Source organism: Kamptonema formosum PCC 10802 (genome assembly GCF_000332335.1).
Lineage (GTDB): Bacteria > Cyanobacteriota > Cyanobacteriia > Cyanobacteriales > Oscillatoriaceae > Oscillatoria.
Map to the genome: position 1 here is coordinate 5,178,343 of NZ_KB235948.1, position 57,671 is coordinate 5,236,013.

A 57,671-nucleotide genomic window follows, 5' to 3' on the forward strand; every position below is an offset into this window, starting at 1 on the left:
TGATACCGGAGAGCTGGATTCGTTCTGCGGGTTGGGTGAGAGTGCTAGTGGTCATAGGGCGGTTGGTTCAGGTTGAGACGGTTGCCTTCCTAAATTATATCACAGACGGTTAGCTGCCGTCAATTTCTTGCAGGGCTAAAGCCCAACTACAAACCTTTGGGCTAAAGCCCAACTACAAACCTTTGGGCTAAAGCCTAACTACAAACCTTTGGGCTAAAGCCCAACTACAAACCTTTGGGCTAAAGCTCAACTACAAACCTTTGGGCTAAAGCTCAACTACAAACCTTTGGGCTAAAGCCCAACTACGAACCTTTGGGCTAAAACCCGACTACAAACCTTGCCAGGGGCCAAGGAGGGGGTGGGCCAAAGAGTATTGGCCTTGGGCCCGATGCTTTTCTGTCAGGCAATTCCAAAAATGGGTAAATGGGTATGACGGAGGAATTAAACGGTATAAAGCCGCCACGAACTCTCGGCTTTTCCCCAACTCCTGAATGGGCAACAGCAGAACTCCTGCAAAGGCTGCCGCTAGAACCGGGAGACGTGATTCTAGATCCAGCCAGTGGGGACAGCGCCATTGCCAACGTTATCAAAGAATTCTCCAGCCGGATCAGCGTTGTTACCAACGACATCGATTTCCAGCAGCAGGCTGATTTTCACTTCGACATGACTTTGCGAGAGTCGTGGAAGTGGATAGAGCGCAGCACCGGCGGCTTTGACTGGGCGATTGGCAACCCCCCGCTGCACTCCGCCCCACTCCCGGGCGAAAAAACCGGCAAGCCCATCCTCCATTTCTTCCTGCAAATGGGCTACCAGCACGCCAGAAAAGGCATTGTCTTCCTGCTGAGAAAATCCTTTACCGAACCCGTCGGCTACCGGCGAGTGTGGCTGCAGACCACCACCCGCGAGCAGTTTATCGAGCTGCGCTTGGAACCCATCCGCTTCAAGGGCGAGCGCCGCAGCGCCCAAGGTGCCCGCGACTGGTACGGGTGGCGGCACGGGCACACCGGCGGCTTCGTGCCTGAATACATCTGGAGGACCCCCTGAGATGGCCATCGTTCCCATTCCGATCAGCAAAACACTTGAGCCTAGCGGTCAATTTCTCCAGAGAGAGCAATTTCTCAACCTCGATTCCAAGACTTAACCCGCGCTCTAGTTCGCACCTGTCCGTTTGCCGAATCCCTGCCTCCGGTGCAGCTGCGGCAAAGCCGGCGTTTCTGGAGAGCTGCCACCCAACCCCCGCCCCGGAGGGCCGGCGCGAAACCCCCCCCGAAAGGCAGCGCAATTGGCGCAGCTCACCCGCCACCTCACAAAACTATTTCACCCCTTACAAAATATAACTCCGCACTGGCTATGAGGGCAAAGAAAAATGATTGGAATATGCTGGATATCAAACTAGCGTTTTACCGCGCAGGAATAACAAGCAGCCAAGACATTCACCACAAGTCCGTCTATTTCAAATTTAAATGTGGCCCCAAGTACCACATCGTATCCGCTAAAGTAGCCGGCTTACATATTCTAGAATCAGACTCCTCAGACGGGGGCTTTTCGCTGCCGCACTTCGCGCAGCTGTGGGAGGTCAATATAGAACTCCTAAGATTATATTTAGAAACGCCGGTTGAGATAGATAATGCCAAAATACTTTACTTGCAAAATACCCCTGAAGAAGGGTGGCAAGTCGCTTTCAGTAATGGGGCTCAGGCTCCCGTCACCCATTTAAAATTTATGGAATCTTAAGGAAAGCCGGTAGCGCCGGCATTTGGCCGAGGCACCAGGCACCGGGCACCGGGCACCGGGCACCGGGCACCGGGCATTCCTAATTCAGAGTGCCGGTCTGCGCGCTTGCAGTTATCAGAGCCCGATCTAGGGTTTCTCCTATTAGTGAGGTGCTGAGAAACCGGGTTTCTGGGCCGCAGCTCACCCAACTGAGATCCGCTATATGAGAATTCGCTGGCAGTCGGGAAAAATCGACTGATTGCCCGATACGGGACTTGAAAATTGCAAGTATTCCCGTAGCAGCAATCAGCAAGAATATTTATGCGCTTAATCTTAAAAGGGCTGTGGAGAATTGCCGGCTTTCTCTGCGCTGCCGCCATCACACAGCTGGGCGGAGTGAGGGCCGCACAAGCCGCTGAAACAGTGGTGATTCGTTTTGGCCCTTTGGCGGAATCAATCTCTGTTGCCGATCTGCGAACTGTTGCTGAAACCGGCACAGTTCCTGAAGCGCTCAACAGTTACGCGAGACGGCTGTCCTCTCAGCAGCGCAGCGCAGTTTTAGGAGCACTTAGGGTGAAAGTCCCCCTAGGCGCTGTCACAGTCAGTAAATTGCTCAACACTCGAATTGGCGCGGCCATTCTTTCAGACCTGGCTGCGGTGACACCCCGGCGGGACACAGCGGGAGTGCAAGCGCTGCGAGCGGCACTGGTACTGGGGGCGAAGGCACCCGAAGGTCTGTCTGTCCTCAACTTTATAGAAGCCTATCCCAGCCAGCGCCTGAATATTGATTTGAGGAAGGCGTTTGAGGTGATGAAAAACTTGAACACGTCTTTTTGGCAGACGCAGCGGTTTGTGGCGGCGATTGCCCCCCAACTGGCTCCCCAGCAACCGGCGCTCACTTTACCTTTTGACCCCAGCAAACCGGGTCCTGCCGGGGTGCGGGTGCTGAGCTTAACTTTGAGTGATTCCCAGCGCCAGCGCGCCATTCCGGTTGATATTTACTGGTCAGCGGCGGCGACAAGCGCCAAGCCGGTGGCGGTTTTCTCCCACGGGATGGGGTCTGTGCGTTCCGACATGCGCTATCTGGCAGAGCATCTGGCGTCTCACGGCTATGTGGCGGTGGCGCTGGAACATCCGGGCAGCAACCAGACTCAGGTGGATTTGGTGACCGCCGGCAAGGGGCCGGTGATTCAGCCGCAGGAGTTTTTGGAGCGCCCCAAAGATATCAGTTTTGTCCTCGACGAACTGGAGAAACTCAACAAAAAAGCCGGTCCCCTGCAGGGCAAACTGGCAGCGGATAGAGTGATGGCGGTCGGGTATTCGATGGGGGGTGGGACAGTGCTGTCGGCTGCCGGTGGGGAGTTGCAGCTAGCCGGCCTGAAAGAGCGCTGTCAGAGAAATCTAGTTGCCTTAAGTTTGGGGGAGGGGCTGCAGTGCGTTGCCGGCGGACTTCCGGAAGACCGCTACCAGCTGGGCGATCCCCGCATCAAAAGCGCGGTCGCCCTCAATCCTACCACCTCGCTGCTGTTTGGGGAAACCGGCTTGAGCCAGGTGCGGGTGCCGGTGCTGGTGCTGGCTGGCTCTGCAGACAAGACAACCCCTGCGATCGCCGAACAGATTGCCGGTTTTGCCAAACTGCCCTCTCCGAAATGGCTTGCCGGTGTGATTGGAGGCACTCATCTGAGCGTTAAAGATCCGAGCACTACTGGCGATCGGGCTAGCAGAGCCAGTACGGCGCTGACGGGGGGTGAAGTGGTTGGCGAGCAAGCGGCTGGCATTCGCAACTATGTCAGAGCCACCGTTCTGGCGATGGCCGCGCAAATGACGCCCGATGCTGCCCAGTACCGAATTTTTCTGACGCCAGAGTACGCCCAGTACGCTTCCACACCGGCATTTCCGGTGCGCCTGGCAACAGAGATTCCCAGCCAGACTCAAGCAGCGCTGAAAGCGTTTCTCCAGAGCCAGCCCCGCTAGGGAACCTGCCTAGTTGGCAAGTGGACAGCGAACACGCTACCTTTACCCAACTCAGACATCACCTCGATGGTTCCTTGATGGGCTTCTACAATTTGGCGAGACAGGTGCAGCCCCAAACCGCTGCCCGAGCGTTTGTGGTTCCCCTGAAGGAAGCGCTCAAATATCCGCTGCCGATCGGCAGCGCCGATGCCCGGTCCAGTATCTTCTACCTCAATTGCCACCCAGGGAATACTCCGGTCGGTGAGGTGAGCGTTTGGGGGGGGAGGGGCAGCTTTCAGGCGGATTTCCACCACACCGGCATCGGTGAATTGGATGGCATTTCCCACCAAGTTGGTGATCAGCCGGTGGAGTTCCAGGCGATCTCCGACGGCGGTGCAAACTTTGCCATCGTTACTGCCGGCACTCTGAGCCAGGTCTAATTTCAGGGACAGACCTTTGGCGCTCGCCAAGGGAGCCAGTTCTTCGGCCACCTCACAGATCAGCTCGCGCAGGTCAACGGGAAAGAAGTTGAGGCTTTTGCGACCGGCTTCATAGCGGTAGACTTCCAGCAGGGTGTTCACCATTTTCAGCAGGTTTTGGTTGCTGCGAGCCATAGTGGTGAGCGCTTCTGAGCAAGCCGGCGAGATTTCTCCCAGAGCGCCCCCCTGCAGCAAGCCAATCATTTTATCTGCCGCCACCAGGGGCGTGCGCAAGTCGTGGGTGAGCCGGGAGACAAAATCCTCTCGCAGGCGGGCCATCTGGTCGCGCTCGTCAATGCTGTGCTTGAGCCTGAGCAGCGAGCGCACCCGCGCCAGCAGTTCATCGAGCTCCACCGGCTTGCGGATGAAGTCATCTGCCCCCATGTCCAATCCCTGAACCAAGCTGGACTGGTCATAGGCTGTGATCAGCAAAATGGGTATGAACGGCAATTTAGTATTTGCACGGATGCGCCGGGTAACTTCGTAGCCATCCATTCCCGGCATCATCACGTCGAGCAGCACCAAATCTGGTGGGGACTTTTCAATCAGGGCCAGGGCGGTACTGCCATTCTCGGCGGTGATAATTTCGTATCCCTCTTCTTCCAGAATTGTCTGAATCAGCAAGACATTATCTGGAGAGTCATCCACGACGAGAATGCAATCAGTTTTATTCGAGCAAAGAACAGACAAATGATTCATGGAATCCGAGGGTTAGCGACACAGCTTATCACAATTGAGTTCTTATAATATCTTTGCATTGTATCGCTCCTGTGCCCTCATTCTAAAGAAAGATTCTTGGAGAGTGTCTTTACTTGGGGGAGTCTGGCACTCCTGAGACTGCTGTTTGGCTGTAAAGGGGAGAGGTTGGGTCCGCGCTCCTGCGGGCGGAAGCGCAGGCCGGTGAGGTCAGCCGGGGCGATAGCTTTGGGGTTTGCCCCCTTGGCGCTGCGCATACAGATTTACTCAGCAGTTTTACCGCGAAAGATATATTTTTGCAAGGGCTGGGTGCTGCTGACCTCTCCCTTGGCGAGCACTTTTTAGCGCCCGCCGATTTGGCCACTGTAGCGAACTAAACAGCAAAAATCCCGGCTTTTCCTCTCCGCCTGCGTCCGCTCCTCCGATTTTCCCTTGGGCAATATTTTTGCTTGAGTGGGATGCTCCCTTTCTCTGGCGCGTTTGCTGTCCTTTGCGGGCGTAAGGGGCGCGCTCCCTACCCCTTTAGGGTGAACGGGGATCAGCCTCAGGGAGGGCAGAGGAGGCGCGCATCCCTTAAACAGCTGTCAGGGGGCGCAGGTCGTTACAGCCTGAGGCTTGCTGACTTTTTGAGGGAGGGCCGGTTCGCTGACACTTGCTTTTTTTCTGTTTAATTACTTTATATAATTTCCGGGGTTCTGCGCCTTAGGTAGAAAGAAGAAGAAAGAGAGTTTCTCCACCTGTCTCCCTCCTGAGAAAGGCAGGTTTTTCAGATTTGGGGAGAGAGGGAGAGTGCTGGCAAGTCTTGAGAGGGAGGGAGGAAGAGCGGGAGAGCGGGAGAGCGGGAGAGCGGGAGAATTTCCCCCCTCACCTCTTCCTCTTCTGCCCCCGCTCCCTCTCTACCCTGCTACAGATAGCAAATAAAAAGTCAAGCGGTATAAGGGAGGATGGGGGGTGAGAGCAGTGGTTGGGACGCCTTCCGCCTTGCGCCTTGCGAATCGCCTCTGCGTTGCCCCCAGTTCCGCCAAGTTTTTAAAGATAAAGCAATCCAGCGTAATTCATATTGCCTTCGGCAAAAGGCTCTCAGACTTTAAGAGCCTGGAGGCTGTGCGCCCTCACTGGGGTTTGCGTAAAATAACGGAGTTATGAAGCGAGTATACAACAGTTTCATATAAAATAAGTGAAAACACTGAGAATGCGAAACGATTATGTTGCGATATGTAAAAGCTTTTCAAGCCAGCTCCCTAAAGCTGCAATCAATTTCACTGAAGGAGGCTGTGCTAACGGGCCAAGAGCAACTGGAGAGTGATGGGAACAGGAGCGAAACCGCTGCCGTATCGCCCCTGGCTGATGACGGGACCTCTGGCCAACCGCAGGCAGAATCCCGGGGCGGACTTCCTGCCGCCGAACCCGCCGGCGGCGAGCAATCCCCTTTCCGGTTAGAAGATTTGGTGGTGCGGCTTTCTGGAGCGCGGTTGCACGCGATCGCTCAGGAGCAGTGTGTCTGTCACATCCTTGATGCGCTGGATGCCAGCTGTGGCGGCTGGGTGGTGACCATGAACCTGGACTTGCTGCGGAAGTTCGCACAGCAGCCGGATTGCAGGGATCTGTACTCGAAAGCAACTATTTTTGTGGCCGACGGCATGCCGTTGGTGTGGGCTTGCTGGCTGCAGGGTACGCCACTGCCACAGAGGGTTGCCGGTTCAAACCTGATTTTGAGTTTGAGCGCACAGGCTGCCAATCGATGCAAATCAATCTTTTTGCTGGGCGGCAATCCGGGCACAGCAGAGGCGGCGGCGTTTGAGCTGCACCGGCGCTACCCGCACCTGAAGATTGCCGGCACCTTTTGCCCGCCGGTGGGGTTTGAAAAAAATCAGGGCGAGTCGGAGAGGCTTGTGGGGGCAGTGGTTGGTGCCAAACCCGATATCGTCTATGTGGCGCTCGGGAGTCCAAAACAAGAATGGCTGATCGAACAGCTGCGGGAGAAACTGCCTCAGGCTTGGTGGCTGGGTGTGGGGATCAGCTTCAGCTTCCTGAGCGGTGATGTTCAGCGGGCTCCGGTGTGGGTGCAGGAGGCGGGCTTGGAGTGGCTGCACCGTCTGGTTCAAGAGCCCGGGCGACTGGGGAAACGGTATCTTGTCCAGGGCATTCCGTTTGCTCTTGAACTGCTCGCTAGCGCTGCGCTGCGCCGGTTTTTTTCCAGCTCCTCAAGTGAGCGCGTCACCCGCCCCTGACAGCAATCTTTCTGAACCGGCGCTCAGCACGGAGAGACGCCCCGCACCGCCCTCCGGGAGCCCAGCAGGCGCACGCAGCGCTTTGGCTGGAAAGGCGCTCGTGAGAAACTGCTTTTAACTCAGACAGCCAGCCCCCCTTTGCATCCTCGTCCGCTGCATCTGACCGAGGTGGCAAAAGCAGATATCAAACAATTTGTCAGCAGCCACGCCACCAGCCACGCAAATTACCAGCTTGATGCCGAATTAGCTTGCTGGCGAATGCCGGATCGCACCGGCTCCAGATGGCGGGGGAATTCGATATTAGCCCGGACATGCTTTGGCAGCGGACAGTTGGTTCCCCGAAAGCCGGACGCGCGCAGGGAGTGACACAGCTGGAGCCGGCTCACCAGCAGGGGTGAGCCGGCTCCAATTTAAATATGTAAATTTTTCTAACGACTTGCCAAAATGGCAACATAGCCTTGGGGGATTGGTTTTTGATTGATTTAATGGGAGCGCGCTGATTTAGGTCTGCCTGCTGAACTGCCGTAAGCCAAGCCGACCTAAAATCACTCTTTAGGGAGATACGGCTTGCCAGCTATATAAATTAGATTCAAAGTAGCTTATTTATTGAAAATCCGTTGGGAGATGGCGAGGGATTTGCACCGTTGAAACGGCTTTCATACCGCTGCTGGCTGACACCCCGCCCGGGTGAGCCGGCTCAATCCGATTCACAGAATGTTGAGCATTTTAGTAAGAAGACTAAGGCAGCTGCGCTCAGGCTTGAGGAGTGGGGAAAAGCTGACAGCCGGTTGGGTTTTGCTGATTCACGATTTGACCGGCACTGCAGCTTGGTGTTGCGGGCGGGTTTATTTGCGCTCAAGGGTACTGGGGAGTGAATACGAGAGTTATGAAAACCGAAGCAACGCTATCACTTAAAAAACTTGCCATCCAAGGGACTCTCTGGACTTTGGCCGGCTATGGGGCGAGTCAGATGCTGCGATTCGGCAGTAACCTGATCCTGACTCGTTTGCTGGAGCCAAAATTGTTCGGCCTCATGGCCCTGCTCTCTGTCTTCATCGTTGGTTTGCACCTGTTCTCAGACATTGGCATCGGTCCGAGCATTATCCAGAACAAGCGCGGGGACGACCCAGCTTTTCTGAATACCGCCTGGACATTGCAGGTGATTCGCGGTTTTTGCCTGTGGTTTGGCTGCCTTTTGCTGGCAGCGCCGGTTGCCGATTTCTACGGAGAGCCCCAGTTAAAGTTGCTGCTGCCGGTGGTTGGTCTGGGCACGATTATTTCCGGGTTTGCCTCCACAGCCCTGTTCACGCTCAACCGGCACATGCTCGTTGGTCAGCTGGCAATTTTTGAGTTGGGGGGGCAGATTGCCTCCATTGCGGTAATGATTGTTTGGGCCCGGTTCAGTCCCAGCATCTGGGCGCTAGTCGCAGGCGGGCTTGCGTCGGATGTGCTGCGGATGGTGTGGAGCCACCGGCTGAATTCCGGACCTCCGAACCGGTTTGTTTGGGATCGAGAGGCAGCCAAAAGCATCTTTTCTTTTGGTAAGTGGATCTTCCTTTCCACGGCTGTCACATTTCTGGCAGATCAAGCAGACCGGGTAATTCTGGGGAAATTAATCTCATTTGAGATGCTGGGTGTTTATGGCATTGCCTTTACGCTCTCTGACCTGCCGCGCAATGTTTTAGGGGCGCTCAGCGGTAAGGTTATTTTTCCGGCTTTTTCAAAGCTAGCCGACCTTCCTCGCGAAACTTTTCGCGCCAAGATTCAAAAGAACCGCAAGCCTGTTCTGATTGCAATGGCACTGGTCTTGACGATAGCGGTCAGCTTCGGGGATATGCTGATTGCGGTACTGTATGACAAAAGGTACATTCAGGCCGGCTGGATGCTGCCGGTATTGGCCCTGGGCATTTGGCCGCGCGTTCTCACCCAGACAATCGATCCGGCGCTTTTGGCTGTTGGCAAGCCGAGCTATTCTGCCTTGGGGAACCAGTTAAAATTTTTGTTCGTTATCATCGGATTGCCAGTGAGTTTCTCCCTGATGGGGCTTCCGGGGGCTGTTCTGGTAGTTGCGCTCAATGACCTTCCGTTTTATGGGGCAATAATTTTTGGTCTTTGGCGCGAGAAGCTGACTTGCGCAGAACAGGATATAAAGGCAACCGCACTGCTTTTAACATTGCTCGTTCTTGTGCTATCATGTCGTTGGTCTGCTGGTTTTGACCTGCCTGTCAGTGGGCTTGTGCGGGCAATATATGTCCAGTAATTTATAAAATAAAAATACTGGTTTCGATGAAGTCTGCGACGGGTTGATTGATGGGTATTGCGGGGGCGGGAGCGTCGAGCCAGTCACAAGCAGCCGCGTGTGGGGATACCTTCGGCGCTCGCTCTGACCAGCGCTGGCTGTAAAACCGGCAGACAAGGGGTAAGCTTACTGGATAATATGTAGGGTTTTCTCTCCTCAACTACAGATTTTTTTGAGAGAAGTAGATTCAGATGAAGATTACATTTGTTCTCCCTCATGTCAGTTTTTCCGGCGGCATTCGCGTGGTGGCGATCTATGCCGAGCGTCTCAAAAAAAGGGGCCATAAGGTGACTGTCATTTCTCCGCCCGAAAAACCGCCCGGTTTGCGCCAACAAGTGAAGTCTCTGCTACGGGGTCAGGGTTGGATTTCTGTGGCGGGGAAGCAACCGTCGCACTTGGACGGTGTGGGTGTTGAACACCTCGTTATCGATCGCTGGCGTCCTATCACCGATGCTGATGTGCCTGATGCCGACGCTGTTGTGGCAACTTGGTGGGAAACTGCAGAGTGGGTGTGGCGTCTTAAGCCGTCCAAAGGTGTGAAAGTGCATTTCATGCAGGATTACGAGGTTTGGGGCGGGCCCGCTGAGCGGGTTGATGCCACCTGTAGTTTGCCGATTCCAAAAATCGTGATTGCGGGTTGGATTCGGGAGCTGCTGGAAAAACGATTCCATCAATCGCCCTTAGCGCTGATTCCAAACAGCGTAGAAACAGAGAAATTCCACGCGCCCCCTCGCACAAAACAGTCGCTCCCCACTGTGGGGATGACTTACACCACGTTTTACAACAAGGGCTGCGACATAAGCATCCAGGCTTACCGCATCGCCCGGGAAGCTATCCCAAATCTGCGCTTGATTGCATGCGGTAACGTGCCGGTTTCAGCAGCTCTGCCGCTGCCAGCAGAAGCAAGCTATACGTTACGCGCCTCAGATGACAAGCTCAAAGAAATCTACAGCCAGTGCGATGCGTGGCTGTTTGGAACACGCATCGAAGGATTTGGTTTACCGATTCTGGAAGCTATGGCCTGTCGCACCCCTGTGATTGGAACACCGGCAGGAGCGGCTCCGGAACTCTTGAGTGGCGGTGCTGGGATACTTGTGAAACCCGAAGATTCTGAGGATATGGCTTCGGCTATCGAGCGGATCGGCAGGCTCTCTGATGCCGAGTGGCGGGCGATGTCTGATGCGGCTTGTGCTAAAGCAACGGGTTACAGCTGGGATGAGGCTACAGATCAGTTCGAGGCCGCACTGCAGATGGCCATAGAACGCAGGCAACACGGTGACTTCCACAGTTCGCAAGCGCCAGATGATGTTAGCTGATGATTAGACTATGACATTTCTCGTGCCTGTTGTCATGTTGGGCTGGCTGCCGGCAGTTTTCTATCTGTTTATGCTGTTGCCGGAGCGGCGGGCGGTTATTGCAAGTTTCGTGGTGGCGTGGTTATTCCTGCCGGTGGCATCGTATTCCCTACCGGGCATTCCAGACTACACCAAGGTGACGGCTTGTTCCTACGGTGTTTTTCTGGCCACTTTGCTTTTCAAATTAAGGCGCTGTTTTTCATTTCGCCCGAGCTGGCTCGACCTGCCGATGTTAGTCTTTTGCCTCTGCCCTTTCGCTTCGTCAATGACTAATGGTCTGGGTGCCTACGATGGAGTGTCAGCTGTTTTTGCGCAATTTGTAGCCTGGGGGCTACCTTACTTGATAGGCAGAATATATCTCAATGACCTCAGCGGGCTGCGCCAGCTGGCGGTTGGCATTTTTGCCGGCGGGCTGGTTTACATTCCCTTATGCCTGCTAGAGATGCGCATCAGCCCGCAGTTGCACCGGATATTCTACGGCTTCCACGCCCGCGCTGACTTCGGCCAAACGATTCGTGCCGGAGGGTATCGCCCTACGGTGTTCATGGAACACGGTCTGATGGTTGGGCTGTGGATGATGGCCGCTTCGCTGATGGGTGTTTGGCTGTGGAGAACTGGGGCGATCGAGCGACTCTGGGGCGTGCCGCTAAGTTGGCTTGTGCCTGTTTTGCTGGTGACAGCTGTAATGTTGAAAGCCACTGGGGCGCTGTTCTTGCTGATACTCGGGATTGGCATGCTTTTCTCGACCAGATGGTTTCGCACTTGTTTCCTGGTGCTGTTCCTGATTGTATCTTTGGTGCTATTCGCATCGGTGCGAGCCTCGGGAGTCTGGGATGGCCAGCAAGCTGTCAGCATTTCCGCGCTTGCGAGCAATCAGGAAAGGGCCGACTCCTTAAAGTTTAGATTTGACAATGAAAATATCCTCTCGGAAAAAGCGCGGCTTCGCCCGATTTTCGGGTGGGGCGGATGGGGGCGAGCCCGTATATATGACGAAAATGGAAAGGATATCTCAGTCACCGACAGCTTGTGGATTATCGTGTTTGGCAACCAAGGCACAGTCGGTCTAGCTAGCCTGATGGCAGTGCTGTTAGTTCCACCGGCAGCCTTCTGCTGGCGCTATCCGGCCCGAAAGTGGTCTGACCCCAATCTGGCACCAGCTGCTAGTTTGGCAGTCCTTTTAATTTTATATATGTTTGACAATATGATCAATGCTATGGGAAACCCGGCTTATCTGCTCGCGTGCGGGGGATTAGTAGGGTTTTTACACGCCAAAACTGAGCGCCGGCGCTTGCCAGCCGCACAGCGAGAAAAAATGCTGCCAGTCGCTGCGGGCGGTGCAGGGGCTAGCATGGAACCAAACTAGCCGGCGGAAATCGGGGTTGACGACAGCGCTTGGCGACCGGCGCTGCGAAAAGTTACAGGCCCAAAAGGAGAGATTTCCGCACCGGAGGAACTGTAAATTCATTCAAAGCCGGACTCAGCCTAACAAACCTGACGCAGCACCGGCTCGCTGGCACAGAATCATTTGGCAGCGTGCAGTTTGTCCCAGAAAAAAATTTCTTGCCATTTTGGCAACACGCTCTCCTGGTGTTGCGCTCTAATTAGAGTGTGCCCGCCCACTTTAACCCGACCCCCCTAGGGGGAAACGGGTTGAGCGGCGGAAACAGCCTGCTAGAAACGCTGCCGATACGAGCCGGTCGAAAGTTTCCTTCCCAGATTAATTTTCCCCAAATCAATGTCCAAACCACTTCGACTCCTGTACGCAGCCGGTCCCGGGAATATAATTGGAACCTACAGCCACTGGGTTAACGGGCGAGACGACCCCTCGCAGGTTGCGATCACTTATTCGAGTCAATTCTACGAAGTGTGCCGCGCCTTGGACGCACAAGGCTATGCCATCTCCTCATTTGGGGAGAAGAAACTCCTGCGTGACGGTCAATTCAGGATTGAGCACCGTCCGAACCCATTTCGCACTGCGTCTGGTCTGCTGTATCACTTGGGTCAGTTGCGGTACGGTTTGGGGCTGATCGTCAGTGCGGTCTGCTTCAGAGCCGATGTGGCGATCATCGCCGATGGAACGACACACTGGTTTGTCCTGTCGCTTCTCGAGCGATTGGGGGTGCGAGCGATACCGTCACTTCACTGCGCCCTTTGGTGCAAGTACACCTCCCCGCGCACGCTAGAAAAATGGATTTTAAAACTGAACCGCTATTTTTTTGCCACCGGCTGCAGCGCTATTTTAGCGGCATCGGAAGATATCGCTGAGCAGGTGGAGGCTCTCACAGGAGGCGATCTCCAGCCCATTCTGAAATTCCTCCCCGCTTACCGCCGGACGGAGTTCGCTGATGTGGCTGAGCCTGACGAGAAGCGCTCGCCGTTTCGGGTTTTTTTCGCGGGGCGCATCGAGCTCGATAAAGGCGTGTTCGATCTTCTGAAAATTGCCGGGGGTTTGGCCGATGCGGGACGGCACGATATTAAGTTCGATCTTTGCGGAGAGGGATCGGCGCTGGAGCCTTTGCGTCTCGCCGCCACACAAGCCAACCTCGATTCAAGCTTTGCGTGTCACGGATACTGCAACAAGCCGAAAATGCGCCAGATGTTCCAGCAAGCGCATGCGGTGATTGTGCCGACGAGAACGGAGTTTGTGGAGGGGTTCAATCAGGTTATAGCCGAAAGCGTTTTGTCTGGACGTCCTGTTGTCACCTCAGCGGTATGTCCGGCTTTGTCCTGCGTGCGGGATGCAGTTGTAGAAGTTCCACCCAATGACATCAAGGGGTACACTGACGCCCTGCTCGATCTGTGCGACGACCGCGACTTCTACGAAGAAAAGCGACGGGGCTGTCTGGGGGTGCAAGAGCAATTTTATGACTTTTCTCGCAGCTGGGGTGCGGCACTCAAGTCTGTCCTTGTTGGAATGCATCAGGCTGGAGAACTCGGCGGGACGTTAGGAGGCAACAGCTGACAGGAATTTTGCAGCCTGACCTCGATTTTTTTTCCCAGTCTGGCTAAAATGCAAGAAGCTCCCCCCCTCAGAATGATAGAAAGCTTGCGCCGGTGCGGAGAGCAGTTCGCCAGCGTTTATCGCCGTGGTTTGTATAGCAGTATGCACTTAGGTTCGTACATTACGGCCTCTTTTGCACCCCCGCACTCCGGCTCCTATTGTTCTAACCCATATTACTGCTGGGATATAGACGTAGGGCAGGCGTAGCGCTAACGCGCCGCTGCGCTAACGCCCGGCCTGAAGGTTTAATGTCCTAATCTAAGTGGCTACTGCTATAAAATCTATCCGCGACACCCATCCGCCGGTAGGGGAATGGCTCTCCTCTCCCGATTCTGTGAAAAACGAGGCTCCTTTTTCCTGGCGCGGCTTGAACAAAATTCTCCCGCATGTCAGGGCAAACAGGAATCCGCTTACAAGCCGTTCTGCCAGGAAATTTGAAGGATATAATTTTAAAAAGTGACTGTACGGTTGTGCGGCTGTAACTTCCCGGGGGCAAAACTGTATCTAACCGACTGTAAAACCTCAGATGAGAGAAAATCTATGTCTGACCTGTCAGATAGTCCAACCCGCATGCTCACAGTCATCCTTAACTACCGCACGCCCAGTCTGACGATTGACTGCTTGCGATCTTTAGCAGATGAAGTGCGCTCATTACCGGGCACTCGCATTGCCATCACCGACAACGCTTCGGGCGATGGTTCAGTAGAAAAAATTGCAGCCGCCATTGAAACCGAGGGCTGGGGTGAGTGGGCGACGCTGATGCCATTAGAGCGCAACGGCGGATACGCCTTCGGCAACAACGCCGCCATTCGCGCGGCGCTGCAGTCAGCCAACCCACCGGTCTATTTTCTGCTGCTCAATCCAGACACCACGGTTCGCCCCGGTGCCCTAAAAGCACTGGCAGATTTCATGGATGAACATCCGGAGGTGGGGATTGCCGGCAGCCGGCTGGAAGATCCCGACGGCACGCCGCAGCAGTCAGCTTTTCGCTTTCCAAGTGTGCTGAGCGAGCTTGATTTCGGCTTGCGTTTGGGAGTGGTGTCGAACCTATTATTGAAGTGGGCGGTTGCGCCTCCCGTTTCCCAACTCCCCTGTCAAACTGACTGGGTGGCTGGCGCTAGCATGATCGTCCGCCGCGCGGTATTTGAGGCGATTGGGTTGCTGGATGAGGGATATTTCATGTATTATGAAGAAATGGACTTTTGCCTCCTGGCGAAAAAAGCCGGCTGGAATTGCTGGTACGTACCAGAAAGTCGGGTTGTCCACCTGGTCGGGCAAAGTTCAGGCGTCACCGACACTAAGCGCCCACCCAAACGCCTTCCCAGCTACTGGTTTGATTCAAGGCGGCGATACTTTCTCAAAAACTACGGCTGGCTGTACGCAGCTTTAGCAGATGCCGCTTGGGCTTCCGGTTTTGCTTTGTGGAGGGTGCGCCGGCAGCTTCAAGGCAAACCGGATTCCGATCCGCCAAAACTCCTCGGCGATTTCCTCCGCAACAGCGTATTCCTTAAAGGAGGTGCAATTTGAGCGATTTCAAACCCCTCACCCTGCGGCAACTCTGGGAACAGATTAAAGAAGACTGGGTTTCTCACGGATGCGACTGGACTAAGCCCGGATTTCGGGCGGTTGCCATTCAGCGTTTTGGTGTCTGGAGAATGGGAATCCAGCCTAAACTCTTGCGGGCTCCCTTCAGCATTCTCTACCGGGCTCTGTATCGAAAAGTCCGCAACGTCTACGGGATAGATTTACCTTACACGGTTCAGCTCGGTTGCCGCGTGATTGTTGAGCACCAGGGGGCGATCGTTATTCACGGCAATTGCTGTATTGGGGATGACAGTATTATCCGTCAGGGAGTCACCCTGGGGAATCGCTACTTGGACCGTCCGTTTGACGCGCCGAAATTGGGCGCTCGCGTCAATGTGGGTGCCGGTGCGAAAATCCTTGGCAATGTTACCATTGGAGATGATGCGAACATCGGGGCAAACGCTGTGGTGCTGTCGGACATACCTGCGGGGCACTCAGCAGTTGGTATCCCCGCAAAAATTGTAAAATCTAAATATTCTGCATCCCCGTTTTGAATCGATGATTTGACTACAAGTTTCTGCCCCAGAACCGGATGGAATCTGTGAGAAAATTAACCGCAGCCCGGACTGGTGACGCCAACTTCTTAAATCTATCCGCCGGGATCAAACGTGTCTGTCGCGCGGTGGCATCGCCGGACGCTTTTTCTGCTAGTGCGATAGAGCACCGATTCTGAATCGGTGTGAGTGGAGCTGCGATCCCGCTGAACTGCAACATCGAAGGGGACTCATGCTGCCTCCCCCAAACGGTGCGCTGATTCACCTATCTGCGGATATGGGCTCGCCGGCAAACCTCACCACCGGCAGGCTGAGCCGCAGATTGTCTGGCCCAAAAATTTTTCTGCCAAAATGGCAACACGCTCACCTGCTGCTGGGGCACAATTGGAGTTGAACAGTTTTCTGAGAGCCGGCGAAACTAACCTGATTTATCGGGAGGTTCGCTGCGCCCATTCAGGAGCCTGAACAGTAGAGAGGGAACCGAACTGAAGAATTCGGCGGACTTTTGGGCGGGTTCGCGCTGCAGATATTCTTCTCGCCGGCAACCGCCAGAGGCTAGAAAAAAGTGTGCTTTCTGAATTTTGTCAGTCAGCCAGAAAGGCAGGGGGATGATTTTGACTAATTTCCGCTTTTTTAAAGCTCCAGAAATAAATATAAAATCTCTGCCGGCAGTGATGGCTTTTGGATTGGTTGTAGTTTTAGCTTTAATCACTCCGACTTTAGCCAATCTTAAGGATTTGTCGGGTTGGGCAGTCCAGTTGGGGGATGCCGTTTTGATAAATAACCCCCTGAATAGCGACTCGCCCTTGGGCACTAACCTGAGCGGTATTGCAGACTGGTCAACTGAAATGCCTTTCTTGGACGCCTTTAAATCTTCTAGGAAATGGATTACTCAGTGCGCGTCCGGAGAGCCGGGGTGTAGCGGGGCTTGGGATACGAATGAATACGATAAACTGGACTTAGATGAGGGGGGCTGGGTTAAGTCCCTACCGTCTCCTGAAGCTCCTCCTGAGTACACTCGCGTGCGCACAATCCTGCTTGATAATGACCGCTATCCAGGGGGGCAGTATGTTGTCCTGTATGATGGAGAAGGCACTATAGAATACAGCTTTGACGCTCAGAAAAATCAGGCCGCTTCAACCCCTGGAAGGGATGTGATTGATATCACCCCCTCTCCCACCGGCACCCACCTGATAATTACCTCAACCGACCCCAAGAAAACCGGAAATTATATTCGCAACATTCGGGTCGTACCAGCCGAAAATGAAGCAAATTACCAGTCCCAAATCTTCACCCCGGATTTCCTAGAAAAGATTCAGCAGTTTAGGGCGCTTCGTTTTATGGACTGGATGCAGACAAATAATTCTGACCAAAGTGAGTGGGAGAAAAGACCAACAGTAGAAAAAGCCTCCTATGCCTATGGAGGAGGAGTGCCGGTTGAAATCATGGTTGCGCTAGCCAATCGCATGGAGGCTGATCCGTGGTTTAATATGCCACACATGGCAACTGATGAATATATGACTGAGTTCGCTCAGCTAGTCAAAGATAGGTTAAAATCAAATCTAAAAGTTTATGTAGAGTTTTCTAATGAGGTTTGGAATTGGCAATTTCACCAAGCTCATTATGCCTTGCAACAAGGTAAAGCTCGGTGGGGGCAGGATAAAGGAGATGCTTTTATGCAGTGGTACGGTATGCGCACCGCTCAGATGTGCGATCTCTGGAAAAGCGCATTCGGCAATCAAAAAAATCGCGTCGCCTGCGTGATGGGGACTCAAACAGCATGGAAAGGGTTAGAAAATTACCCTTTAGAATGCTCGTACTGGGTGGCGGAGGGGAATCAACCCTGCTACCAGCACGGGATTGACGCCTATGCCATAACGGGATATTTTAGTGGCGGCTTGGGTGCGCCAGAAAATTCCAGCACAGTAGAGTCTTGGTTGAATGACCCAGATGGGGGTTTTGGCAAAGCCTTTCAGCAATTAAAAGAGGGGCGTTTACTGGCCGGTTCTAAAGATAGCTTGCCTGACGTTTATGAATTATTTACCTATCACTCCCAAGTGGCGGAACAAAAAGGTTTAAAATTAGTGGCTTACGAAGGGGGGCAGCATATCACCGGCTCTCAAGGGGGAGAGAATAACGAGAGACTCACAAACTTCTTTATCGAACTGAACAGGCGTCCAGAAATGTACGGCATGTACACCCAGTTGCTGAATGACTGGAAAGCAGCCGGGGGGACTCTTTTTATGCACTTTTCCGATATAGGGCAGCCCAGTAAATGGGGGAGCTGGGGGGCTCTGGAGTACGCTCAGCAAAACGGAGCGCCTAAATACAATGCTTTGCAGGACTATATTGATAAAACTCCTTGCTGGTGGGAGAGCTGCGCTAGAGCAGAACTCATCCCTTACCACAAAATTGCCCGAATTTTTACCTTAATAAAGTAGTTTTAACCTGTGGGTTTGGAATCAGGGAAAACGGTTGTGAAGCGAGTCGGATTAGTTGCTATTGGACGGAATGAAGGCCAGCGCCTGCGCCAGTGCCTGCTCTCCGCTATCGGAAAAGTGGCTAAAGTTGTCTATGTCGATTCAGGTTCAACAGATGGCAGTGTTGAATTAGCTCGCTCCCTCGGGGTAGATGCGGTTAATCTTGACCTGTCTGTACCGTTTACAGCCGCCCGCGCTCGCAATGCCGGTTTCGCCCGCCTGCTGGGAGCCAGCCCGCAAATTGAATTTGTGCAATTTGTTGATGGCGACTGCGAGATTGTTGACGGGTGGATAGAGCGCGCAGTGCGCGAACTCGACGCCAGACCTGACGTCGCCGCCGTTTGCGGTCGCCGGCGCGAGCGAAATCCCGACTTATCTATCTACAACCGGCTTTGCGATATGGAGTGGGACACGCCGGTGGGCGATACCAAATCCTGCGGTGGCGATGCCATGATGCGCGCAGAAGCCTTCCAACAAGCCGGCGGGTTCAATCCAGCTTTAATTGCCGGTGAGGAGCCAGAACTGTGCCTCAGACTCCGACAAAAAGGCTGGAAAATTGTGCGCGCCGATGCCGAAATGACCCTGCACGACGCGCAAATGACTCGTTTGAGCCAGTGGTGGAAGCGTGCTGTCCGCGCCGGTTACGCCTACGCCGAGGGAGCTTGGCTGCACGGAGGCGAACCGGAGCGCCACTGGGTCAGAGAAAGCCGCAGTATTTGGTTCTGGGGGTTAGTCTTGCCGGCACTCGCCTTGGGGATGGCATGGCCAACACACGGCTTGAGCCTGTTGCTGCTCACCGGCTATCCTGTGCTAGGCTTCCGCATCTTCATTAACCTCCGCCGCCAAAACATCCCCCCCGATCGCGCCGCCCTCTACGCCCTCTCCTGCGTTCTGGGCAAGTTCCCGCAGCTAGGAGGAGCATTGGGATTTTTACAGGGTCAGCTACTGGGCGCTAAGCTGAGAATCATCGAGTACAAAAACTGATGGAATTACTTGCGGTTGATTATTTTTTGCCTTTATAGCAATCAGTTAATAGGCCCAAAATCAGAAACATGCTATATAAATTAACGGCAGAAAATCCTGACTTTGCTAGCGCAAATGCCGCCCCATTTTGACTGGAAGAGCGTCAGTATAAAAATCACACCTGTCGCTATTATGACATCGAATCCGGCTTGTAGAAGTCCGAAAACCCCAGCCGCTTTGGTGATGACAGCCACGATTGCGCCGCCTCCTGACGCAATCAACCTCGCCCGCAAAGACCCACAAGTTCGCTTGCGGGATTATTGTGAAGCCTTGACATTTTATCTGGGGGTTCCTTCCCAGTTTATCGACCGCATTCTATTCCTTGAGAACTCCGATAGCGATCTGAGCGCCATTCAGGACTTGGCAACTGCGGCTGCCGGGGACAAACAGGTTGAAATTATTTCTTTCCCTAAGGGGAATGAATACCCGCCAAAATTTGGAAAAGCCTATGGCGAATTTAGACTGCTTGATTACGGATTAAATCGCTCAAGCTTGCTGTCAGGAAGTGATATAATATGGAAAGTCACCGGAAGGCTTCGCCTGATGAATATCGACCGGCTCATCGAAACAGCCCCACCGAATTACGCGCTTTATTGTGACTTGCGCCAAATCCCGCTGGGCAGGTATCTGTACGGGAACGAATGGATAGACCTGCGGTTTTTCTCCTTCACGCTGGAAGGGTACAGCAAATTTTTTAGGGACAGGGCTAACAGTCTGCGAGACACACCGAATCGCTCGGCGGAGCACTATCTTTATAAAGTTGTCGAAGAAGCCCTGCCGTCAGAATCCATTATCCCTAGATTTAGGGTTCAGCCGGCTGTCGCAGGTCACAGCGGGTTCAGCAACACAGGCTACAAACACTGGAAATACAGACTGAAGAACGCAACTCGCTCTGTTTTCCGAAAAATTGCGCCGTGGTTATGGATTTAAACCCGCTCCCTATCAACCGCCAAATCACCCCGTTCTTAGCTGAAGTTTCCAGGCAGGCTCCTGAATTCTTAGTCTACAATGTCAGCTAAGCGCGGTTTTCATATTAGTGAGGTGCTGAGAAACCCGGTTTCTTTAACAAACCAGGTTTCTGGGGCCTGCTCCATCCAACTGAAAACGCCTATAAAGGCTTTCAAACGTGCGCTGGCCCAAATTTCTAAATTGATGATATCTCCTGAGAAGGAAAACCTGTTATGCGAGTTTTAATTGTTGCTGAACACGCCTCCGCCCAGTTCGGCGGTGAGGCAATCTTGCCGCTGCACTACTTCCGGCTGCTCCGCCAGCGCAACATTGAGGCGTGGCTGGTGGTTCACGCCCGCACGCGGACTGAACTCGAAGCGCTGTTTCCCTCGGACAGCCACCGGCTCCACTTCGCACCCGACACTTGGCTGCACCGGCTGCTGTATCGTTGCGGGACGCTTTTGCCGCCACGGGTGGGCGAAGTTACGGTGGGGCTGCTCAGCCACCTCCACACGCAAATCCTCCAGCGCCGCATCGTCCGCCGGCTGGTTCGCGAGCACGGCATCGATATCGTTCACGAACCCATACCCGTCTCGCCAAAATCCCCCTCACTGATGTTTGCTCTCTGCGCGCCGGTTATTGTCGGACCGCTCAACGGCGGTATGGAATTCCCACCGGCATTTAGCTCCCGCCAAAGCCTCTCAGAACAGCTGGCAGTAGCTCTCGGTCGCCGGTGCTCCAATTTCTGCAATCGCATTCTCCCCGGGAAGCTGAGGGCGCAAACCGTGCTAGTTGCCAATCAGCGCACTCTCCAGGCACTGCCGGCGGGCACCCGCGGTCGAGTCATTGAACTGGCGGACAACGGGGTGGATTTTTCGGTGTGGCAGCCCCCTCCCCTGAAATCTAAACCGGCTTCCGAGAGAGTGCATTTTGCTTTTGCTGGCCGGCTTGTCGGCTGGAAAGCAGTGGATTTACTGCTGGAAGCTTTCGTGCCGGTCGCCGCCCAAACCGGTGCTCTCCTAGAAATTATTGGCGACGGCGAAGGGCGGCAGCAATTAGAAGCTCAGGCGGCTAATTTAGGCTTAACCGGCAGCGTCGCCTTTGCCGGCTGGCTCTCTCAGGAGGGGGTAGCCTCCAGACTGCAGCAAGCCGACGCACTGGTTCTGCCCAGCCTATTTGAGTGCGGCGGAGCGGTGGTTTTGGAGGCAATGGCAATGGGGCTGCCGGTGATTGCCACCGGCTGGGGCGGACCGGCAGATTATCTCGATTCTACCTGCGGTATTTTAGTTGCGCCGGCATCTAGGAAAGCATTCGTCAGCGGACTGACTGACGCCATGCTGAAACTGGCAGCCTCGCCCGAACTGCGGCAGAAAATGGGGCGCGCCGGCATTGAGCGCATCCGCCAGCATTTTGACTGGGAGCGCAAAATCGATCGGATGGTTGAAATTTACCAGCAGACTGCTGCCGGGGCGCAGAAAAAACCTGCCGCTTCAAACCCCGCTGAAAAACTTCAGATATTCCCCCTCCTTTTCCTTTCTTTTCCTTGGCGTTCTTGGCATCTTGGCAATTTATTAAAAAAATAACATGAAGTACCATTTAGCCTTAGGACGACCGGCAGACCTAGAGAGTATCGCCCGCGACGCCGCTGCCGGCATTTGCCCCCGGCACGTCATGTGGGCGCTCAGCCGGCAGCTGGGGGCGACTGTCCACCAGCCGGGAGCCGAGCCGGTGCTGCCTTCAGACAGGATTCGCTCTCAAATAGCGAGCCGGCCCGAACACTGGGCCCTAGCCCGCACCCTGTCCGAACAGCTCACAAGTGACGACCTGATATACTGCACCGGCGAAGATATTGGCATTCCTGTAGCAGCGCTGTGCGGCGCTAAACCGGACCGGCCCAAGATCGCCGTCACTCTCCACAATATAGACCGGCCTCGCGGGCGTGTGGCCTTGAAGCTGTTCCGCTTGGCGCAGCGCACTGACCTGTTCTTGCCGGTCGCCCGCCCCGCGTTCGATTTCCTCCGCCGCTCCCTGCGCCTCCCAGAAAGCCGCATCCGCACGCTCCCCGAACAGACGGACACGACCTTTTTCACGCCCGGTCCGCCCTCACCAGACAAGCGGCGTCCAGTGATTGCCAGCGCCGGACTGGAGATGCGGGACTGCCGCACCCTCGCCGAAGCGACACAGGATCTAGAGGTGGACGTCAAGATTAGCGGTTTTTCCCGAGACGCTCGCGCCAGTGCGCGGGCGTTCCCAAAAACCCTGCCGGCCAATATGTCCCGCCGCTTCTACTCGTGGCCCGAGCTGGTGCAGCTCTACCGCGACGCCGACGTAGTGGCCATCAGCCTCACAGACAGCAAATCCTGCGCCGGCATCACCACCCTGCTGGAGGCGATGGCGTGCCGGCGACCGGTGGTGGTGACTCGCACCCGAGGTCTTGCCGATTACCTCGCCACTCCGGGCGCAGTCACCGCCGTCAATCCCGGCGATCCCGCCGGTTTGCGCCAAGCGATCCTCCGCCTGCTGAATAACCCCCAAGAGGCGCAACAGCAGGCTGAGCGCGGCTACGAACTGGCTGTCAAGCATCACAACAGCGAGCGGTATGTCGGAGCCCTCACCGCACAGCTGGCATTACTGTAGTGCTGACAGCCTGCGGGCGCAGCTGCCGGTGGCCCTCGCGCCATCCAGAACAGTGAAAATCCGCCCGCTTCGCTGTTTCATCCCTCTGTCGCGCACAAAATTCCCCACTCGCGCTTGCAACCCAATTCAATACGGAAAAGCAAAACCTATTCTTCGGGTGGGAACAGATTAATCATTCCTTTTTTACTCAACCAGAATAAAACCAGAGCCGGTGTCAGGGCAACAGACGCGCCGGCTGCCCCCATTAATATGAATTTTTTCTTCGACCCGCTGGGAGCGTCTGGCAAGCTAGGCTCCGCTAGCATTTGTAACGGTGGGTAAGCCGCAGAAGTCTCGGGCTGGCTCAAGTTTAATTTCGCCACCGTAGAAGTAAAAATCGCTTGAGCCACTTGCACCTCTTGATCCAGGCTATCTAAGGTAGGCTGCTCCTTAGTTAAAAGCTTGAGGCGGGTTTCTTGCTCAGCAATTTGCTGGCTGAGCGCTTCAGCATTCGCCATCATTCCTTGCGCCTCTCCCCGCACGGTGATTAACTCCTGGAACAGAGTCGCGCGCTCTCCAGAAGCGCCCCCACTTACGGTCAGGGTGAGAAAATCCAAAACCTCTGGCTCCACCGGCTTCGCCAGAATCAAATTCCCCCGCTCCATTAAAGCCGCGCGAGCCGCTGCCTGCTTAGTTCTTTCCGCCTCAACCATCGGGGAAGCCGGCGTCCATTTGGCTATTAATGTTACAAGATTCGCGCTAGCTTCACTGTACTTTTTTAAATACTCTTGAAAGATTTGATCTCCTTGGAGAGTCAAAGCATCAACGGCTTGTTGGGGCGACATCCCCAGATTAGCAGACAGCAGCTCCTGGCGGCGAGCCGCTAGCTGCTGCTCTCCTAACAGTTCCGACCTTTCCTTGCGCAACTCCTCAATATTATCTGCCACTTTGTCTATTTGGTCAGAATTATTCAAAATTGAGGTCGCCTTATACTGCGACAGGCGCTCTTGCGCGGCTTTAAACTTCTCCTGAGCCGAGCGCAGAACCGCTCGAGTTTCTTCCTTTTGCCGCTGGGATTCCTTAACGCTGAGTAAATCCACCTGTTTGATTAAAGCTTCATTGAGTGCCAGCGCTTTTTTATAAGCTTCTTCTGGAGTGCCGCCGCTAATCTGAAACTCCATGATTGTAGTATTCGGCACCAAGGTGATTTTTGGTTTGCCAAATTTTGCTGCCGGCACCCCAGCCGCCCTAGCCGCAGCCGACAGCACTGATGGGCTATTGGCTAGGTACTGGTAATTGTCTCGCGGATCTAACCGCTGGCTGTACCCCGCCAGCTCGCCACTAGATGAGGCGGGACCCACTCCCGGCAAGTTAACATTCACTCCCGACTTGGACGGGGGAAGATGTAAAGACCACTGAGCTGTGTAATTGGGGGCTTGTTTTTTCATTGCCAGAATCGCTCCCCCCCAAATAATGCCATTTAGCAAAATCCCCAAAATTAGATATAGCCAGCCGGACGTCAGCCAGGAACGCCGCGCTTCAATTGCTGTTGAAGTTTGCGGAATCTCTAAAACTCTCGACATTGAAAGTTTCCTAAACTTAAAATTTTCCTGTCAAATAAAGTCGGCGGTTTTCTTGAACTTTCCCTCTCCTACCCAAGCGGTAGTGGCCCCATCTTTATCAAGCTTAGGCACTGGCGTTGAAGAAATCATCCCCCTGAAGACGGAAAAGCGAGGGGGGAAGGGCAAGAAGATTCCCCCCCTGATATAGCCTCTCTCATATTAGTGAGGTACTGAGAAACCCGGTTCCTTAAAGAAACCGGGTTTCTGGGCCATAGTTCACAAAAAACCTAACCCCCCACCCCCCTTCCCGCGCTCGGAAGAGGCGGAAATTTCACCGGCTCCCCCTCCGCGAAAAGCGGGGAGCGGGTTGGGATGCCTGGTTCCTCCCAACAGCTCTCAGGTGTCGCGTTCTGTTCGCACCCACTCGGTTTGACGCCGGACCAGAAAAGCCAGGTAGAGCGGAATTTTCCACAGCAAATACAGCGGAACAGCCGCCAGCGCCCGCACCGGCAGCGCCGCACGGCCAAAGAACGCCCAAGCTGTCACTATCGACAAAAAAATCAGCATCCCGCTGCCGGCTAGCAAGCAAGCGGGCACCGGCGACGCCCCCCACACCGCAGCCAAGATGGCGGCTGCAGTGCCCGCCCCCCACAGCATCACCAGCAAAGAAAGCGGCGGCACGCACAAATCCAGCGCCAGCGCCAGCAAATCAAATCGCTTCTGCCGAATGGCTTCTTTGAGCAGTCGGGGCACTTGCGTGAGCAGCGTTTCTATGTGACCGTGCTCCCATCGCGTTCTCTGACTTTTTGCCGCCGGCTCCTGTTTGGGGAGAGTGCCGGTCACTCTCGCCTCCGGGGCAAACACCGGCGGGTGACCCGCGACCGCCAGATCCAAACCCAGCTGCATGTCCTCTACAATGTTGCCGGTGGCTAAAGAAGTCGAGCGAATCACCGCCGGCTCAAAAGCCATTCCCGTGCCGGTGAGCAAGCATGGCAGACCCAATCTGTCAAGCCCCCGGGGGCGGACTAAATTTTTCACCAAAAACGCCAGCGCCGAAACCAAATCCCGCGCCTGAGGACTGGGGGGCACTTCCAGCAGGTATGTCGCCTGCACCGGCCTTCCTTTGGCCACCGCTATTCGCGCCAGACGCTCAACTGCGCCTGGCTCTACAGTGCAGTCGGCATCCACCACCACCACCGCCGCCGGCGGATCGGCCTCCAGAAACCGCAAACCGCAGTCCAAAGCGTAGCCCTTCCCCCGACGCGACGCATCCCGCCGTTCAATGACAATAGCCCCCGCCTCACGGGCAACTTCCGCCGTTCGGTCGCTGCAATTATCTGCGACAGCCACCAGCCGGTCGCCCGCTTTCAATTCCGGCTGCAGCGTCTCAACTGTTTTTCGGATCGCTGCTTCCTCATTGTGCGCCGGCACTAATACAGCCACCCGGGGCTTTTCTTTGGCGGAATCCGACTGAACGCCAGCTGCCGGCAGTAGCGCCGCAGCGCACTCCGCGAACAGGACCGCACTGGGAACCAGCAGCCCGAGGGCGAGCGCAAACAGCACAGTATCAACCAGTAAAACCATATAAAAACCAGCCTAAGAAACCGGGTTTCTAAGCTCCGTGGGTGCCCGAAACCGAGTTTTTTCCAAAAACCCGGTTTCTAAGCTTTCCAATCGCGCCCTGTCAATGCTTGCCCGAAACAGCGCGGCTAATTTTCCCGCCTCCACAGCGGCATTGTGCTGCTTGGCGACACGCTCCGCCCCCCTTTTGCCCATTTGCTCTAGCTTTTCCACCGGCTCGCAGCAAGCGGCAGACATCGCATCCGCCAGCGCCTCTACCGAACCCGCCGGCACCAGCCAGCCGCTGACACCGGGCTCGATTAATTCAGGAATGCCGGCGACACAGGTGCTGATAGCCGGACGCCCCAGCGCCAGCGCCTCCATCAGCACCACCGGCAAACCTTCAGCGAGACTGGGCAGCACCATCGCCCGCGCCGCCAGAATCTCCTGACGCACCCGCTCCCCGCTCGCCCAACCGAGGATTTCGACGCGCTTTTGCAAGCCGAGCCGTGCGATTTGAGCTTCCAGTTCCGCTCGCATTGGCCCATCGCCGACCAGCACCAGTTGAAACGGCAAGCCCTGGGCTGCCAGCCGGCTGGCGGCTTCCAATAAAATGGGATAGCCCTTCTGCACGTCAAGCCGGCCTACAGACACCAGGCGCGGCTCCACCGGCACAGGGGTGTGCGGCGCTGCCAGAAATTGCTCGTCTGCGCCGCAGTGGATGATGTGAATTTTTGACCAGTCCTTATAATTGCACCACCGGTAAAGTTGGCTGCGACCGAATTCACTGACGGTGACCGCAAATGAAGCCCGCTCGACTTTTTCTCGCAAAGCCAGAAGTTGGGGTCTGTCAAACTCTTCCGGACCGTGAACCGTGAAGCTGTAAGGCGGACCGCCAAGCTCCGTCACCAGCATCGCCACCGCCGCCGAATTGGTTCCGAAGTGGGCGTGAAGGTGGTCCGCACCGGCATCTGAGAGCCAGCGCAGCAGGACGCACGCCTCCGCCAGGTAAGCCAAATGCAGCGCCACTCCCCGGTCTGAGCGCCAGCCAGTCTTGAGCGCTAGCCGCAGTGCTTTCAGGAACTGAGCCGGTCGGGCTGTGACGGTGCGCAGGACGCCCCGCAGCAAGCCGGCTATCCCCACCCCCAAGACAGTGCGAGTTTTTTGCAGTTCAGCAACGTCAGCACCGTCAGCCAGGTTAGCGCCGCCGTAACGGATAGAAAAGCGCCCCACCCGAATGCCGTGAGTTTCCAGACCGGCAATCTCTCGCCGGATGAAGCTGTGACTCACTTTTGGGTATTGGTTGACTAGATAGGCAACGGTGGCGTAGGGGCTCTGTGGCATAATCTACTGTCCCTTGCGAGAAACAAATCTCTAATTTTTCGGGGGGCTTTCAATGCGCTGTGGGTCCCGCTTGTGCGCCGCCAGCTGTTAGAGGTGCCCCACCTGGCTTGACGCCCGTTTTACCACCGTCCCTCAAAAGTTTCCCCGCGTGTTGCCAAAATGCCAAATTGCTGCCGTGCCTGAGTTTGGAGGATTCTGGGCGCTGCCAGTTTTGGCCTTCCAGTCGCACTTCTATATAAAGGTGCTTTAGTCCTGCGGAAAAAATATTGTAGCCTTTCTATTTTAGTTGCGGTCGCTGAGAAACCCGGTTTCTCAAAGAAACCAGTTTTCTGCCCCCACCCCCATGTTTGACAATTTATTTAGAATTGCTATATTGATTTCAACTGGGTAGTGTAGCGGAAAGATTTACGGTGCTGCGCCAAGTCTTGACAAAACCGCCCCATTGTGCGTTGGCAGCGCTTACAGCCTGCTGGCAATGACGGTCGCTCTCTTGAGCCTGCTGGGCGCACCCAGCGCTGCCCAGTGCCGGTATTCCCCCAGGTGCCGGTGAAGCACTTTTGACGATCCTGGAAATTATCAAACAGGGATGGCAGTTGCTTTGGGCGGATTTCTCTGACCGGCATCTCAGATGAGTTTCCGGCGCAGGTGACGTTTGCGCGCAAAGCTGCGGCAGTTCGTGATATTATTCTCCAGTGCCGGTCAGTGGGAGCGCCTAGAGACGCCCGGAGCGTTGCAATCGCTGTGACTGCTGCTGGTTCTCGACGCCCCAGAGCCCTGTCTCACCGCAACAGACAACAGAGGTCGCTATCTGCCGGCAAAGTTTGATAGCGTTCTCTTGCAAAAGCCAGAGCGCTGCAAGCGCCAGCCGCCTAAAATCATAAAATTTTATTAAATTTCTCAAGAGTTCACGAAAACGGTTTATCAGGAAAAGCAAAAGGGTGTATAATTGAACCGTCTGCCAATAACGGTTAAGGTCGGTAGTTTTTGACCCGATGCGCGGGAGTCCGGGAGTGCCAGAAGGTGAGGGAATCTAACATTCCAACATTCTTCAGACTTGGGTTCGCCGAGCGCGGTGCCGGTGCGGGTTTATCAAGACTCTGAACTGCGAAGTAACAATCTCTGGCTTCACCCGCCCCTACAGTCCTTGACTGACCTTCTCAACGACAAAAGAGTCAACGGAAAAACCTTCTACAAAGGAGGCGGCTTGCGCCTGTTAGCAGCACCGCACAACTAATGGCGCGCACGCAGCAGGCAGGGGCAATCCCCCCGTGGTTGCCCCTACCTTTCCTGAGTAGAAAAATCACAACAGATGACAGCCGAGCGGAGCTGCCCTCTCAGGAAGTAGCGCTCTTGATGGGGAGTCCGAAAGGACAAGCTTTTCTGGCGAGATGCCCGCCAAAACGGAAAAGCCGCAAAGAGTACGGCTCGGTCTGCGCTTTCAATAGGCTGCTGTTTTGAAAGAAATTAAGGTTTTTATGAGCAGAATGATAACAACTAAGGATGACCTAAGCAGATGGTTTGATGAGGGGCTAGCTCAAGGAGCTACCCACCTTATAGTCGTCTGCAATACCTTCAGCGATGAAGATTACCCCCTCTATGTAGAAGCTTGTGAGGACGTGCAAATAGTAGTCAAATGTCACGATGGCGTGAATTTGCAGGAGGTGATAGAGGTATATAACTTGTCCGTGGATAAAGATACCCAACTAGCGCAAGAGCGAGCGTTAAACTACTAACTTTTTACCTGGCTGGAGCGCCGGCAGAGTGCCGGTGGCCCCAATAGAGCCAGCAAGAGCGAAAATGGTGTGGAATACCGGCGCGACCGCAACTGCGCTGCCACAGACCCAGCTTGTGACCGTCGCCACTCCGCAAGACGGGATGGCGATTCGGGGGCTGCCGGTCAAATGGCAGCCGGCGCGACCGCAACTCTTTCAGCAGTTTGAGAGCCGGTCGTTTTTCTGGCAACCGCGCTGATGTTGGGGCGGCGAGGCAATCAATCGCCTCTCTCCAAGAGAACTGGCCAAAAACCCCCAGCGGCTGGTGAGCGGGATTTTAACCTCTCGAAGCTATCCCTCCTTTATTTAATATTTTATTTATTTTTGCGGCCTCACTAAAGTGCTTTATAGCAATAGCCACTGAGGGAACGGACATTCTGGCTCCCCCGCCTCCCTTCCTCCCCCGCTCCCGCCGCTCCCGCCGCTCCTGTTGTCCTAACCAATATGGCTACTGCTATAATAAAAGAAACTATATCCTCGGAGGCCCTCGTGGACATCAAAAAGCTAAGCAACCCGATCCAAAGTGTCAAAGATAAGGCCCAAGAAGTTAAGGGTCAACTGCAAGAGCAAGTGACAGAAATTTCAGCCGCCGCACAAGAACAATTCAATGCAGTTCTGGAGGAATACCAAAACATTCTCCCCCGAGCAGAAAGTTTGGGCCTGAGTGTGGGGAGTTTTAAAGTAGAGATGGGCCTCGTGCCAGAGATTCAAACCTCCCTAGTTGGTTCCGTCGAGCAGATTAACAAAGAAGCTGTTCAAAAATTGATAGCCGACAATCAAAGCAACAAGCTTTTGGCGCTCGTCCTTAACGGCTTGCTGATCACCAAGGAGCTGCAAGAGCGATTAAAGATACAAGCGCTGAAAGGGATTACCGTTGATATTAAGCTCGGTCTAACTCCTAATGTATCCGTACATTTAGCGCCTTAGTTTGGTGAAGGGGGTGAAGTTTAGGTTAGGACGTTGGACAGGCGTCTCGCCTGTCCCTCTCTCTACTAGCAAGTGAGATCCCCTGTATTCAACTGACTGTCTGCTCCTATATCTGCGGCGCATATCGGAGTATTGATAAACTCGCCCCTACTTGGCGAGTATAGCAGCAGTCATATTGGTTAGAACAATAGAAGCTTCGGGAGCAGGGGAGTAAGGGAGGCCGGAATGTAGGTTTCCTAAATGCTTACTGCTATATAGACGTAGGTACGGCGTCCGCCGAGCCTGAAGGTCTAATGTTCTAACCTAAGTGCATACTGCTATAAAGGGTGCATAAAATATTATAATATAAAAAAACGTGAGCCATCAAGAGGTGTAACTTGCGGAAGATATTATGTTTGTTTACCTGCGGATTAATTCTGTGGCTGTGCGTGGGTTTGGGCAATCAATCACCTGCGGTTGCAGCGGTGAGTCAGATGGAAGAAGCGCCGGGGCAGATATTAGTGCGCTCCCGGCACACTTTGCGAGACGAGACGGGAAAATCCTGGCAGGTGGTGCTATTTAAACGGGTGACAGCAGGTGAAGTCGAGAGCCTCAATTTGCGCTTGGTGGGATTTCCCGGTGTTGCGGAGTTCGCTCACCCGCAGCCCTTAGAAATTACAGCCGCTAAGGGCGAAGTATTCACCGCAGCAGATAGGTTCCCTGCCGGCGCACCGGCTGCCAATGTCGGTGAGTGGGACCTCTTGAATATCTTGCCACAGCTGCCCAAAAATTCGCCGGTGCGGCTCTCGCTGCCTTTGGGGACAAATCAGTCCCTAAAGGTGCGAGTTCCGCTGCCGGTGGTGCTGGAATGGCAAGACATCGCAACTCGCAAATATTGACGAGTCACCAGAGGTGCCAACCAGTTGGGCTTTAGCCCAACTACGAACCTTTGGGCTTTAGCCCAACTACGAACCTTTGGGCTTTAGCCCAACTACATACGGTAGGGCTAAAGCCCAACTACATACGGCTACAGCGCCCCTAAACCGGCAGCCAGTGCAGCCAAGCGCTGACATCCACAGCCAACTTTTGCCCCAGCAGCAGCAGCTGGCGCATCCCGACGCTCTCCGACTGAAAGTATTCGGGCACAATTTCACTGCGCAGCTCCTGGCAGTAGAGTTCCTGCGCCCGTTCCAGGTTCAGCTGCAGGTTCAGCTGGCGTCCGAGCTCAATCATCCGCTCGATGCGGTCGAGGAGCGCCTCAAAGGTCGCCGCGCACCCATCCCGCAGCAGGTGCCACAGCGAGCGCAAAATCAGCTGCTCCAACGTTTCCTTCGCTTCCGGCACATTCAGCTTAGCCCGCAGGTGCTTCGCTTCCGTGGCCAGCGCTTCCAGCTCAGCCAAATGGCCCAGACCCGCACGCCCGTCATCTTTTGACAAATCGCTGATTTCATGGTATAATTCCCGCACCGAAGTCAGGCAGCGGTGTCCCAGCGCAATCTCAGCAGCGACTTGCAACTCTTGCGGTGCCGGCAGGTCGTCGCGGTGGAAGCCCATCAAGATGCCGTAATTGTCCCGGTAGACCTGAGTGTACAGCTGCTCCACCCGGATCAGCGTTTCCTGGCTGAGCAGCTGCATAATGCGGTGGCGCTCCTCAGCGAACAAGTCGCGCAAGCTGTAGGACTGCTCCCCAAACAGCTGCACCATTGCCAGAATCGCGTGAGCTGCAGAAGCCTCTTGCAGCGCTTCAAACAGGCGATCTTTAATTTGCGTGTAAGACCGGCGGCCAGTGAAAGGCTGGATGCAGCAGTGGAAATCCCAGCCCCCCAGATGCAGGACGGCAAAGACATACTGGGCATTCTCCTGGGTGATTTCCGAAATCAGCTGCAGCTGCCCAACGGCCACGGTGAGAGGGCCCATGCGCTGTAGCTGGTAATCCACCTGGTGGGCGGTGTAGCAGTACACCCGCTGTATCGGCAGATAGGTGGTGAACAGGGAACTGATAGCGTAGTGCGCTGCCACTTGCTCGAAGCGAACCTGGGAGGTGACCACCAGATGCCGGTACACCGCTGCCCCATCCCTGTAAAGGTCAGCATTGGTGGGGGCAAAAGCCAGCAGCTCCACAAATTGCTTTTCCAGCTGCACACCGGCAACCTCACCGGCAAGTTCCAGCGCCCGGGCGGCGTAGCGGAGGATCTGCACCCCCTCCGGACGCGACAGCTCCTCAAAAAACCAGCCGCAGCTCGTGTACATCAGCAGCCCTTGGCGCTGCATTTCCAGCAGGCGCAGGGCGTCCACCTGCTCTGCCGGTGACAGCTGGTGAGAGGCGTGGCGGGCGAGGAAGCGCTCAACATTTTCCAGAGAGCGGTCGCGGATCACCTGGATGTACTCATCCCGCGCCAGCCAGGGATTGCGGAACAGCCGGCGACCGGCATCCTCACAGACCTCAATCAGCTGGTCGCGCAGCCAGTCGAGCGCCGTCCGCAGGGGGCGACGCCACTTTTGGTGCCAGCCGTTGCCGGTTGCGCCGCAACCGCAGTCATCTTGCCACCGGCTGACTCCGTGAAAGCAACTCCACGCCGTCACCGGCTTGAGCTCCACCTCCCAAGTCGGGAGGTGGAGGCTCAGGTAATGGGCGAAGTTTGTCACCGTCCAGCCGCGCTGGGGAAACTCTTGAGTCACAGCGTAGGCGAGGCATTTCTCCTTGCCGCGCTTGTGGTGGCCAAACGTTTCCCCATCCGTCGCCGCAGCAATCAGCTGGCTTGTGCGGCTGTCCCCGCGCACCGCCATCCCGATGCGCCCCGCCAATTTGTGCGAGCTGTCGAGGACATCGTTAAAGCCCATGTCCCGCGAAATCGGGCCATCGTAGAAAAAGATGTCGATATAGTCCCGCGCCCGATCCCCACCGGGCAAGAAACAGCGATAGGGTCGGGTGGCGTCGATTTGCCCCCCGCCCACTTCCAGCCATTCCGCCTTACCCTCCCCGTTACTGGCATGCGAGGGTAGGGGGCGGCAGCGCTGAGCTTGGTAAGGAGCCAGAATGATGAACTTAATCCCCTCGGCGACGAGCGCCTCCAGGGTGGGATAGTCCACAGCGGTTTCCGCCAGCCACATGCCTTCGGGATCGCGGCCAAACCGGGAGCGGAAATCTGCTTTCCCCCAGCGAATTTGGGTGTACTTGTCCCGCTCGTTTGCCAGGGGCATGATGATGTGGTTGTAAACCTGGGCGATAGCATTGCCGTGACCGTTCAGGCGCTCGCAGCTTTTGCGGTCAGCTTCCAGAATCCGCTGGTAAACTTCCACATCGTAGCGTTCCAGCCACGACATCAGTGTCGGACCGATATTAAAGCTGAGATATTCATAGTTGTTGACAATTCCCACGAGCTCGCCCCGGTCATTGAGGACTCGCGCAAAGGCATTCGGGCGATAGCACTCGCTGTCAATCCGTTCGTTCCAGTCGTGGAACGGTGCCGCAGACGGCTGGCGCTCAATCGCGTCCAGGTAGGGATTTTCGCGCGGCGGCTGGTAAAAATGTCCGTGTATGGTGACGTAAACGCCGGTGGCTGCCTGCAGGGGATCGCTGCCTGGCGCGTCTTTTGGCGTTTCTAGCCGGTCGGGAGCCTGCTGGAGTGCGCCCGCGATCTCACCTTGGGCTGCAGGACTAAAAGAGGCAGTATCGGAAGTTGCTGTCATATTACCAAATCCCAGTCGATAAATAGAATTTGCCTGCCGGCTAGACAGACTGCTGGATTGACGCACCAAGCTTTAATCATTTAATTTGCACTCTATTCTGACAGGTTTTCTGCCGGAATTTTCTTTACATGCGCACAAAACAATAAATTTTGCAAAGCAAACTAAATGTATTTGGGCTCAGCCGGCAAGCTGTCTTGCCTGCGGTTGGCCATCAGAGCCGGTCGAATTCGGCTAGCACCAGAGGGCGAGAAAGCCCGCTGGCGCTGTCCTGAGCGCTGTGCTGTCTGGAAATTAGGGGCCGGCGACGCCGCGAATTTAGGAGACGGGAAATTTTGCGGCATCGGGAGTGCTGGCCGCCGGTGCGGCGGGGACGCACAGTATTAATACCCGCTCTCACCGGCTCGTCAAGCTCATGTTTTCAACTCCCTGTCAGTTTCGCACAAAACTTTCATCATCCGCAAGACAGAATGCAAAATTGTTGTGCAAAAAATACAGCGGATGGATTTACATTTTGCATGAAAGGCACGTGGGGTCAGATGGCACAGGTGGCCTAGCGCCCTCGGCAAGGACTGCTAGCTTGGCTAAACTGAAATTTCAGTCTCCTCTGAGAAACCTGAATGTCAGCGAACAAAATATTTTTAGTCCTGCTGCTGTTTATCCCGATTTCCATTGCCGCCCACTTCCTGGAGTGGGGACCGCTGTCGGTGTTTCTCCTCTCCGCACTGGCCATTGTCCCCCTGGCCGCCTGGATGGGCACAGCCACGGAAGAAATCGCCGTCGTCGTTGGCCCTTCCCTGGGAGGGCTGTTAAATGCTACCTTTGGCAACGCTACGGAACTGATTATCGGTCTGGTGGCGCTCAAAGCTGGAGTCATTGATGTGGTCAAAGCCAGTATCATCGGCTCGATTGTCAGCAATTTGCTCCTGGTGATGGGCTTGTCGATGCTTTTGGGCGGTTTGCGCTACAAGGAGCAGACCTTTCAGCCGATTGTGGCCAGGACGAACGCTTCGTCCATGAATCTGGCTGTGATTGCCATTCTGCTGCCAACTGCAGTGGATGTCACCTCGAATGGCATTAATGAAGTCACCATGCAGACGCTTTCGAGCGCTGTGGCGGTGGTGTTAATTTTGGTCTACGGGCTGACGCTGCTGTTTTCTATGAAGACTCACACCTATCTCTACGATGCCGGTGTGGCAGAGGAAGCCAACGAGGAACTCGCAGAGGCGAACCTGGCACCGGATGAGGTTGAGGGCAAAACCAATCTGTGGCTGTGGGTTGGCGTGCTGTTTGTCTGCACCGTGATGGTGGCGGTGGAGTCAGAGTTGCTTGTAGACAGCCTGGAGGAAGCGACTGCGCGTCTGGGGCTGACGGCGCTGTTCACCGGCGTTATCCTCGTCCCGATTATTGGCAACGCCGCCGAACACGCTACCGCTGTGACAGTGGCCATGAAGAACAAGATGGATCTGTCTGTGTCGGTGGCGGTGGGGTCAAGCTTGCAAATTGCCCTGTTTGTCGCGCCGGTGCTGGTTCTCGCCGGCTGGGCCTTCGGCCAGCCGATGGATCTGGATTTCAATCCGTTTGAACTGGTGGCGGTGGCGGTGTCGGTGCTGATTGCCAATTCTGTGAGTTCCGATGGCCGGTCTGACTGGCTGGAAGGCACTCTGCTGCTGGCTGCCTATACGGTTTTGGGATTGGCTTTCTTCTTCCATCCGGTGATTGAGAGCATTGGCTAGTCTATAGGGCATAGCGCATGGAGCATGGAGCATAGGGCATAGGGCATAGGGCATAGGGCATGGGGTATGGGGCGTGGGGCGTGGGGCGTGGGGCGTGGGGCACTGGCCATTTCCCCAGCTCCCGAAGCTCCCACCGCACCGCGACCTGCTCAATGCCCCACTCCCGCAGCTTTTGCCCAACGCTCAATCTTCCTAACTCACAGGACTAGCTGAGATTGAACAGGTATTGCAGCCGCAAACAGATTTTTGACCTGCCTCTACTTTTACCCACTGACCGCTCCACCCACCATTATTGGCGCAAACCTTGGGACATTTGCTGTTAGCATCCTGCTGGCTCCAAATGGGGCCCGCATCAAGATTGCAACCGCAAGCATAATTTTCGCGCACCTTGTTTTTCAGTACGCCTTTCATGGTGGCTAGCCAATTCTTCGCATTGCCCAGCCTGAGGCTAGGAACGCCGTCCTTTCGGCTCCGCAGACTCCGGACAGACAGGCAAATTAAAAGCTTAACAGCTTACTGCCGGCCTGTACGAAAGCCTTTTGGCGCGTCTCTACAAGCCATCGGTCGAGTTCCGAACAGCTGCGGGAGGGGCGCGATGTCCTGAGGGCACAGTTCACCGGCCCACCGGCATTCCATCCCCCACCCGGCGGTAGAGGAAGGCTCCCCCCTATTTATCCCGCTTTGGCGGGCTTTTGCGGTGCCGGCGCGATTTGAAGAAACCGCCTCTCCGGTGAATCCCCATCCTATATTGGGAATACAGCCATCCCACCGGCACCCATGAGCTACTGCATCAACCCTAACTGCCCAAAACCCCAAAACCCAGACAATCTGCTGTTTTGCCAAACCTGCGGCTCCCAGTTGCTCCTGGAAGGGCGCTATCGCGTCTTGCGCCTCCTGGGCGAGGGCGGTTTTGCCAAAACCTATGAAGTCAGCGATTGCGGCACCCCCAAAGTCTTGAAACTCCTCTCCCTCAACCAGCCGAAAGCTGTATCCCTATTCCAGCAAGAAGCGCGGGTGATGAGCCGGTTGAATCATCCGGGCATTCCTAAAGTAGCTCCCGACGGCTACTTCACCTTTTCCCCCAGAAACAGCCAGCAGCCGGCGCACTGCTTGGTGATGGAAAAAATTGAGGGGATAAATTTAGAGCAGTGGGTGAGCCGGCGAAACAATCAGCCGGTTCCGGAAGACGTGGCGATCAATTGGTTAAAGCAACTTGTCGAAATATTAGCTCAAGTTCACCAGCAAAATTATTTCCATCGCGACATCAAACCGGCTAATATTATGCTGCGCAGCTCCCCGCCTCACCAAGGGGAGTCCGGGGGGAAGCTGGTGTTAATTGACTTTGGCACTGCCAGGGAAATTACCGCCACGATTCTCGGGGGCGGGCCCAAAGTCACGCAGATTTTTTCAGCCGGCTTCACCCCAGCGGAACAAGCCAGTGGGCAAGCTGTGCCCCAATCTGATTTTTTCGCTCTCGGGCGCACGTTTGTTTATTTGCTCACCGGCAAGCCTCCCACGGAATTGCCGGCAGACTCTGCCACAGGACAGCTGCTCTGGCGAAACAGCGCCCCTCAAATTTCCGAGCCGGTGGCTAAGTTAATAGATGACCTCATGGCTTTGGTGCCGGCAAAGCGGCCTCAAACTGCCCAAATCATTTTACAGCGTCTGGCAGAGATTGAGCGCAGTTTCTCTCAGCCCTCTCCCCCAGCGCGGGGAAATCTGCCACCGGCACCTCCTATCTATGCCGGATTTTGGCGGCGCTTTATGGCATCGCTGACAGACACCAGCATTGTGACAGTCGCGGCGGCGGCTATTAGCGGATTTTTCCTCAATTACAAGTCTAACATAACCGATGGCAGCTTGCAAGGCTTTGACGTATTCTTGAATGCGGCAGCGCTCACAGCTTTGGGGACAGTAGGGGGGTTTATCGGGCTGCTGGTAGCGCTGCTGGCGATGCTGTTTCGCTGGAAATTCTTCGGGGAAGATCCTTCAGTAATACTGGGTGCGATACTGTTAGGAATGGGGGTGAAATGGCTGTATTTTACCTTACTGGAGAGTTCCCCAAAACAGGCAACTCTGGGGAAAATGTATGTGGGGGTCGTGGTGACGGACGAAAATGGCCAGCGGATTTCATGGCAGCGGGCGAACCGGCGCTACTGGAGCAAAACGATTTCAGGGGCGATTTTGCTGCTGGGGTTCCTCCTGGCCGGCTTGACTCCCAAGAAACGGGCGCTGCACGATATGATCGCCGGCACTTTGGTGGCCAAGAACTAGGGTGAGAGATCGGGGGTTAAGGGTTAGGGACAGGGGTTAGGGGTCAGGGGTTCGGGGTTCGGGGTCACGGGTTCGGGATCGCGGGTTCGGGGTTGGGTTTGAGGAGAGAAGTCGATAATTTACCCAATGCCCCATGCCCCATGCCCCACGCCCCACGCCCCACGCCTGACGCCTGATGCCTGAGGCCCCACGCTTGACGCCTTACGCCCCACGCCCCACGCTTGACGCCTTACGCCCCACGCCCCACGCCTGACGCCTTACGCCCCACGCCCCACGCCCCACACCCAGTCCCCGCCGTTCAGGGGCAGAGCTTCTGCATTGCGCTGCCGGTGGGGGAGCGTGCCGGCTTTATTTCCCTCGCCCCACCCCCAGATCCTTTGGAAGGCGATGGTGAGGGCGAGGGCAGACGGGGGTATAATCAATCCAGAAGTGCGGCGGCGAAAAAAATTTACCCCAGCTGAATCAAAGGAGGTAAAATTTAATCCTGGATTTCTTGCGCAATCCCACAAAACGTGATACAATGCAGACGGTGCCGAGAAATTGACAAAGGCCCCGGTCTGCTCCGAACAGGCAAATCGCAACTTCAATTACCGCGCTTATTTTTCTGCCAACCTGCCTTGACTTCCGACACGGAAGCCTACGGCTTTGCGAAAAATCAGGTCTAAAACGGCGAGAGCGATGCTGGGTCGGCGCACTACCCGTTCAAAAGTTCAAAATGTCCACACCGGCAAGGGGTGGATCTAAAGTTTTCCACTGTCCTAGCTGCGGATTTACGCGCTTCGCAAGACGGTAACGGATCTTTTAGGATTTTCCTGAAAGCTTTGCGGGATACCGCCTCTATCACTTTTACCGGGGATAGTGCTATCGTTGCATTGTCCGGGAATACCTCGAATAATGTCGCGTAAATGTATCAGACGGGATTGAAATTAACCCTACAGCAATACTGTTCGCACTTCAAGCTATAGTGGTCTTGAGCCTGTCGTCTGAATCGGGTGAGCGAGCTTCCGTGAGTTATTGTCTCAATCCCAAATGCCCAAATCCTTCGGACCTGTCAAACAGTCACAGGGATGTTTGTCGCCACTGCGGCTCAGAGTTACTCGTGCAAGGGCGCTACCGGGTGGTGAGACCCCTCGGGGGGGGCGGCTTTGGCAGAACGTTTGAAGCGAACGACCGGGGCACTCTGAAAGTCTTGAAAGTTCTGTACAAAAACCATCCTAAGGCCGTAGAGCTGTTTCAGCAAGAAGCCAACGTCTTGAGCCGGCTAAACCATCCAGGGATACCCAAAGTTGACCCAGATGGCTACTTTACCTTTTTGCCGGCCAACTTCAAAGATCCGCTGCACTGCCTGGTGATGGAGAAAATCACTGGCTCAAATTTGGAAGAGTGGATGAAGGAGCGGGACAGTAAACCGCTCAAGCAAGAGGAAGCCCTTAACTGCTTAAAACAATTAGTAGAAATTCTAGATAAAGTCCACCAGCAGCAATTTTTCCACCGGGATATCAAACCGCTGAACATCATGCGCCGGCCTAACGGGCAGCTGGTGCTGATTGACTTTGGGGCGGCTCGTGAGGTGACGGGAACCTATCTCGCCAAAGTCGGTCAGGGGCAAAACGTCACGGGGATAGTCTCACCGGGCTACACGCCGCCGGAACAAATCAATGGCAAAGCTGTGCCGCAATCCGATTTCTACGCCCTGGGGCGCACCTTTGTCTACTTAGCGACCGGCCAGTCTCCTACCGCCTTTCCAGAAAACCCCCGCACCGGCAAGCTGATCTGGCGAGAGCACGCCCCCCAAATCGAGCCCGACGTGGCGGATGTGATTGATTACCTGATGGCTCCCTTTCCCGGCAACCGGCCTCAAAATGCCCAGATGATTTTGCAGTGCCTCGCGGAAACTGGCCCCACCCAGGGGCATCCGTCCGGGCCCAACTCGGGATTCGCCTTCCGCCGCGGCACTGGCAGCGGCGGGCTCTCAGGCATTGCCACCACCGGCCAAAACTCCACCGGCAGGCCAAAGACAGCCGGCTCCAAGTTGCGGCGATCTTCGGCGCAAAAGGCCAAGTCTAAAAAAGATTTATTAGTTGCCGGCTCTGCGGCGCTGCTGCTGGGGTTGACAGGAACGCAACTTTATGCGTACTTCCGCTACGGATACTTCCCCGCCAATCCCATCCAGGTGATCGCCAGCTTGCCGGGGAGTCGCTTCCTGCAAAGAAGCATAAACGGACAAGCCGGTTCTGTGACTGCGATCTCCGTTAACCCAATACCCGATCCCTCAAAAAAGGGATCGGGACTGATGTTCGCCAGCGCCAGCTTTGGCAGCATCCGACTTTGGGATCAGAGCACCGGCAAACTGCTGCACACCTTCGTCGGGCACAGCAGCTGGGTGAGATCCCTCGCCACCAGCCCCGATGGCCTCCTGCTCGCCAGCGCCAGTGATGACAAAACCGTCAGGCTTTGGAATCTCGACAAACAGTTCCGCATGCTCACCATTCCGGCCCACACCGCTGCCGTCAGGGCAGTGGCCATCAGCCCGGATGGCCAGACTCTGGTCAGCGGCAGTGAGGACAGGACCGTCAGGATATGGAGTCTGCCAACCGGGCAGCGGCTGCTCACCATTGCGGCCCATGCAGGCCCCGTGAATGCCCTGGCCATCAGCCCCGACGGCCAGCTCCTGGCCAGCGCCAGTGACGACAAGACGGTAAAAATTTGGAATCTGAACACCGGCAGAGTCAGAAGCACCCTTTCCGGACATGCCGGTGCGGTCGTGTCCCTCGCCATCAGTCCCGATGGAAAGACACTCGCCAGCGGCAGCGCTGACAGCACCATCAAGCTTTGGGATCTCAAAACCGGCAAACTGCGCAAAACCCTCAAGGGGCATGCCGGCTCGGTGAGATCCCTAGCCATCAGTCCGGACAGCAAGCTCCTCGCCAGCGGCGCTGACAGCATCAAGCTTTGGACTCTCAAAACCGGCAGGGAGTTGGGCAGCTTCTCGGCACACGCCAGTTACGTCACCGCAGTTGCCATCAGCCCCGATGGCCAGACCTTGATCAGCGGCAGTCCCGACCAAACCCTCAAGATATGGGCCCTGCCGAAACCCGAAAAATGAAAAATTCTCCCTCCGGGCCTGATACTTTTAAACCGCACATTTCGTAGCATCATTGCTCGCCTCTCACTTGCTCCCAGGAGCTTTCTGGAAAGTCGATTATCGAGGCTTTGCCCCCTCTGTATAATAAGCTGTGTAATATGCTGATTAAAAGCGTAACAGCTTCTCCTCACTCGTTCCCAGGCTCTGCCTGGAAACGCGCTTGTCGGGGCTCTGCCCCCACCTAATACCTAACACCTAACACCTAAAGTTAGGACTTAGGAGTTATAGCAGCAGTCATATTGGTTAGGACATCAGTGACCTAGGGAAAAAGGCGTAGGGCAGGCGTTCCCTCCGACCCTCTTGATCTAATGTCCGCGCCCTAAGTGCATACTGCTATAAATCAGGATCTGTCTGAGATGTCCCAATGTCCTTGAAAGGAAACATTCTGGCCAAGTCCAAAACTAACTGTCCATTGCTATATCTTGTTTCCGGATGTGCAGTATCCTAAATAAAAGCTTACTGCTACTCTTTATTTAAGAAATGTAGGAGTTCATGGCGTTTTTTATCATGTGTAATTAACCAAATTGTACGTCATTTTACCTCCAGCCCCCAGAAGGGGCGCGCTCCCTGACGGACAAAACTCCAGCGCAAATCTATCCCCGGGCAGCTGTAGGGGAATCTCATCCTTTTTTGAAGAACCAGGGATTTCGCGAGTCCGCTCGGACTTTATAGTGCAACTTAGCGCCGAAGAGTGAAGTTTTCGTGAAGATGCCCGGAGGGAGCGCTCAGGATATGGGTGGCTTCGGCGGCGGTGAGGGGCGGGCTGAACAGGTAGCCTTGCATTTCCCGGCACTGGAGGCTTCGCAACAAATCCCGCTGGGCTTCTGTTTCGATGCCTTCGGCAACCACGCTGAGATCCAGGGCGGCTCCCAGAGCGATGATGGCCTTAACAATGGCGGCGTCAGTGGGGCTAGCCGTCATATCCCGCACAAAAGCTCTGTCAATTTTTAGCGTGTGGAACGGGAATTTTTTCAGATAGCTGAGCGAGGCGTAGCCAATCCCAAAGTCATCCATTGAAATAGAGATGCCCATCCTTTGCAGCAGGTCGATGGTGGAGCGGGTAAACTCCACATCTCGCATCGCTGTCGTTTCCGTAATTTCTAGCTCCAGGTACTGGGGCTCCAAACCCGTCTCCTGCAACACCTGCGCCACCATTTCCACCAAATCCGGCTGCTGGAACTGTCGAGCGGAGAGATTCACCGCCACGCGCACCAGGGCTAAGCCGGCATCGATCCAAGCTTTATTTTGGGCGCAGGCGGTCTGCAGCACCCATTTGCCCAGGGGCACAATCAAGCCATTTTCTTCCGCCAAAGGGATAAACGTTTCCGGAGAAATCAGCCCGCGCTCTGGGTGCGCCCAGCGCAACAGGGCTTCCATGCGGGTGATCAGGCCAGTGTCTGTATCGAACTGGGGCTGGTAGTAAACCTGAAACTCGCCGCGCTCTAGGGCTCGGTGCAGGCTGTTGTCCAAAATCAGCAGCTCAGTCCCTCCCGAATTCATCTCCGGGCTGTACAGCTGGTAGTTATTTCGCCCCTGCTCTTTTGCCCGGTACAGGGCTGTATCTGCATTTTTGATTAAGGTTTCGGCATCTTTCCCATCGGGGGGGTAAAGGGCAATGCCAATGCTGCTGGTGACATACAGCTGGTGCCCCTCGATGTCAAAAGCAGGGGCGAGAGTCTCAATGATTCGTTGGGCAATTTGGGCGGCATCCTCGGCGCTGCTCAGGTGAGGCAGCAGCAGGATAAATTCATCCCCGCCCCAGCGGACAATGGTGTCGCCCTCTCGCAAACAGCTTCTCAGGCGCAAGGCAGCATTTTGCAGCAGCCGGTCGCCCACGGGGTGCCCGAGGGTGTCGTTGATAATTTTGAAGCGGTCTAAATCTAGAAAAATCACCGCTAGGAGGTTCTCCCGCAAGCGGGTGCCCTCTATGGCCACGGGCAGCCGGCTGTCCAATACCTGCCGGTTGGGCAAGCCGGTGAGCCGGTCGTGACAGGCTTGGTGCCGGATCTTTTCCTCAGTGCGGTGGCGCTCCAGGGCACCGCCGATACTGGCGGCGAGGGCAACCAAAATCGACTCTTCACTTTTGTGCCACCGGCGCTCTGCCAAGCGGTCCTCGAAGCTGATATAGCCCCAAAATTCATTTTCCAGCCGCACCGGCACGAGCAGCACCGAGATGCTGCCATACCCACAAGGCACGCAGCCACTGACGGGCAGCCCGGCAGACAGAAGTGCCAGCATAGAATCCGGAACCGCTTCCTTGGCCCCGGGCACTGGGCACTGGGGGTAGGAAAATCCTTTGCCCAGCTCCCAGTCGCTTGTTTCTCCTGCCGGCGGAAAAGCCGGCAAAAGCCACGAAACCATCCCCATCAAGTCGTTGCCATCGCGCACCCACTCAAACTCCAGGCTGGCGGTTGGCTTCCCGGTCCCCGCACCGGCGTGGCACTCCCAGATGCAGACCCGATCCGCACCGGCGGCTGGCCCCAAGGTGGCCAGGGCCTTGCTCACCGCTGAGCGGTGGTTGGTGTCCGTCAGCAAGTGATTCATCGCCTCCGCCGCGCCAGAGAGCAGGCGGTCCCGTTTGTGGAGTTCGATTTCCGCTTGCTTGCGCCCGGTGATGTCTGCCACTGTGCCTTCATACCCCAGCAGCTCACCCCTGGCGTCCCGAATGGCGCGGGCGTTCTCAGAAATCCAAATCACGCTGCCATCTTTGCGATAGACCTGAGACTCGAAGTCCCAAACGGCATCGTCCTCCTGCAACAGGCGCATGAACTGCAGCCGCCGGTTGGGGTCAGCGTACAGCTGGCGCTGGATGTCGGTTAGCGTTGAGATCAGCTCGGCGGGTGAGTCATAGCCATAGATGCGAGCCAGCATCGGGTTGGCTGTCAGGTAGCGCCCGTCCGGTGTGGTCTGGAAAATTCCCTCAACGGCATTTTCAAAAATGCTGCGATATTTCTGTTCCGCTTGCCTTAAGGCAACTTCTGCTTGTACGCGCCCGGTGATGTCTGTGATGAAGCCTTCGATTCCCACCGCTGTGCCGGTGCTGTCAAACACGCCGCTGCCTTTTTCCCACAGCCATTTTTCTTGGCCAGATTTAGTGCGGATGCGGTACTCCACCACGTAAGGCTGTTTGCTGGCAATTGCCGCCTCAATGGCTTGCAGGACTTTTGGCAAATCTTCCGGATGGGTGATGCAGTTATACGAAAGCAGCCGGCTTTTCCCGACGAGTTCAGCAGCTTTATATCCCGTCAGCGCCACTACCCCTTCGCTCAGGTATCTCAGCGACCATTCGGGGTCGTTCGCACAAGAAAAGACAATACCCGGAAGTGAGTCTATCAGGTGCGCGAGTTTTCGCTGGCTCTCCTGCAGTGCGGCTTCCGCCTGCTTGCGCTGCATCAGCTCGCCCAGCTGCGCCGCCACCGCAGACACCAGCTCCACCAGCCGCCTGTCCTGTTCGCGGGGTTCCAGCATAAAAAACACCAGAACTGCCAGCACTCGGTCGCCGGCAGTGATGGGAATTGCTAAGCCCGCTCCGAACCCGCACTCTGCCGCCACCTGCGCCCGCACAATCACTGTCTCTGGCTGCGCCGCAACATGCGGCTCCCATTCCGGCTGTTTGGTTAGCCAGACGCGCCCGGGCAAACCGACCCCCGGGGCAAAGGTCAGCGCCTCGCTTATTTTCCTGAATTTATCCACGGCTGAGGGGCGTCCATTCTCCCACGTTCGCCCGCGAGCGCGGTCCCCAGTTTTTTTATTGTTTTGGGGGGAGTGCCGGCTGTACCAAGCCGGGCTGCATTTGAGCGCGCCGGCATCCGGGCTGGGAATCCAGGCTTCTCCAAAGTCCCAGCCGGTGGCTTCGCAACAGTGGCGCAGAGCGACGCTCAGGGCGCTCTGAAAATCCTCCGCTTGGGCAATCGCCAGGGTGACGGTTTGCAGGAGCCTGGCTTCTGCTTCCACTCGCCGGCGCTCTGTGATGTCATAGCACAAGCCGATAATTTTGCAAATCCTGCTGTCAAGACCTTCCACCGGCTTGAGTCGGATTGCAATCTGCCTCGATCCGGTAGAGCGGCTGCCGGTTTTGCCGGCACTCCTGTCAAAGGATACTTCGCATTCAATTGGCTGGCGCTGCTGTTGGCAGCGGCTGAGGTGCAGCCAAATGGTGCCGGCGCTGCCGGCATTGAGGCAATCGCGCAGCCGCAAGCCTCCCACACTGCCGGTGGCGATTGAGAGCATTTCTCGCGCTGCCCGATTGGCGGCAACAAAGCGAAAATCGGGAACTGGCCACAAGGCCGCACCGTGACCCGGCGATCCTGCCTCTTCTGGCTCAACATCCACGATAAATATGCCGTCTGAGGAGTGTTCTAAAAGGGCCAACAGAGTGGCAGCGTCCTCGCAAGGTGCCTGCTGATCGCACTTCTGCTGACCCACATCTTGCCCCGCTACTTTTATCTGGGACATTTCGGCGCTGGTATTTCTCAAAAGATAATGAACGCTTAACTTATTTTTAATAGGTTAGCTTGGAATTTTCCAAAGATTCAGTAGCGAATTACGCAGAACCCGCAGCTGATTCCACCTCTCTCTCGCTCTTGGCCCATCAGAAAAATGTCTCGCTCCCCCCCGCTCCCGCTGCCGGTGAGCGGACTCAGAGTATTTTGCCATATAAACTTAGACTTATTTAGAAAAGTTAAAAAAAGTTTGTGATTGGAGGCAGGGTTATTAACAACGCACCGCACGCACCATTCTTGATATAGCAGCAGCCACTTAGGGAATGGACATGTTTACCTTTAGGGCAGGCGGGACGCCGTACCAACGCCTATACTTCTTAGGACAGGCGTTCCCTCCGATCGGCTTGTCCATTACTGAGCTGTCTATTGCTATATAGCAGTATGCACTTAGGTTAGTACATGGGCATCATCGCATCATCGCATCACGCAAAAGCTGTGAGTCTTTCCCATGCGCGATGCCCCATGCGCCATGCCCCATACGCCATGCCATGAATGTCCTAACCAATATGACTGCTGCTATAATCGCTCGCCAGAGCCGGCCACCCCTCCCAGGCACCCTTGCGGGACGCCGGCGGCTAGGAGATTATGCTTTTAATCTGCTTTATTAATTTCCGGCTTCCATACAAAACCTGTCTTACAGAGATCTGTACGGAAGCGAAAGACTAGAGGGATCTAAGGCAAATTAAAAGCATAAAAACGGGAGACTGCGGAGCGAGCGCAGCAATTGCAGGGACGGTTATGAACGCGCCCTGCCGCAGTTATCGCAGTGACTGCAGCGAAGGGACTTGGCCTCACCGGCAAAGCCAAAAGCTTGCAATAAGAACTGCCACCGGCACTGGCGAGTCCCCAGATACTGTGTCATTTGAGCGCTTGCGCCGGCGTTGGCACAAGCTCCGGCACCGGCTCGCTCAGACGGGTTTATCGCGTACCGGAAGGGGTCGAGCCAATTCAGCCGACCGGCGCTGTGCAGCAGGGACAGGGCGATCGCACCGTCGGGGAACTTCCGCGCCACGGCACTCACTTCCCCTTGTGCCGGCAGTTTCTCAGCCAGCTGCAGGGCTTTCCGGTACTGCGCTCCCTGCTTGTCCTCAAAAAATTGCCGCCTTTGCCTGTCTTCAGGGTCAAGCCAGCCGGTGGGTTCGCTGATCAGGGTTAAGGCTTGTGCCGGCAAGCCATCCCGACCGGCACGACCCACTTCTTGCACATATTCCGACAGCAGCGCCGGCACTTGGAAGTGAGCCACCCAGCGCACGTCTGGCTTGTTGATCCCCATCCCGAAAGCGGAGGTGCAGACGACAAATTGGATTTTTCCGCTCAGCCAGCCTGCTTCCAGGTTTCGCCGCTGCTGTGGGCTCAAGCCGGCGTGGTAGGCGGCGGTGGCATAACCTCGCCCTGCCAGCCACTGCGCCAGGGTTTCCGTGTCTCGCCGGGTGCGGGCGTAGACTAAACCGACTTGACTGGAGAAAGCTTGGATAAATTTTAACAGCTGCTGCCGGCGTCCTCTTGGCGTCCAGGCAATCCTCACCCCCAGGTGCAGGTTGGGGCGATAGGGATTGATGCGAAACACTTCTGGCTGCTGCAGCTGCAAGACGTTTTGGATGGTTTGCAGCGCGCAGCTGTCGGCTGTGGCGGTGAAGGCGGCGATTGCTATCTGAGTTCCAGGGGGTTTGGATTGCAGCAGTGCCGGTCGCACTGCGCCCAGCCGCCGGTATGCTGGGCGAAATGTCTCGCCCCACTGCACCAGACAGTGCGCTTCATCCAGAATCATGCCGGTTACAGCCAGCCCGGGCGCGCAGAGGCACTCCCACACCGGCTGCGAGAGCAAGGTTTCCGGCGAGAGGTACAGCAAGCGCAGCTCGTTGCGCTGCAGCCCTTGGAGCGTCTTGCTGCGAGCTTGCGATGGCAATTCGCTGTGCAGGAGGGCAGCCGGCAATTGCCGCTCTCGCAATTCCTGCACTTGATTTTCCATCAGCGCCACCAGGGGGGAGACAACCAGCGTCAGTCCGCTTTGCAACAGGGCGGGCAGTTGAAAGCAGATGGATTTGCCGCCGCCGGTGGGCAGTACGGTTACGGTGTCTCGCTTTTGCAGCAGGCTGCGGATGATTTCGCCTTGCGGCGGTCTGAAACCGTCGTACCCCCAGATGTTTTTTAAGGCGGCGCGGATAGCGGTTTCGTTCGCAACGCACTCGTTCATAATTCTTAATGTTAAAAGCGGGCTAGTTAAATTTCGTTTCGTTTTTTGGAAAATGCCTTGGCTTATGCTAGGCTTTTATAAAAATGGTAATCCGTGCGAATTTAAGTTAGGTTAAAGTTGGGTTTAAGTTAGGTTAAAGTTGGGTTTAAGTTGTGTTTAAGTTGGGCGATAGGGTTCAACTGTTCAGCGAAGTATAGCGCGTCTAAATCCTTCGTATAAATTTCAGAACCCCGGTTTCTTAAACAAACCGGGGCTCTGGTCCAAGAGCGGTTGTGCCTGTCATTTAGACCGGCTATAGCAGCAGTCATATTGGTGAGAACAATAGAAGCTTCGGGAGCGGGGTGCTTACTGCTATATAGACGTAAGTACGGCGTCCGCCGAGCCTGAAGGTCTAATGTTATAACCTAAGTGCATCCTGCTATATATCAAGCAAATAGAAGAAAAGGTCTAGCAGCAATGAACTTTGAGATTATCGCGCATCGGGGGTTTTCTGCCATCGCGCCTGAAAATACTTTGGCGGCTTTTTCTGCGGCGCTACAGCACGGAGCGGATTCTATTGAGTTCGACGTGCAGCTCTCCGCAGATGGGGTGCCGGTTGTTATCCACGACGCCACACTGGACAAGACGACCGGCACTGCCGGCTCTGTCAGGGAAAAAACGCTCTTGCAGCTGAAGGCGCTGGATGCCGGTGCGTGGTTTAGCGAGCGGTTTGCCGGGGAGCGGATTCCCACCTTGAGGGAAGCCTTGGGTGCCATCAAGGAGATTAAGAAGTTTATCTATCTGGATGTGAAGCCGCACTGCCTTTGGTCAGATGCAGGACTGGATGAATTTGTCAAGACTCTCAGGCGTGAGGGTTGGGAAAATCGCTGCGTTGTTTCGTCTTTTAACGAGGAGTTTGTGGAGCGGTTTCGGGTGCGGTGCGGGGAGATGGCGCTGGGGTATATTGTAGCGAATGGGGAGGCGTACCGGTCGCAGTTGGAGCGGGCAGCCGGTGCCGGGAACACGGTGATGATTAGCGAGTATAATCTTTTGCTGGAGAATCCCGCTCTGATTGAAGCGAGTCGGGAGCGGGGGGTGGATATTGTTGCTTGGACAGTGGACAGTAAGCCGGCTTTCCAGAGATTAGGTGAGCTGGGAGTGGTGCGGATAGTGACGAATTCGCTGATAGGTTAAAATAGCGAGGGGCCAGAAACCGGGTTTCTTAAAGAAACCGGGTTTCTGGGGCGTCGCCGATACAACTGAGAACCGCTATAATAGAATCAGTTGAGTTAAACTGAGCCAGATATGGGATCGCTGTCAGGCTATTTTGTAGCGTTTGTCTTGTTCTTGACAATTTCCGGAATAAAAATTGACCGAGAATATCAGCGGGGCGTCATCTTTCGGCTGGGGAGGAGCGCTGGCGTCAGGGGGCCAGGACTGTACTGGATTATTCCCTGGGTAGACCAAAAGACTCAAGTGGATGTCCGCACCAAGACGGTGAATATTGAGCCCCAAGAAACCGTCACGGCAGACAGCGTTACGATTAAGGTGAATGCCGTCCTCTACTACCGAATTCTTGACCCGGTTAAGGCGATTAACAAGGTCGAGAATTACGAGATGGCAGTCTATCAGATTGCCCTCACGACGCTGCGCAACGTCGTCGGGCAAAACATCCTGGATGACATCTTGCAAAACCGGGATAAAATTAACGACAAAGTGCAAGAGATTGTGGATGAAATCACCGAGCCTTGGGGCGTTGTAATCGAGCGGGTGGAAATGAAAGATGTGGAAATTCCGCCGACAATGCAGCGGGCAATGGCCAAGGAAGCGGAAGCCTGGCGGGAAAAACGCGCCCGCTTGATTAAAGCGGCGGCGGAGCAAGAGGCTTCAATTAAGTTAGCGCAAGCCTCTCAAAATATTGCGGCAAATCCAGCGGCGTTAGAATTGCGCCGGCTGCAAATGCTCACAGAAATTGGGGCGGAAAACAACACGACAACGGTGATTATGATCCCTTCGGATTTCATGTCTATGGCTAAGCAAATTTCCGAAGTGGCCCAGAATCCCAAGCCAGCACCGGCACCCGCACTCGAACAAGAGATATTCGCTGAGATTGAGCCGGCTGACGAAAGCGATGGCACCAAGTTATCCGCAAAGCTTGAAGAGTGACCGGCAGCAACAATGACGTTCTCTGGCGGTGTCGCCGGCACTAAAAACGACGCCGGGTGCGTTAAGAGCGCACCCGGCGGCATATCAAGGCCAAATATTTCTCCAGAAAGGAGCCGTCTCGTTTTGCGCGACATTCATTTTTTTGCGGATATCCTGAACCTTCCAGCCGGTGAGTTTGGCAAGCGTCTGGGCTTCCTGTTCAAATCGTTGAGGCAAAGCTCTTTTATATTGCTGTCCAGCCTCACACTGCATATTGCCGGTGAAGGGATGGCGCAAGACATAGCGACCCTGGAAAAATTGCTGGTTGGACGTTTCTTGAAACATCAAATCTTCGGGGAACTTGTCCCGCGTATAGCGGACGTGGAGGCGGGTGATAAAGACGCTTCTGGGCGAAGATGGGGCGATCCAAAAGACGCCGGCTTTCCGGAGTTCTTCTGGATTGAGGGGGTCAGCAGAACAGGGATCGCAGCTGCCCATATCCCACGCATATTCGAGAAATGCTACTTTTTGGCCTTCCCGGACGTAAGAATTTTGGAACATCGCTTTATAGAAATTTCCAAATTCGTTTTTGACGAATAGGGGTATTTCCGCATCCGAGGGAACATTCACTGTCCGGTAGTTGGCAATTTCCGCTTGACCTTTCGGCGACAGGATATAGACAATCAGGTCTTGCGCCGCCGTAGCGTTAATCATGCCCAAGCGAATCGGGAGCATGAATTTGGGCGATTCGTAAGCCATCTGGAGGGGGCGCAGGAATTGATAGCCGGCTTTTTCAAATTCTGCCAGATTGACTTTGGCAACAAAGAATTTCATGTTTTGCCGGATGTAGGGGCGAAGCAGCTGCGACGCGCCCTGCGGAATCCGGTAGCCGTTGCGCTGCAGCCAAGTTTCCAACCCGTCAGATTCTTTAGCGCTCAGAATTACGATATCATATTCTCCGACCGTGAAGCGAGCTTCTACCGTGACGCCCAAACTGCGGTCGTCTCGGCTGGATCTTGACGCGCCGGCTGTGGGTGCCGCCGGCGCTGCCTCTGGCTTTGCCCGGCGATTAATATCGCAAGGGTTGTCGTCAAAATATTCTACCAGTCGGGGAGCGCTAAAAGCATCCAGGCGCTCAATAATTTTGGGGTCGCCAACGCGAACCTGCTCTTGCTTGAGCACCACAGGAACCGGCACGACAAGGGCAAAGTCTTTGACCTCTCCTTGATAGTCATTCGCCATTGTTAAGATAGTGCGGCTGCCATCACGGGCGATAATGACTTGAGACGCTTTGTTGTAAAGTTTGGTATCGGCTTTGGCGACATAGAAGCCGCAAAAGCCCCAGGCATAGGGAGCGAAGCAAAGAAAGGCTGCGAGAGTTACAATCAGGGTTTTCAAAATGCGAAACTGCTTCATGGTAACCTCTTCTAGGTAAGTGGGTGAGCGGAAATAAGCTATTAGGCTTTTAATCTGCCTGTCTGTCTAAAGGAGGCAGAGCCTCTCCGACAGCGTTCCCAGGCAGATCCTGAGAACGAGGGAAATGAGGGAAGGTCAGTGGGCGGGCGGAAATCTCTGCGGGTGCCCAGGAAAATCTGGGAGATGACCAGATGAAGTCCAAAAGGACTGTCAGGGGTGAGAGGGCAAACAGCGCCCAAAACAGTGCTGTGGGAACGAAGAATTGATTCCGCAAGATAAAGGTTAGCACAGCGACGCACCCAGCCCAGATTAACCGGCTTGTCCGGGCATTTGGAATCGAGCGGGGATCGGTGATCATAAATAGGGCAAACAGCAGCAGTGACCCGCTCATCAGCCGGTGGGCAAAGACATCCCATGTCCAGCCGAGCCAGAAATTGCGAATTGCTTCGAGTATAGCGTAACAGCCTAAAAAAGCAGCGGTTGTGTCCCACCGGCCCACCCGTTTCAAGATTGTCCCGCCGGTGCCGGCAAATAACAGCGCATACCACCAATCATCCCCCCACTGTCCCGGAGAAACCCAGGCATCGGGCGTCAGGGTGAGGGCGGCAATGATGCCAAAATTAGCGGGATTGAAGAAATGCTTGCTGCCGGTTTGAAACAAAAATTTGCTCAAAATTGCCAGAGTGCCGGCGATTGCCATTGTGGTATAATGGTCGCAGCGGAGCAGCAGGCAAAGACCTAACGACGTGATGCCGGCACTCTTGAGGGAATGCCAAGGAAAAGGCTTAGCTAAGTCGGTTTCATGTGGGCAACTCTCTTGTTTTGCCTCTTGTTTTGCCAGCAGATTTCGCAGCTGTTGTGATAAAATAGGCCAGAAGGATGCTGCTAGCCACTGAGTCCCCAAGCAGGTTGCCATCACAACCAGCATCAAGTCAGGTCGCAGCGTCCAGTCCCTTGTCCCGATCCCCAAGATCAGGAACAGGGATAGAAACAGAATTTGAAAGTCTCGCGCGTCTTGTAGCAGCATTGCCGGTGGGTAAAAGGATTCGCCCTATTCTTCTCCTCAATTTTGACAGATTGGTGTCGCTGGCAGTTCCTCTCTCAGAAAAATTTTGCAAATCTTTGCAAATTTTTGCGTAACTTTCCGGTACAGGAACGCGACTTGACTGAGCAGCACTATGGGCGATAAAATTGGAGTGGCTGACACCGGCTCTAAGCAAGCTGGCTGTTCTGCCGGTGGCGGTCAGGTGCGGGGGCGGAGGCTTCTAGCACTAGCCACATTGGAAACGGACATCAGACCTTGAGGATCTCAGGGAACGCCTGCCCTACATATATAAGACGTAGGACAGGCGGGACGCCTGTCCTTTGTGTCCTAATCCAAGTGGTTACAGCTATATCTGTCGTGGGGAGGGGGTGGCTTTCCCATTGCCGGTGGGCAAAGAGGGAGTTTGAGCCGCAAACAAAGAGAGCACCCGCTGCGGGGGGTGCCCTGAGGATTTGGAATTTGTGTACTCCATATAATCATGTCACTTAGGGAGCGGTGCGATCTGCCAAATTGCCAAATAGTTAGTTAGAGGCTGCTGACGCACTGATCGCTGTCGTTACTCGGGTTATTGACCAGCGTGCTGACTGGGTGAGCCGTCATGTCCAAAGCGGAGTGGGGGCGCAAAAGCGGTTGCAGGAGTTCTGGACTGCGAACCTCTGGATTGAGCCACTGCTCCCAGTCTGTCGGGTCAAGAATCACCGGCATCCGGTCGTGAATAGGGCGCACGAGCTCGTTAGCTTCCGCAGTCAGGATCGTGCAAGATGAAATCGCCTCTCCGTCCGCTGGTTGCCAGCACTCCCACAAGCCGGCAAAAGCAAACAGTTTTCCATACTTGAGGCGGAAATAAAAAGGTTGCTTGGCGTTTTCCCGGCGCTCCCACTCATAAAAGCCGTCAGCGATCACCAAACAGCGGCGCTTCAAGAAAGCCGTGCGAAAAGCCGGCTTTTCTGTGACGGTTTCTGAGCGAGCGTTGATCGTCCGCGCACCTATTTTAGCATCTTTCGCCCAAGCTGGAATTAGACCCCAGCGCAGCATCTTCAACTCCCGATCCCGACGCTCTGGTGCCAGCAGCACCGCAGCGACAGACTGCGTGGGGGCGATATTGTATCGCGGTGTCAGGGGAGGAACTGCGGCGAGATCGAACACCTCGGCTACTGTCTCGGCTGACTGAGTTAGAGTAAATCGTCCGCACATCTTGAAAACCTAACCTCTCAAATCCCCTTTCCCGGTGAGGGAACGGGGGAAAACTGTGATGCTTCCCCCTCCATTTTATCGAGATATTTATCGCTCAGCAAGTTCCCGATTCGCTGTGAGGAGCAACTCGATGGCTTCCCCCAGACTTTCCCTCGCCTCTTCCAGCGTTCTCTCCTGGACATTGGCACCGGGTAACTCTTCAACATAGCCAATATACCAATCATCTACTTTCTCAAATACCGCTGTAAATGTGTTTTCCATTGCTGGACGCCTCCCATCGAGTCAGTCTTGATTTTATCATTATATTCCTTTCTCAAGCTACGCAACATCAAGGCCAGAAACCGGGTTTCGCCGAAGTTACCCGGTTTCTACGATCTTATCCCATCGGCACGCCTTCAAGCTCCTCATCCGTTAGCTCGTACAGCTGCCGCAGCTTCTCCAACTTCTCGGCATCGGGCTCCCAGAAACCCCGCCCATTCGCCTCTAGCATCCGCCCCACAATATTGCGGAACGCCTCCGGATTCGCCTCGCGCAACTTCTTCGCCATCTCCGGATCTAGCGCATAAGTGTCAGCCGCTCCATCGTAAACCCAAGCATCCGTAAAATCAGCCGTGCCTCCCCAGCCAATCAGCGCTGTCATCCGCTGCGAGATTTCATAAGCGCCCCCACTCCCCTGATTCGCCATCGCTGTCGCCCATTTGGGATTCAGCAACTTGGTGCGGTATTCCAAACGCAGCAAGTCTTCTAACTTGCGCGGCGTCGTGTCTTTAGAAAAACTCTCGACAAAACTGGCGCTCACCCTCTCGCCTCGCAGCTTTTCAGCCGCCCGCTTCAGCCCGCCGGTGTTGGCATAATACTCTTGAATGTCGGTCAAACCGTACTCAACGGAGTCGATTTCCTGCACAATGCGCGCACTCGTTTGCAGCAGCTGATTCAGAACTTCCCGGCGCGCTTCACCCTTATCTTTGCGCCCGTAACTGAAGGCATTGCGGTTTTGCCAGGTATCCCCCAACTCATCCCCCGACTCCCAGCTTCCATCCACAACTTGCTCGTTCACCATCGAACCAAAATCGCCCGCAGGATTGGAAAACAGCCGCGCCGAAGGATTCCCCACACCTTCCGCCTTCAGCGCCAAAGCGTGCTTGCGGATAAAATTACGCTCCACCGGCTCATCCGCCTCAGCCGCCCGCAAGAACAGATCGTCCAGCAACTCTATAATATTAACAAAACTGTCGCGGAAAATCCCAGAAAGATTTGCCAGCACATCAATGCGGGGGTGCCCAACCTCTGCCAGAGGTTTCAGATCGTAGCGAACAATTCGCCCGGTTCCCTCCTTCACCGGCTCAGCCCCCACCAATTCCAGCAGAATCCCCAGAGATTCCCCCTTGGTTTTAATCGCATCCAGCCCCCACAGCATCACCGCCACAGTTTCCGGATACTGTCCGTGTTCTTGCAAGTGCTGCGCGATTATTTTCTGGGCAATTTCCCGCCCGCGCTCGTAAGCTGCCGGTGAGGGCATGCGGTAGGGATCTAAAGCGTGAATATTCCGCCCGGTGGGCAAAACTCCTGGACCGTCGCGCAGCAAATCGCCCCCCGGTGCCGGTGGGATATACTCCCCATTCAGCCCCCGCAGCAGGTTGGTTATTTCATCTGTAGTTTGCATCAGCAGGTTGCGGATATTGGCGGCGGATTCTTTAGCCGATGTAGGGCTCACGCCCTCACTCCCAATTTCTGCGAATTGTTCCCCAAAATACGCCTCTAGGTAAGAGTTCAACTCCTCTTCCCCCGGCACTTCGCCCAGGGTGTGCAGCCCAGAGGAAAACAGGCGCTGCTCAACCACTTGCAGGTATTCGTACAGCTTGATAAGATAGCGGTTAAAGGCATCAGCGCTAAACATGCGGACATTCTCAGGAGTGAAAGCAATTCCCAGCCGGCGAGCCTCCTCAAACGGACAGTCCGCCTCCAGTCCCGTGTCCCCAATCTTCTTGCAAATCGCCTCTTTGAGCGCGTAATTCTTCTGCGGATCTTCCCGGTACTCCGAAATCAAATCCCGCAGCGCCACTAATTCCTTGTACAGCCCAGCCCGACCGTAAGGCGGCACATTGTGGGAAATGATCGTCCCATAACCCCGCCGCTTTGCTAGAATAGATTCCGAGGGGTTGTTGGCTGCATAGATATAGAGGTGCGGCAAATCTCCCAGGAGAATATCGGGCCAAGAATAGCCGGTGTTGCCCAGCGGAGAACCCGGCAACCACTCCACCGTGCCGTGCATCCCGAAGTGAACCAGCGCATCAGCTTGAAATTCGTTTTGCAGCCACTTGTAGAACGCAGCATATTGCGGGTGCGGCGTCAAGTCCCGCTCGAACATCAGCCGCATCGGATCGCCGGCAATCCCCAGCGGCGGCTGCACGCCAATCCAGATATTGCCCAGCTGAACGCCGCCTATCTGGAATTCATCCCCGTAAGTTTTGATGCCCGTGCCGGTGAGCGATTTCCAGTGCTTCTCTATGCGAGATGTTAGCAAATACCCCAGCCATTTGTCAAGGGTTTTAACATTCACAGTTGTGGGAATCACGCTCGCGACTCCCCCTCTCCCACGAGGGGAGAGGGGGTTGGGGGGTGAGGGGGCAGCCTCATCCGCCTCTTTCACCATGCGGATTAATTCTTCCCCATCTGCCGGCAAATCTCCGACGGTGTAGCCTTGGTCTTTCAGCGCCTGGAGAAACTTGAGAAGCGAGCGCGGGACATTGAGCAGCGCCGCCGTGCCTGCCGCACCGTAACCGGGGGGGAATCCATACAGGATAACCGCAATTCGGCGCTCAGCCGGCGGTGTTTTCCGCAGTTCAATCCAGCGTTTAATCCGCCCAGTCAGACGCCTCACCCGTTCTGGAACCAGATAGATATCTTCTCCCACCAAACCGCCGAGAGGCACCGGATCGATCGCCCCATCTAATTCCGGCAAAGCATACAGGACGACACTTTGCAATCCCCCCACTCCTTTGCGGGTCCAGGAGTGAATATCCTGAATCAGCAGCGGTGCGGCGACAATATAAGGTACATTCTTAGCAGAGAGGATTGCTTTGGCAATTTCCGTCTGCCGGCCCGCTTCCATTGTGCCTGCCGGTCCGCCCACCAGCGGGAAGCCAATGGTGGAAACAATAGCCTCCACTTCTACCGCGTCTTGCGACAGTGACGGCGTTTGAATATTCCCCAGCTGGCGCTGCGCCCGCTCACTGGGGGTGGTCATCCAATCGCGCACCGCCACATGCCCCTCGACACCATTAATAAAAACCGGCACCGGCACCAGTCGGGCGCTCTCAAAGTAGCGTATTAGCTGGGGAATGTAAGGCTGTTTTGTGATAACATGCTTGCGGTAGAGCAAAATCCCGACAGCCGGCCAATCTTTGCTTTCTGGCTTCGCCTGCCGGTGCCACTCCAGATACTGGCGCGGCGATTCAAAATAGCTGCCATATTCCGGATGCACCAGCCCCATATTTGGGGCTGACACCGGCGCAGGGATCTCTCCCACCTTCAGCCCCAGATATTTCTCCGCCAGAGTCCAGCACATCGCCGCCACATTTTCCGGACCGCCGGCATTCCAGTACCCGTAGACAATCAGCCAGTTGCGCAAATCTTGAACTTTTTGCACCGGCACATATTTCAGCAGTTTCGGCCCAACTTTCAAAAAGCTGATATAGCCCGCCAGCCGGTCTTCCTCTCGCCCCTTGCTGAACTGGTCGAGAATGAACTTCACCGGCTTCGGCATGCCCTTGGGCTTGTCCCCAATTTTGAAAGCGCCCAGCTGGTTCAGGCTCATCAACTCCAGCGCCGACTCAAACACCAGGCGGATGGGGATGCGCTCAACCCTTTGGCGCAGCCACAGAACTTGGTCGTAATCAAATATCAGACTGGCGAAAAAGACTCGGGCGTCTTGCAGTGCGGCTTCTATCTCCGCCGGCTTACTAGCCAAGTCCCGATCGCTAAACACCCTGATATCCAGTTCTGGGCAGCGCTGCTGAGCCAGTTGAGCCACTTTGCGGTACAAGCCGGCGTTGAACGATTCAAACCCAGTAATTAAAACGATGCGTTGCATAGCCCGATGTTTAAACAATGTCTCCTATTCCGATTATAGCGGTTCTCAGTTGGATGGAGTGCGCCTCAGAAACCCGGTTTCTTTAAGAATAAGGGTTTCTCACGCTACATAAACCTACTTTCATTTTAAAACTGTAGGGGCGCTTACCTCTTTTCCACAGCACTGCCAAGGGCGGCACCGGCAGTGGGCCTAACGGCCCGGGGGCACCCACCGGCAGCCGGTCAGTTAGATTCGGCTTTTCTAGG

Annotated in this window: 45 protein-coding genes and 1 pseudogene; 30 read left to right on the forward strand and 16 right to left on the reverse strand. The window is 55.2% G+C overall.

The annotated features are described in order from the left end of the window. The first annotated feature begins 429 nt into the window (after positions 1 to 429). The 3 genes from OSC10802_RS0122750 (at position 430) to OSC10802_RS0122760 (ending at position 3,687) form a co-directional block, all read left to right on the forward strand. On the forward strand, positions 430 to 1,044 hold the full coding sequence (locus OSC10802_RS0122750) for a hypothetical protein (RefSeq protein ID WP_017719073.1): 615 nt from the start codon (positions 430 to 432) through the stop codon (positions 1,042 to 1,044). Positions 1,045 to 1,350: 306 nt separating this feature from the next. Then, positions 1,351 to 1,734 carry a hypothetical protein gene (locus OSC10802_RS0122755; protein ID WP_026098719.1) on the forward strand — a complete coding sequence of 128 codons (384 nt, stop codon included), beginning with the start codon at positions 1,351 to 1,353 and terminating at the stop codon, positions 1,732 to 1,734. Between the two features lie 300 nt (positions 1,735 to 2,034). After that, entirely contained in the window at positions 2,035 to 3,687 is a 1,653-nt protein-coding gene (locus OSC10802_RS0122760) for an alpha/beta hydrolase (RefSeq protein WP_017719075.1), read from the forward strand. On the opposite strand, the gene OSC10802_RS0122765 is transcribed toward OSC10802_RS0122760, so the two are convergent. Both OSC10802_RS0122765 and OSC10802_RS50695 read right to left on the reverse strand, forming a co-directional pair. Continuing rightward, the gene (locus OSC10802_RS0122765) at positions 3,684 to 4,844 is read right to left on the reverse strand and encodes a sensor histidine kinase (protein WP_017719076.1); all 1,161 of its coding nucleotides are present in this window, start codon (positions 4,842 to 4,844) and stop codon (positions 3,684 to 3,686) included. The two genes, OSC10802_RS0122760 and OSC10802_RS0122765, sit on opposite strands and share 4 nt — an antisense overlap. A gap of 77 nt (positions 4,845 to 4,921) precedes the next feature. Continuing rightward, on the reverse strand, positions 4,922 to 5,098 hold the full coding sequence (locus OSC10802_RS50695; RefSeq protein WP_017719077.1) for a hypothetical protein: 177 nt from the start codon (positions 5,096 to 5,098) through the stop codon (positions 4,922 to 4,924). Positions 5,099 to 6,046: 948 nt separating this feature from the next. Between OSC10802_RS50695 and OSC10802_RS41345 the strand changes: the two genes are divergently transcribed. The 6 genes from OSC10802_RS41345 (at position 6,047) to OSC10802_RS0122810 (ending at position 13,688) form a co-directional block, all read left to right on the forward strand. Beyond that, the gene (locus tag OSC10802_RS41345; protein WP_017719078.1) at positions 6,047 to 7,072 is read left to right on the forward strand and encodes a WecB/TagA/CpsF family glycosyltransferase; all 1,026 of its coding nucleotides are present in this window, start codon (positions 6,047 to 6,049) and stop codon (positions 7,070 to 7,072) included. A gap of 714 nt (positions 7,073 to 7,786) precedes the next feature. Then, the gene (locus tag OSC10802_RS50705; protein ID WP_155968225.1) at positions 7,787 to 7,987 is read left to right on the forward strand and encodes a hypothetical protein; all 201 of its coding nucleotides are present in this window, start codon (positions 7,787 to 7,789) and stop codon (positions 7,985 to 7,987) included. After that, positions 7,959 to 9,332 carry an oligosaccharide flippase family protein gene (locus OSC10802_RS0122790; protein ID WP_017719081.1) on the forward strand — a complete coding sequence of 458 codons (1,374 nt, stop codon included), beginning with the start codon at positions 7,959 to 7,961 and terminating at the stop codon, positions 9,330 to 9,332. The genes OSC10802_RS50705 and OSC10802_RS0122790 overlap by 29 nt, the downstream gene beginning before the upstream one ends. A gap of 230 nt (positions 9,333 to 9,562) precedes the next feature. Continuing rightward, a complete protein-coding gene (locus tag OSC10802_RS0122795) occupies positions 9,563 to 10,687 on the forward strand; it encodes a glycosyltransferase family 4 protein (RefSeq protein ID WP_017719082.1) in 1,125 nt (374 codons plus the stop codon). Between the two features lie 10 nt (positions 10,688 to 10,697). After that, positions 10,698 to 12,089 (forward strand): O-antigen ligase family protein, encoded by a 1,392-nt coding sequence (locus OSC10802_RS0122800; protein WP_026098720.1) that lies wholly within the window; start codon positions 10,698 to 10,700, stop codon positions 12,087 to 12,089. Positions 12,090 to 12,461: 372 nt separating this feature from the next. Continuing rightward, positions 12,462 to 13,688 (forward strand): glycosyltransferase family 4 protein, encoded by a 1,227-nt coding sequence (locus OSC10802_RS0122810; protein WP_017719085.1) that lies wholly within the window; start codon positions 12,462 to 12,464, stop codon positions 13,686 to 13,688. Here the strand turns inward: OSC10802_RS0122810 and OSC10802_RS50710 are convergent. Then, positions 13,671 to 13,835, reverse strand: coding sequence for a hypothetical protein (locus OSC10802_RS50710; protein ID WP_155968226.1), 165 nt, complete (start codon positions 13,833 to 13,835; stop codon positions 13,671 to 13,673). The genes OSC10802_RS0122810 and OSC10802_RS50710 overlap by 18 nt on opposite strands. A 432-nt stretch (positions 13,836 to 14,267) precedes the next feature. Here OSC10802_RS50710 and OSC10802_RS0122815 point away from each other — a divergent pair, with 432 nt between their 5' ends. The 8 genes from OSC10802_RS0122815 (at position 14,268) to OSC10802_RS0122855 (ending at position 22,893) form a co-directional block, all read left to right on the forward strand. Beyond that, a complete protein-coding gene (locus OSC10802_RS0122815; protein ID WP_017719086.1) occupies positions 14,268 to 15,254 on the forward strand; it encodes a glycosyltransferase family 2 protein in 987 nt (328 codons plus the stop codon). Beyond that, the gene (locus OSC10802_RS0122820; protein WP_017719087.1) at positions 15,251 to 15,805 is read left to right on the forward strand and encodes a serine O-acetyltransferase; all 555 of its coding nucleotides are present in this window, start codon (positions 15,251 to 15,253) and stop codon (positions 15,803 to 15,805) included. The genes OSC10802_RS0122815 and OSC10802_RS0122820 overlap by 4 nt, the downstream gene beginning before the upstream one ends. A 232-nt stretch (positions 15,806 to 16,037) precedes the next feature. Beyond that, complete coding sequence (locus OSC10802_RS50715; RefSeq protein WP_017719088.1) at positions 16,038 to 16,199, forward strand: hypothetical protein; 162 nt, start codon at positions 16,038 to 16,040, stop codon at positions 16,197 to 16,199. Between the two features lie 214 nt (positions 16,200 to 16,413). After that, complete coding sequence (locus OSC10802_RS41355; protein ID WP_198525169.1) at positions 16,414 to 18,246, forward strand: cellulose-binding protein; 1,833 nt, start codon at positions 16,414 to 16,416, stop codon at positions 18,244 to 18,246. A 36-nt stretch (positions 18,247 to 18,282) separates the two neighbouring features. Further along, positions 18,283 to 19,269, forward strand: coding sequence for a glycosyltransferase family 2 protein (locus OSC10802_RS0122835; protein WP_026098721.1), 987 nt, complete (start codon positions 18,283 to 18,285; stop codon positions 19,267 to 19,269). Positions 19,270 to 19,440: 171 nt separating this feature from the next. After that, the gene (locus OSC10802_RS0122840; RefSeq protein WP_155968227.1) at positions 19,441 to 20,238 is read left to right on the forward strand and encodes a hypothetical protein; all 798 of its coding nucleotides are present in this window, start codon (positions 19,441 to 19,443) and stop codon (positions 20,236 to 20,238) included. 251 nt (positions 20,239 to 20,489) lie between these two features. Then, a complete protein-coding gene (locus tag OSC10802_RS0122850; protein ID WP_017719095.1) occupies positions 20,490 to 21,839 on the forward strand; it encodes a glycosyltransferase family 4 protein in 1,350 nt (449 codons plus the stop codon). Between the two features lies 1 nt (position 21,840). Continuing rightward, positions 21,841 to 22,893 carry a glycosyltransferase family 4 protein gene (locus OSC10802_RS0122855; protein WP_017719096.1) on the forward strand — a complete coding sequence of 351 codons (1,053 nt, stop codon included), beginning with the start codon at positions 21,841 to 21,843 and terminating at the stop codon, positions 22,891 to 22,893. Between the two features lie 146 nt (positions 22,894 to 23,039). Here OSC10802_RS0122855 and OSC10802_RS41360 read toward each other — a convergent pair whose 3' ends face one another. From OSC10802_RS41360 to OSC10802_RS0122870, 3 genes are all read right to left on the reverse strand, one after another. Then, a complete protein-coding gene (locus tag OSC10802_RS41360; RefSeq protein ID WP_017719097.1) occupies positions 23,040 to 24,455 on the reverse strand; it encodes a GumC family protein in 1,416 nt (471 codons plus the stop codon). Positions 24,456 to 24,830: 375 nt separating this feature from the next. Continuing rightward, positions 24,831 to 26,018 (reverse strand): glycosyltransferase family 2 protein, encoded by a 1,188-nt coding sequence (locus OSC10802_RS0122865; protein ID WP_017719098.1) that lies wholly within the window; start codon positions 26,016 to 26,018, stop codon positions 24,831 to 24,833. Between the two features lie 12 nt (positions 26,019 to 26,030). Continuing rightward, complete coding sequence (locus OSC10802_RS0122870; RefSeq protein WP_017719099.1) at positions 26,031 to 27,338, reverse strand: glycosyltransferase family 4 protein; 1,308 nt, start codon at positions 27,336 to 27,338, stop codon at positions 26,031 to 26,033. Positions 27,339 to 28,392: 1,054 nt separating this feature from the next. Between OSC10802_RS0122870 and OSC10802_RS50720 the strand changes: the two genes are divergently transcribed. From OSC10802_RS50720 to OSC10802_RS0122900, 5 genes are all read left to right on the forward strand, one after another. Then, positions 28,393 to 28,572, forward strand: a complete 180-nt coding sequence (locus tag OSC10802_RS50720; protein ID WP_155968228.1) for a hypothetical protein — start codon at positions 28,393 to 28,395, stop codon at positions 28,570 to 28,572. 241 nt (positions 28,573 to 28,813) lie between these two features. Continuing rightward, positions 28,814 to 29,071 (forward strand): hypothetical protein, encoded by a 258-nt coding sequence (locus OSC10802_RS0122885; RefSeq protein WP_155968230.1) that lies wholly within the window; start codon positions 28,814 to 28,816, stop codon positions 29,069 to 29,071. A gap of 64 nt (positions 29,072 to 29,135) precedes the next feature. Then, on the forward strand, positions 29,136 to 29,309 hold the full coding sequence (locus tag OSC10802_RS50725; protein ID WP_155968231.1) for a hypothetical protein: 174 nt from the start codon (positions 29,136 to 29,138) through the stop codon (positions 29,307 to 29,309). 245 nt (positions 29,310 to 29,554) lie between these two features. Beyond that, the gene (locus tag OSC10802_RS0122895; RefSeq protein WP_232731729.1) at positions 29,555 to 30,037 is read left to right on the forward strand and encodes a hypothetical protein; all 483 of its coding nucleotides are present in this window, start codon (positions 29,555 to 29,557) and stop codon (positions 30,035 to 30,037) included. A gap of 395 nt (positions 30,038 to 30,432) precedes the next feature. Beyond that, the gene (locus OSC10802_RS0122900; protein WP_017719105.1) at positions 30,433 to 30,915 is read left to right on the forward strand and encodes a DUF3122 domain-containing protein; all 483 of its coding nucleotides are present in this window, start codon (positions 30,433 to 30,435) and stop codon (positions 30,913 to 30,915) included. A gap of 139 nt (positions 30,916 to 31,054) precedes the next feature. Here the strand turns inward: OSC10802_RS0122900 and OSC10802_RS0122905 are convergent, their stop codons facing one another. Beyond that, positions 31,055 to 33,706: a DUF3536 domain-containing protein gene (locus tag OSC10802_RS0122905; RefSeq protein WP_017719106.1), complete on the reverse strand. Its 2,652-nt coding sequence runs from the start codon at positions 33,704 to 33,706 to the stop codon at positions 31,055 to 31,057. Between the two features lie 165 nt (positions 33,707 to 33,871). On the opposite strand from OSC10802_RS0122905, the gene OSC10802_RS0122910 reads away from it, so the two are divergent. Further along, positions 33,872 to 34,090 (forward strand): hypothetical protein, encoded by a 219-nt coding sequence (locus OSC10802_RS0122910; RefSeq protein WP_017719107.1) that lies wholly within the window; start codon positions 33,872 to 33,874, stop codon positions 34,088 to 34,090. A gap of 233 nt (positions 34,091 to 34,323) precedes the next feature. Further along, entirely contained in the window at positions 34,324 to 35,439 is a 1,116-nt protein-coding gene (gene cax, locus OSC10802_RS0122915) for a calcium/proton exchanger (protein WP_017719108.1), read from the forward strand. A 192-nt stretch (positions 35,440 to 35,631) separates the two neighbouring features. Here cax and OSC10802_RS56640 read toward each other — a convergent pair whose 3' ends face one another. Next, complete coding sequence (locus OSC10802_RS56640; protein ID WP_017719109.1) at positions 35,632 to 35,850, reverse strand: mannan-binding protein; 219 nt, start codon at positions 35,848 to 35,850, stop codon at positions 35,632 to 35,634. Between the two features lie 366 nt (positions 35,851 to 36,216). Here OSC10802_RS56640 and OSC10802_RS0122925 point away from each other — a divergent pair, with 366 nt between their 5' ends. Further along, positions 36,217 to 37,713, forward strand: coding sequence for a protein kinase domain-containing protein (locus OSC10802_RS0122925; protein WP_017719110.1), 1,497 nt, complete (start codon positions 36,217 to 36,219; stop codon positions 37,711 to 37,713). Positions 37,714 to 37,970: 257 nt separating this feature from the next. Here the strand turns inward: OSC10802_RS0122925 and OSC10802_RS0122930 are convergent, their stop codons facing one another. Further along, entirely contained in the window at positions 37,971 to 38,222 is a 252-nt protein-coding gene (locus OSC10802_RS0122930) for a hypothetical protein (RefSeq protein WP_155968234.1), read from the reverse strand. Between the two features lie 139 nt (positions 38,223 to 38,361). On the opposite strand from OSC10802_RS0122930, the pseudogene OSC10802_RS54725 reads away from it, so the two are divergent. Further along, positions 38,362 to 38,618, forward strand: a pseudogene (locus OSC10802_RS54725) (transposase family protein); the annotation flags it as partial. A 101-nt stretch (positions 38,619 to 38,719) separates the two neighbouring features. Next, positions 38,720 to 40,819, forward strand: a complete 2,100-nt coding sequence (locus OSC10802_RS0122935; RefSeq protein ID WP_026098723.1) for a serine/threonine-protein kinase — start codon at positions 38,720 to 38,722, stop codon at positions 40,817 to 40,819. Between the two features lie 717 nt (positions 40,820 to 41,536). Here OSC10802_RS0122935 and OSC10802_RS44695 read toward each other — a convergent pair. Next, positions 41,537 to 45,313 (reverse strand): EAL domain-containing protein, encoded by a 3,777-nt coding sequence (locus OSC10802_RS44695; protein WP_017719113.1) that lies wholly within the window; start codon positions 45,311 to 45,313, stop codon positions 41,537 to 41,539. Between the two features lie 783 nt (positions 45,314 to 46,096). Next, positions 46,097 to 47,554 carry a RecQ family ATP-dependent DNA helicase gene (locus OSC10802_RS0122950; RefSeq protein WP_017719114.1) on the reverse strand — a complete coding sequence of 486 codons (1,458 nt, stop codon included), beginning with the start codon at positions 47,552 to 47,554 and terminating at the stop codon, positions 46,097 to 46,099. Positions 47,555 to 48,010: 456 nt separating this feature from the next. Here OSC10802_RS0122950 and OSC10802_RS0122955 point away from each other — a divergent pair, with 456 nt between their 5' ends. Further along, a complete protein-coding gene (locus OSC10802_RS0122955) occupies positions 48,011 to 48,727 on the forward strand; it encodes a glycerophosphodiester phosphodiesterase (protein ID WP_017719115.1) in 717 nt (238 codons plus the stop codon). Positions 48,728 to 48,838: 111 nt separating this feature from the next. After that, a complete protein-coding gene (locus OSC10802_RS0122960) occupies positions 48,839 to 49,699 on the forward strand; it encodes a slipin family protein (RefSeq protein ID WP_017719116.1) in 861 nt (286 codons plus the stop codon). 84 nt (positions 49,700 to 49,783) lie between these two features. Here OSC10802_RS0122960 and OSC10802_RS0122965 read toward each other — a convergent pair whose 3' ends face one another. Further along, positions 49,784 to 51,094, reverse strand: coding sequence for a DUF2330 domain-containing protein (locus OSC10802_RS0122965; protein WP_017719117.1), 1,311 nt, complete (start codon positions 51,092 to 51,094; stop codon positions 49,784 to 49,786). A gap of 49 nt (positions 51,095 to 51,143) precedes the next feature. After that, on the reverse strand, positions 51,144 to 52,121 hold the full coding sequence (locus OSC10802_RS0122970) for an RnfABCDGE type electron transport complex subunit D (protein WP_017719118.1): 978 nt from the start codon (positions 52,119 to 52,121) through the stop codon (positions 51,144 to 51,146). Between the two features lie 151 nt (positions 52,122 to 52,272). Between OSC10802_RS0122970 and OSC10802_RS55790 the strand changes: the two genes are divergently transcribed. Further along, the gene (locus OSC10802_RS55790) at positions 52,273 to 52,398 is read left to right on the forward strand and encodes a hypothetical protein (RefSeq protein WP_255349163.1); all 126 of its coding nucleotides are present in this window, start codon (positions 52,273 to 52,275) and stop codon (positions 52,396 to 52,398) included. A gap of 266 nt (positions 52,399 to 52,664) precedes the next feature. On the opposite strand, the gene OSC10802_RS0122980 is transcribed toward OSC10802_RS55790, so the two are convergent. From OSC10802_RS0122980 to bchH, 3 genes are all read right to left on the reverse strand, one after another. Then, a complete protein-coding gene (locus tag OSC10802_RS0122980) occupies positions 52,665 to 53,333 on the reverse strand; it encodes an SOS response-associated peptidase (protein ID WP_017719120.1) in 669 nt (222 codons plus the stop codon). A gap of 87 nt (positions 53,334 to 53,420) precedes the next feature. After that, the gene (locus OSC10802_RS46520; RefSeq protein ID WP_017719121.1) at positions 53,421 to 53,594 is read right to left on the reverse strand and encodes a type II toxin-antitoxin system HicB family antitoxin; all 174 of its coding nucleotides are present in this window, start codon (positions 53,592 to 53,594) and stop codon (positions 53,421 to 53,423) included. A 115-nt stretch (positions 53,595 to 53,709) separates the two neighbouring features. Beyond that, positions 53,710 to 57,426 (reverse strand): magnesium chelatase subunit H, encoded by a 3,717-nt coding sequence (gene bchH, locus OSC10802_RS0122990; protein WP_017719122.1) that lies wholly within the window; start codon positions 57,424 to 57,426, stop codon positions 53,710 to 53,712. Between the last annotated feature and the right edge of the window lie 245 nt (positions 57,427 to 57,671).

Coding starts and splice junctions, on each gene's coding strand:
- OSC10802_RS0122750 (WP_017719073.1), top strand. CDS start 430: ATGACGGAGGAATTAAACGGTATAAAGCCGCCACGAACTCTCGGCTTT.
- OSC10802_RS0122755 (WP_026098719.1), top strand. CDS start 1,351: ATGAGGGCAAAGAAAAATGATTGGAATATGCTGGATATCAAACTAGCG.
- OSC10802_RS0122760 (WP_017719075.1), top strand. CDS start 2,035: ATGCGCTTAATCTTAAAAGGGCTGTGGAGAATTGCCGGCTTTCTCTGC.
- OSC10802_RS0122765 (WP_017719076.1), bottom strand. CDS start 4,844: ATGAATCATTTGTCTGTTCTTTGCTCGAATAAAACTGATTGCATTCTC.
- OSC10802_RS50695 (WP_017719077.1), bottom strand. CDS start 5,098: ATGCGCAGCGCCAAGGGGGCAAACCCCAAAGCTATCGCCCCGGCTGAC.
- OSC10802_RS41345 (WP_017719078.1), top strand. CDS start 6,047: ATGTTGCGATATGTAAAAGCTTTTCAAGCCAGCTCCCTAAAGCTGCAA.
- OSC10802_RS50705 (WP_155968225.1), top strand. CDS start 7,787: ATGTTGAGCATTTTAGTAAGAAGACTAAGGCAGCTGCGCTCAGGCTTG.
- OSC10802_RS0122790 (WP_017719081.1), top strand. CDS start 7,959: ATGAAAACCGAAGCAACGCTATCACTTAAAAAACTTGCCATCCAAGGG.
- OSC10802_RS0122795 (WP_017719082.1), top strand. CDS start 9,563: ATGAAGATTACATTTGTTCTCCCTCATGTCAGTTTTTCCGGCGGCATT.
- OSC10802_RS0122800 (WP_026098720.1), top strand. CDS start 10,698: ATGACATTTCTCGTGCCTGTTGTCATGTTGGGCTGGCTGCCGGCAGTT.
- OSC10802_RS0122810 (WP_017719085.1), top strand. CDS start 12,462: ATGTCCAAACCACTTCGACTCCTGTACGCAGCCGGTCCCGGGAATATA.
- OSC10802_RS0122815 (WP_017719086.1), top strand. CDS start 14,268: ATGTCTGACCTGTCAGATAGTCCAACCCGCATGCTCACAGTCATCCTT.
- OSC10802_RS50715 (WP_017719088.1), top strand. CDS start 16,038: ATGCTGCCTCCCCCAAACGGTGCGCTGATTCACCTATCTGCGGATATG.
- OSC10802_RS41355 (WP_198525169.1), top strand. CDS start 16,414: ATGATTTTGACTAATTTCCGCTTTTTTAAAGCTCCAGAAATAAATATA.
- OSC10802_RS0122840 (WP_155968227.1), top strand. CDS start 19,441: ATGACATCGAATCCGGCTTGTAGAAGTCCGAAAACCCCAGCCGCTTTG.
- OSC10802_RS0122850 (WP_017719095.1), top strand. CDS start 20,490: ATGCGAGTTTTAATTGTTGCTGAACACGCCTCCGCCCAGTTCGGCGGT.
- OSC10802_RS0122855 (WP_017719096.1), top strand. CDS start 21,841: ATGAAGTACCATTTAGCCTTAGGACGACCGGCAGACCTAGAGAGTATC.
- OSC10802_RS41360 (WP_017719097.1), bottom strand. CDS start 24,455: ATGTCGAGAGTTTTAGAGATTCCGCAAACTTCAACAGCAATTGAAGCG.
- OSC10802_RS0122865 (WP_017719098.1), bottom strand. CDS start 26,018: ATGGTTTTACTGGTTGATACTGTGCTGTTTGCGCTCGCCCTCGGGCTG.
- OSC10802_RS0122870 (WP_017719099.1), bottom strand. CDS start 27,338: ATGCCACAGAGCCCCTACGCCACCGTTGCCTATCTAGTCAACCAATAC.
- OSC10802_RS0122885 (WP_155968230.1), top strand. CDS start 28,814: ATGAGCAGAATGATAACAACTAAGGATGACCTAAGCAGATGGTTTGAT.
- OSC10802_RS50725 (WP_155968231.1), top strand. CDS start 29,136: ATGGTGTGGAATACCGGCGCGACCGCAACTGCGCTGCCACAGACCCAG.
- OSC10802_RS0122895 (WP_232731729.1), top strand. CDS start 29,555: ATGGCTACTGCTATAATAAAAGAAACTATATCCTCGGAGGCCCTCGTG.
- OSC10802_RS0122905 (WP_017719106.1), bottom strand. CDS start 33,706: ATGACAGCAACTTCCGATACTGCCTCTTTTAGTCCTGCAGCCCAAGGT.
- OSC10802_RS0122910 (WP_017719107.1), top strand. CDS start 33,872: ATGTATTTGGGCTCAGCCGGCAAGCTGTCTTGCCTGCGGTTGGCCATC.
- cax (WP_017719108.1), top strand. CDS start 34,324: ATGTCAGCGAACAAAATATTTTTAGTCCTGCTGCTGTTTATCCCGATT.
- OSC10802_RS56640 (WP_017719109.1), bottom strand. CDS start 35,850: ATGAAAGGCGTACTGAAAAACAAGGTGCGCGAAAATTATGCTTGCGGT.
- OSC10802_RS0122925 (WP_017719110.1), top strand. CDS start 36,217: ATGAGCTACTGCATCAACCCTAACTGCCCAAAACCCCAAAACCCAGAC.
- OSC10802_RS44695 (WP_017719113.1), bottom strand. CDS start 45,313: ATGTCCCAGATAAAAGTAGCGGGGCAAGATGTGGGTCAGCAGAAGTGC.
- OSC10802_RS0122950 (WP_017719114.1), bottom strand. CDS start 47,554: ATGAACGAGTGCGTTGCGAACGAAACCGCTATCCGCGCCGCCTTAAAA.
- OSC10802_RS0122955 (WP_017719115.1), top strand. CDS start 48,011: ATGAACTTTGAGATTATCGCGCATCGGGGGTTTTCTGCCATCGCGCCT.
- OSC10802_RS0122960 (WP_017719116.1), top strand. CDS start 48,839: ATGGGATCGCTGTCAGGCTATTTTGTAGCGTTTGTCTTGTTCTTGACA.
- OSC10802_RS0122965 (WP_017719117.1), bottom strand. CDS start 51,094: ATGAAGCAGTTTCGCATTTTGAAAACCCTGATTGTAACTCTCGCAGCC.
- OSC10802_RS0122970 (WP_017719118.1), bottom strand. CDS start 52,121: ATGCTGCTACAAGACGCGCGAGACTTTCAAATTCTGTTTCTATCCCTG.
- OSC10802_RS55790 (WP_255349163.1), top strand. CDS start 52,273: ATGGGCGATAAAATTGGAGTGGCTGACACCGGCTCTAAGCAAGCTGGC.
- OSC10802_RS0122980 (WP_017719120.1), bottom strand. CDS start 53,333: ATGTGCGGACGATTTACTCTAACTCAGTCAGCCGAGACAGTAGCCGAG.
- OSC10802_RS46520 (WP_017719121.1), bottom strand. CDS start 53,594: ATGGAAAACACATTTACAGCGGTATTTGAGAAAGTAGATGATTGGTAT.
- bchH (WP_017719122.1), bottom strand. CDS start 57,426: ATGCAACGCATCGTTTTAATTACTGGGTTTGAATCGTTCAACGCCGGC.